The sequence below is a fragment of the Chryseobacterium sp. 22458 genome (assembly GCF_052044975.1).
In the GTDB taxonomy this organism is placed as follows: domain Bacteria; phylum Bacteroidota; class Bacteroidia; order Flavobacteriales; family Weeksellaceae; genus Chryseobacterium.
The window spans coordinates 672,882-730,552 of sequence record NZ_JBQEOA010000001.1 but is presented as its reverse complement, the minus strand read 5'-3'; the positions used below and the strand labels follow the sequence as shown (position 1 = coordinate 730,552).

At 33.6% G+C, this 57,671-nt stretch carries 48 protein-coding genes (2 of these 48 cut by a window edge); 12 read left to right on the top strand and 36 right to left on the bottom strand.

What is annotated here, in order from left to right:
* Together ACTJJF_RS03115 and ACTJJF_RS03110 are read right to left on the bottom strand one after the other, a co-directional pair.
* Positions 1–1,343 carry the beginning of a response regulator gene (locus ACTJJF_RS03115; RefSeq protein WP_440698660.1) on the bottom strand. It extends 2,260 nt beyond the left edge of the window, so 1,343 of the gene's 3,603 nt are visible here — the first part of the coding sequence; its start codon is at positions 1,341–1,343; its stop codon lies off the left edge, out of view.
* Between the two features lie 5 nt (positions 1,344–1,348).
* Complete coding sequence (locus ACTJJF_RS03110; protein WP_440698659.1) at positions 1,349–2,821, bottom strand: response regulator; 1,473 nt, start codon at positions 2,819–2,821, stop codon at positions 1,349–1,351.
* A 200-nt stretch (positions 2,822–3,021) separates the two neighbouring features.
* On the opposite strand from ACTJJF_RS03110, the gene ACTJJF_RS03105 reads away from it, so the two are divergent.
* A complete protein-coding gene (locus tag ACTJJF_RS03105) occupies positions 3,022–3,639 on the top strand; it encodes a Crp/Fnr family transcriptional regulator (protein ID WP_440698658.1) in 618 nt (205 codons plus the stop codon).
* Between the two features lie 121 nt (positions 3,640–3,760).
* Here the strand turns inward: ACTJJF_RS03105 and ACTJJF_RS03100 are convergent, their stop codons facing one another.
* From ACTJJF_RS03100 to ACTJJF_RS03065, 8 genes are read right to left on the bottom strand one after another with little or no spacing between them, the layout of a single operon-like run.
* A complete protein-coding gene (locus tag ACTJJF_RS03100; RefSeq protein ID WP_083988453.1) occupies positions 3,761–4,060 on the bottom strand; it encodes a hypothetical protein in 300 nt (99 codons plus the stop codon).
* An 11-nt stretch (positions 4,061–4,071) separates the two neighbouring features.
* Positions 4,072–4,218, bottom strand: coding sequence for a hypothetical protein (locus ACTJJF_RS03095; RefSeq protein ID WP_440698657.1), 147 nt, complete (start codon positions 4,216–4,218; stop codon positions 4,072–4,074).
* Positions 4,208–4,897 carry a lycopene cyclase domain-containing protein gene (locus ACTJJF_RS03090; RefSeq protein WP_440698656.1) on the bottom strand — a complete coding sequence of 230 codons (690 nt, stop codon included), beginning with the start codon at positions 4,895–4,897 and terminating at the stop codon, positions 4,208–4,210. Before ACTJJF_RS03090 ends, ACTJJF_RS03095 begins: the two co-directional genes overlap by 11 nt.
* Positions 4,894–5,346, bottom strand: coding sequence for a beta-carotene hydroxylase (locus tag ACTJJF_RS03085; protein WP_440698655.1), 453 nt, complete (start codon positions 5,344–5,346; stop codon positions 4,894–4,896). The genes ACTJJF_RS03090 and ACTJJF_RS03085 overlap by 4 nt, the downstream gene beginning before the upstream one ends.
* A 1-nt stretch (position 5,347) precedes the next feature.
* Positions 5,348–5,815: an SRPBCC family protein gene (locus ACTJJF_RS03080; RefSeq protein WP_440698654.1), complete on the bottom strand. Its 468-nt coding sequence runs from the start codon at positions 5,813–5,815 to the stop codon at positions 5,348–5,350.
* Between the two features lie 59 nt (positions 5,816–5,874).
* Positions 5,875–6,711, bottom strand: a complete 837-nt coding sequence (locus ACTJJF_RS03075; protein WP_312300789.1) for a phytoene/squalene synthase family protein — start codon at positions 6,709–6,711, stop codon at positions 5,875–5,877.
* Position 6,712: 1 nt separating this feature from the next.
* Entirely contained in the window at positions 6,713–8,203 is a 1,491-nt protein-coding gene (locus ACTJJF_RS03070; protein ID WP_440698653.1) for a phytoene desaturase family protein, read from the bottom strand.
* Between the two features lie 41 nt (positions 8,204–8,244).
* Positions 8,245–8,901, bottom strand: coding sequence for a MarR family winged helix-turn-helix transcriptional regulator (locus tag ACTJJF_RS03065; protein ID WP_440698652.1), 657 nt, complete (start codon positions 8,899–8,901; stop codon positions 8,245–8,247).
* Between the two features lie 617 nt (positions 8,902–9,518).
* On the opposite strand from ACTJJF_RS03065, the gene ACTJJF_RS03060 reads away from it, so the two are divergent.
* Positions 9,519–10,355 carry a M12 family metallopeptidase gene (locus tag ACTJJF_RS03060; RefSeq protein ID WP_312300798.1) on the top strand — a complete coding sequence of 279 codons (837 nt, stop codon included), beginning with the start codon at positions 9,519–9,521 and terminating at the stop codon, positions 10,353–10,355.
* Between the two features lie 217 nt (positions 10,356–10,572).
* Here the strand turns inward: ACTJJF_RS03060 and ACTJJF_RS03055 are convergent, their stop codons facing one another.
* The 5 genes from ACTJJF_RS03055 to ACTJJF_RS03035 all read right to left on the bottom strand — a co-directional run bounded on the left by ACTJJF_RS03055 (position 10,573) and on the right by ACTJJF_RS03035 (position 13,356).
* Complete coding sequence (locus ACTJJF_RS03055; protein WP_312300801.1) at positions 10,573–11,235, bottom strand: hypothetical protein; 663 nt, start codon at positions 11,233–11,235, stop codon at positions 10,573–10,575.
* Positions 11,236–11,242: 7 nt separating this feature from the next.
* Positions 11,243–11,878, bottom strand: a complete 636-nt coding sequence (locus ACTJJF_RS03050) for a hypothetical protein (RefSeq protein WP_440698651.1) — start codon at positions 11,876–11,878, stop codon at positions 11,243–11,245.
* Between the two features lie 9 nt (positions 11,879–11,887).
* Positions 11,888–12,520 (bottom strand): hypothetical protein, encoded by a 633-nt coding sequence (locus ACTJJF_RS03045; RefSeq protein WP_440698650.1) that lies wholly within the window; start codon positions 12,518–12,520, stop codon positions 11,888–11,890.
* A 43-nt stretch (positions 12,521–12,563) separates the two neighbouring features.
* The gene (locus tag ACTJJF_RS03040; RefSeq protein WP_312300810.1) at positions 12,564–12,899 is read right to left on the bottom strand and encodes a helix-turn-helix domain-containing protein; all 336 of its coding nucleotides are present in this window, start codon (positions 12,897–12,899) and stop codon (positions 12,564–12,566) included.
* A gap of 61 nt (positions 12,900–12,960) precedes the next feature.
* Positions 12,961–13,356, bottom strand: coding sequence for a helix-turn-helix domain-containing protein (locus ACTJJF_RS03035; RefSeq protein ID WP_312300815.1), 396 nt, complete (start codon positions 13,354–13,356; stop codon positions 12,961–12,963).
* A 385-nt stretch (positions 13,357–13,741) separates the two neighbouring features.
* Here ACTJJF_RS03035 and ACTJJF_RS03030 point away from each other — a divergent pair, with 385 nt between their 5' ends.
* The gene (locus ACTJJF_RS03030; RefSeq protein ID WP_440698649.1) at positions 13,742–14,809 is read left to right on the top strand and encodes a helix-turn-helix domain-containing protein; all 1,068 of its coding nucleotides are present in this window, start codon (positions 13,742–13,744) and stop codon (positions 14,807–14,809) included.
* Between the two features lie 92 nt (positions 14,810–14,901).
* On the opposite strand, the gene ACTJJF_RS03025 is transcribed toward ACTJJF_RS03030, so the two are convergent.
* Genes ACTJJF_RS03025 through ACTJJF_RS03015 form a run of 3 tightly spaced genes read right to left on the bottom strand, consistent with a single transcriptional unit; the run spans position 14,902 to position 18,877 of the window.
* Complete coding sequence (locus ACTJJF_RS03025) at positions 14,902–15,405, bottom strand: hypothetical protein (RefSeq protein ID WP_440698648.1); 504 nt, start codon at positions 15,403–15,405, stop codon at positions 14,902–14,904.
* A 20-nt stretch (positions 15,406–15,425) separates the two neighbouring features.
* A complete protein-coding gene (locus tag ACTJJF_RS03020) occupies positions 15,426–18,227 on the bottom strand; it encodes a hypothetical protein (protein ID WP_440698647.1) in 2,802 nt (933 codons plus the stop codon).
* Positions 18,228–18,247: 20 nt separating this feature from the next.
* On the bottom strand, positions 18,248–18,877 hold the full coding sequence (locus ACTJJF_RS03015) for a hypothetical protein (protein ID WP_440698646.1): 630 nt from the start codon (positions 18,875–18,877) through the stop codon (positions 18,248–18,250).
* Between the two features lie 432 nt (positions 18,878–19,309).
* On the opposite strand from ACTJJF_RS03015, the gene ACTJJF_RS03010 reads away from it, so the two are divergent.
* Entirely contained in the window at positions 19,310–20,329 is a 1,020-nt protein-coding gene (locus ACTJJF_RS03010; RefSeq protein WP_312300828.1) for a helix-turn-helix domain-containing protein, read from the top strand.
* Between the two features lie 544 nt (positions 20,330–20,873).
* Here ACTJJF_RS03010 and ACTJJF_RS03005 read toward each other — a convergent pair.
* The 9 genes from ACTJJF_RS03005 to ACTJJF_RS02965 form a co-directional block, all read right to left on the bottom strand.
* Entirely contained in the window at positions 20,874–21,092 is a 219-nt protein-coding gene (locus tag ACTJJF_RS03005) for a hypothetical protein (RefSeq protein WP_440698645.1), read from the bottom strand.
* 289 nt (positions 21,093–21,381) lie between these two features.
* Entirely contained in the window at positions 21,382–22,611 is a 1,230-nt protein-coding gene (locus ACTJJF_RS03000) for a TIR domain-containing protein (protein ID WP_440698644.1), read from the bottom strand.
* A gap of 5 nt (positions 22,612–22,616) precedes the next feature.
* A complete protein-coding gene (locus tag ACTJJF_RS02995) occupies positions 22,617–25,130 on the bottom strand; it encodes a sacsin N-terminal ATP-binding-like domain-containing protein (protein ID WP_440698643.1) in 2,514 nt (837 codons plus the stop codon).
* A 256-nt stretch (positions 25,131–25,386) separates the two neighbouring features.
* Positions 25,387–25,602, bottom strand: a complete 216-nt coding sequence (locus ACTJJF_RS02990) for an IS3 family transposase (protein WP_440699225.1) — start codon at positions 25,600–25,602, stop codon at positions 25,387–25,389.
* Between the two features lie 4 nt (positions 25,603–25,606).
* Entirely contained in the window at positions 25,607–26,311 is a 705-nt protein-coding gene (locus ACTJJF_RS02985; protein ID WP_440698642.1) for a hypothetical protein, read from the bottom strand.
* Between the two features lie 32 nt (positions 26,312–26,343).
* Positions 26,344–27,162: a hypothetical protein gene (locus ACTJJF_RS02980; RefSeq protein ID WP_440698641.1), complete on the bottom strand. Its 819-nt coding sequence runs from the start codon at positions 27,160–27,162 to the stop codon at positions 26,344–26,346.
* A 276-nt stretch (positions 27,163–27,438) separates the two neighbouring features.
* Complete coding sequence (locus ACTJJF_RS02975; protein ID WP_253316708.1) at positions 27,439–27,720, bottom strand: helix-turn-helix domain-containing protein; 282 nt, start codon at positions 27,718–27,720, stop codon at positions 27,439–27,441.
* 134 nt (positions 27,721–27,854) lie between these two features.
* Complete coding sequence (locus ACTJJF_RS02970; protein WP_440698640.1) at positions 27,855–28,706, bottom strand: RteC domain-containing protein; 852 nt, start codon at positions 28,704–28,706, stop codon at positions 27,855–27,857.
* A 120-nt stretch (positions 28,707–28,826) separates the two neighbouring features.
* Positions 28,827–30,533, bottom strand: coding sequence for a helix-turn-helix domain-containing protein (locus ACTJJF_RS02965; protein WP_343679413.1), 1,707 nt, complete (start codon positions 30,531–30,533; stop codon positions 28,827–28,829).
* Positions 30,534–30,806: 273 nt separating this feature from the next.
* Here ACTJJF_RS02965 and ACTJJF_RS02960 point away from each other — a divergent pair, with 273 nt between their 5' ends.
* From ACTJJF_RS02960 to ACTJJF_RS02950, 3 genes are all read left to right on the top strand, one after another.
* The gene (locus ACTJJF_RS02960; RefSeq protein WP_253316711.1) at positions 30,807–31,043 is read left to right on the top strand and encodes a hypothetical protein; all 237 of its coding nucleotides are present in this window, start codon (positions 30,807–30,809) and stop codon (positions 31,041–31,043) included.
* A 195-nt stretch (positions 31,044–31,238) separates the two neighbouring features.
* Positions 31,239–32,741: a MauE/DoxX family redox-associated membrane protein gene (locus ACTJJF_RS02955; protein ID WP_440698639.1), complete on the top strand. Its 1,503-nt coding sequence runs from the start codon at positions 31,239–31,241 to the stop codon at positions 32,739–32,741.
* A 42-nt stretch (positions 32,742–32,783) separates the two neighbouring features.
* The gene (locus tag ACTJJF_RS02950) at positions 32,784–33,047 is read left to right on the top strand and encodes a DUF6520 family protein (protein ID WP_440698638.1); all 264 of its coding nucleotides are present in this window, start codon (positions 32,784–32,786) and stop codon (positions 33,045–33,047) included.
* A 28-nt stretch (positions 33,048–33,075) separates the two neighbouring features.
* Here ACTJJF_RS02950 and ACTJJF_RS02945 read toward each other — a convergent pair whose 3' ends face one another.
* The 3 genes from ACTJJF_RS02945 to ACTJJF_RS02935 are packed head-to-tail and all read right to left on the bottom strand — an operon-like array spanning position 33,076 to position 40,133.
* Positions 33,076–35,556, bottom strand: a complete 2,481-nt coding sequence (locus tag ACTJJF_RS02945; protein WP_440698637.1) for an alpha/beta hydrolase family protein — start codon at positions 35,554–35,556, stop codon at positions 33,076–33,078.
* 47 nt (positions 35,557–35,603) lie between these two features.
* A complete protein-coding gene (locus ACTJJF_RS02940) occupies positions 35,604–36,986 on the bottom strand; it encodes a RagB/SusD family nutrient uptake outer membrane protein (RefSeq protein ID WP_440698636.1) in 1,383 nt (460 codons plus the stop codon).
* An 18-nt stretch (positions 36,987–37,004) separates the two neighbouring features.
* Positions 37,005–40,133: a SusC/RagA family TonB-linked outer membrane protein gene (locus ACTJJF_RS02935; protein ID WP_440698635.1), complete on the bottom strand. Its 3,129-nt coding sequence runs from the start codon at positions 40,131–40,133 to the stop codon at positions 37,005–37,007.
* Between the two features lie 711 nt (positions 40,134–40,844).
* Between ACTJJF_RS02935 and ACTJJF_RS02930 the strand changes: the two genes are divergently transcribed.
* A complete protein-coding gene (locus ACTJJF_RS02930) occupies positions 40,845–41,078 on the top strand; it encodes a helix-turn-helix domain-containing protein (RefSeq protein WP_336703176.1) in 234 nt (77 codons plus the stop codon).
* A 261-nt stretch (positions 41,079–41,339) separates the two neighbouring features.
* Here the strand turns inward: ACTJJF_RS02930 and ACTJJF_RS02925 are convergent, their stop codons facing one another.
* From ACTJJF_RS02925 to ACTJJF_RS02905, 5 genes are all read right to left on the bottom strand, one after another.
* Complete coding sequence (locus ACTJJF_RS02925) at positions 41,340–44,600, bottom strand: type I restriction endonuclease subunit R (protein ID WP_440698634.1); 3,261 nt, start codon at positions 44,598–44,600, stop codon at positions 41,340–41,342.
* 8 nt (positions 44,601–44,608) lie between these two features.
* A complete protein-coding gene (locus tag ACTJJF_RS02920) occupies positions 44,609–46,501 on the bottom strand; it encodes a restriction endonuclease subunit S (RefSeq protein WP_440698633.1) in 1,893 nt (630 codons plus the stop codon).
* Complete coding sequence (locus ACTJJF_RS02915) at positions 46,491–48,710, bottom strand: type I restriction-modification system subunit M (protein ID WP_336703181.1); 2,220 nt, start codon at positions 48,708–48,710, stop codon at positions 46,491–46,493. Before ACTJJF_RS02915 ends, ACTJJF_RS02920 begins: the two co-directional genes overlap by 11 nt.
* 407 nt (positions 48,711–49,117) lie before the next feature.
* Positions 49,118–50,650, bottom strand: a complete 1,533-nt coding sequence (locus tag ACTJJF_RS02910) for a hypothetical protein (RefSeq protein ID WP_440698632.1) — start codon at positions 50,648–50,650, stop codon at positions 49,118–49,120.
* Positions 50,650–51,711: a hypothetical protein gene (locus ACTJJF_RS02905; protein WP_440698631.1), complete on the bottom strand. Its 1,062-nt coding sequence runs from the start codon at positions 51,709–51,711 to the stop codon at positions 50,650–50,652. Before ACTJJF_RS02905 ends, ACTJJF_RS02910 begins: the two co-directional genes overlap by 1 nt.
* 283 nt (positions 51,712–51,994) lie before the next feature.
* On the opposite strand from ACTJJF_RS02905, the gene ACTJJF_RS02900 reads away from it, so the two are divergent.
* Complete coding sequence (locus tag ACTJJF_RS02900; RefSeq protein ID WP_440698630.1) at positions 51,995–52,876, top strand: hypothetical protein; 882 nt, start codon at positions 51,995–51,997, stop codon at positions 52,874–52,876.
* Positions 52,877–52,917: 41 nt separating this feature from the next.
* On the opposite strand, the gene ACTJJF_RS02895 is transcribed toward ACTJJF_RS02900, so the two are convergent.
* Positions 52,918–54,195 carry a DUF3945 domain-containing protein gene (locus tag ACTJJF_RS02895; RefSeq protein ID WP_440698629.1) on the bottom strand — a complete coding sequence of 426 codons (1,278 nt, stop codon included), beginning with the start codon at positions 54,193–54,195 and terminating at the stop codon, positions 52,918–52,920.
* A 210-nt stretch (positions 54,196–54,405) separates the two neighbouring features.
* On the opposite strand from ACTJJF_RS02895, the gene ACTJJF_RS02890 reads away from it, so the two are divergent.
* The 3 genes in view from ACTJJF_RS02890 to ACTJJF_RS02880 are tightly spaced (at most 38 nt apart) and all read left to right on the top strand, a layout consistent with a single transcriptional unit that may run on beyond the window.
* Positions 54,406–55,476, top strand: a complete 1,071-nt coding sequence (locus tag ACTJJF_RS02890) for a hypothetical protein (RefSeq protein ID WP_440698628.1) — start codon at positions 54,406–54,408, stop codon at positions 55,474–55,476.
* Positions 55,466–57,256, top strand: coding sequence for a hypothetical protein (locus ACTJJF_RS02885; protein ID WP_440698627.1), 1,791 nt, complete (start codon positions 55,466–55,468; stop codon positions 57,254–57,256). The genes ACTJJF_RS02890 and ACTJJF_RS02885 overlap by 11 nt, the downstream gene beginning before the upstream one ends.
* 38 nt (positions 57,257–57,294) lie before the next feature.
* A protein-coding gene (locus ACTJJF_RS02880) for a leucine-rich repeat domain-containing protein (protein ID WP_440698626.1) crosses the window boundary here: on the top strand, positions 57,295–57,671 show its 5' portion. The gene runs 319 nt beyond the window's last position; only the first 377 of its 696 coding nucleotides appear in the window; the start codon lies at positions 57,295–57,297; its stop codon lies off the right edge, out of view.

Sequence of the window (57,671 nt, the reverse complement as noted above, 5' to 3'; positions counted from 1 at the left end):
TCTTCAGACTGCGCCTGGGTTTCTTCCAGCAACTGCTGTTCTTTTTCTCTTCCTTTGGCGGCGTTCAGGGCAATCCCTATATTAACGCTGCATTCTTCAAAATAGCTGATTCTGTCTTCCTCAAAATTGGAAGTGGATCCTAATTCTATAACTCCTATAACATGACCGTCTGCAAAAACAGGGATCAGCATGATTCCATAGATTTTTATAGTACTGCTGGCAAAAGTGACCACAAAATCATCTTCATGAAGATTATTGTAAACCTGTGTTTTAGCATTCATAAAGGCCTGCCCTACCATTCCTTCACCCGGTTCGAAAGATTTTTTCATATTAGCTTCCAACCCGAATGCTTTATTGAGCTTTAGCATGCCTTCGTCAAAAAGATATAACGAACCGTTGATGCAGTTACCATATTCAATCAGCTGATGTAAAGCTTTATCGGAAACTTCTTTTACTGACTTATTTCCTACCAGGGATTCATTCAGCAAAGCGAGTCCTTTCTGGCGCCAGTCGCTTTTATTAATTTTATCGAAAGATATTTTTAATGATTCAGTCATGTGATTCAGGGATTCTACAAGGTCTCCGAGATCATCCTCCGCATTATCCACTGCTTTCTCGCTGTAATCACCGTTAGCTACCCTGTTGGCAATTTTCTGGATTGCGCTTACCCTTCTCGTCATTTCCTGATCTTTATCCCTGAGCATTTTTTCCAGCTCATCTCTTCTGATAAGGTCAGCCCGCATTTTAAAATAGAAAAATGCCGTCACTACCACTGCGGCCAATGCTGAAAAAACAATAAAGATGACCGTTGTTTCTGAAGAGCGTGTTAAATCTTTATTTTTAATTTCAACCTGATTCTCTTCATATTGTACAAAGTCTTTTACAATTTTACGGCACTCATCCATATAAGCTTTGCCGGTAACAATCTGCTGCTGGGTCATCACGATTCCTCTCCGTCTGTTTTCCACCAGATTTTTCAGATGATTCATCACCTGGCCGACTGCAACTTTTAATCCGGCCAGTCTTTCCTGCTGGTTTTTATCGTGTACTCCCAATGATTCTGCCTGCACCAAAGCTTTGGAATATTCTCTTACACCACGTTTATAAGGTTCCAGGAAATCTTCCCTTCCGGTAAGCTGATAGCCTCTGTTTCCTGTTTCCGCATCCAGCAGGGCCACCAGAATATCTTTAACAGCCGTTACAGAACGCCTGCTCTGGGAAAGACTTTCACGGTGGTTCATCTGATTCTGGATACTCCAGTATGAGGCCACTGAACTGGTTATTAAAATCAGAAGGGAAAGACCTATCCCAACCTGAAGGTTTCGTATAATTTTTTTTGGCATGAAAGTTAATTTAAAGGTAGGGTAAAATAAAAGGTAGAGCCTTCATCTACGATACTGGAAACTCCAACGCTTCCATGATGCTGTTTGATGATTTCTGCGCATATAAAGAGTCCGATTCCCATTCCCTGGAACTGCAGTGAAGACTCTTCTACACGATAGAATTTTTTGAATACTGCATCCTGCTTGAAATCAGGAATTCCGATTCCAAAATCAGTTACATTCACTCTCACTTCCTGAGCTTCATGATCTACGAATGTGGTCACAATCACCTGGTTATTGTTGGGTGAATATTTAATAGCATTTGTCAGAAAATTGATCAGCACCTGTTCAATACGGATCTCATCCAAAGGGATTAAAATATCAGGTTTTGTTCCATGGCGTTCAATTTTCACCTGTTGCTCATGGGTCTGCAAAATGGTTTCAATGGCATTGCTGATTACACTTTCCAGGTTCACCGGTTTTTTATTTATTTTCAGTTTTCCGTTTTCAATTTTCGAAACATCCAGAAGATCTGTAATGAGGGTATTCAGCTTTTCAATCTGGCCCTGAACTTTTGTAACAAACCCTGCTTCCGGGCTTTCTTTATCTAATTTCAGTTTTCTTTCCAATAGCTGAACATATGCTTTAATACTGGTAAGAGGGGTCTTTAATTCATGGCTTGCAATGCTTAGAAACTCATCTTTTTCCTTTTCTACTTTTTTCTGATCGTCAATATCCGTAAAGGTTCCTACCCAGTTTTTGATGCGGTCTTCATCATACACAGGCGTTATTCTCAGTAGATGATACCGGTAATTACCTGAAACAATATTTTTAATTCTTATTTCTAATTCCAGGGCTTTTCCTTTTCTTCTGCATCTTTCCAGTTCTTCCCTGATGTTGTAATCATCAGGATGTGTTTCAGGGAAATTCTGTTCTGCATCGGAATACTGGTACCATTTGCCATTAACAAAATCAACGATTCCGTCTTCATTCAGGGTAAAGGCAATCTGAGGAAGAGATTCCAGCATGAGGTGGAAATGGTCAATCTGAGACTTCATTGTTACCTGGGATTCCCTTCTTCCTTTCACTTCCAGTTCCAGATTCTGCTGTGTTTTTTTCATTGCAATATTCTGTTCCTGAAGGTTGTAGAAGGTTTTCACTTTAAGCAGAAGAATTTCAGGATCTACGGGCTTAGTTACGTAGTCTTTAGCGCCAGAAGCATACCCTTGGGTGATGAATTTTTTATCTGTATTAACTGCGGATAAAAATAGGATAGGTACATCTTTGGTTTTACTGTAATCTGCAAGTGTTTCTGCAACTTCAAAGCCATCCATATCAGGCATCTGAACATCTAAAATAATTAAGGCATAGTCATTTTTCAATGCTTTACCCAGAGCCTCTTCACCGGAGCTGGCCGTTTCAACCTGGAAATCTTTGGATTCGAGTAATTTTTGAAGTGAATAAAGATTATTTTGGTTGTCATCAACAATTAAAATCATAGAAGTTAAAATCAATAATTAGTTACAGATACTTTAGCTTCAAAAATACTGACAATATCTGAGAAAACAGTAATTTTTATACGATTATATGTGAGGATTTCATACCACATTTCTACAGGAAAACAACAATGGCATAAGGATTGAAATTATTTATAATATTTTAGAAAAAACACCCTAATTTTCAGCTAAATAAACAAACTATGAAAAAGACAATAAGCTGTATGAATATTGATGTGCAAATTCTTTATTCATTCGGAGGTGAAACTGTGATGTATAAGCCTAAGGAATTCATTTTCAAAGAAGGTGAGCATTCTCAATATTATTTCCAGATTATCAGCGGCAAAGTAAAGCTGAACACTTTTACTGAAAACGGGAAAGAATTTATTCATAACATTCTGGGCAAAAACCAGAGTTTTGGGGATCCTCTTCTGTTTATCGAAAAGCTTTATCCTACCAATGCCGTAAGTTTACAGGCTACAGAGGTGATCAGGATGCCTAAGAATAATTTTTTAGAAATGCTTAAAAGCCATCCGGATCTTTCACTGGAAATGAATATGTGTTTATCCCAAAGGTTATATTATAACAGTTTGATGGTTCGTAATATGGCATCAGCTGATCCTATACAGCGTCTTAAAGGGCTGTTGGATTATCTTAAGAGTTATCATGACGAGGACTGCCTGCAGTGTTTTCCTATAGAGCTTACCCGCCAGCAAATTGCTGATCTTACAGGGCTGAGGGTTGAAACCGTGATCAGAACTATAAAAAAGATGGTTAATCATGAAATCATAAAATTGGAGGGCCGAAGAATTTTATACTAGAATTTTGATTTTCTTATTGTATGGATGAATTTTCGCACATCTTAAAATAGAACATAAATATACTATAAAATAAAAAAATGACCGGAACCTTTCCGGCTCCGGTCATTTTTATTACACTAACTTAATTGGTCTTTTTCCTCCATTCCGCTTTCACGTCTTCGGCAGCATCTTTGGTCTTCTCCCATGCTTCATCGGCTTTATCCTTAATATCCTCCCAGGCATCGGAAACGTTTGATTTTACTCTTTCCAACCAGTCTTCCTGTGTAGCTTCCTGATCATTATCTCTTTTTTCATTGATATAATCTTTGGCTTTATCCGCTAATTCACTGATCTTCCATTTTGCATTATCAGCTGCATTTTTTAAAGAGTTTTCTGTTTGGTCTACTGCATTTTCCGCTTTGTTGTAATCTGAATTATTCATAATATAATATTTTAGTAATTGGTATATAAATAAACAATGTTCATGCCTAAAAGACGGTTTTTAATGTTAAAATTTCTTAAAATCTCATAGAAGAACAGAAAGTCATACTTTTCAATAATATAAAGGCCTGATAATGTAAGAAGTATTCTATTTTTCATTTTCAGTTATTTTTTTAAAAAAGTAGATATTTAATAAGAACTGGCTGTAACCGTACACAGCATCTTCAACAGGGATGGTCCCCATTCTTATTCCCAAAAAATCATCAGGATTGTAATTTACAACCGGTGAAGGGATCAGAGATCCTGTAAGGATTCCATTTACAGCAAAGAAGCCCGGCATCAGGATAAGATATACGAAGCTGGCCTTTCCTATCCAGTCTTTTTTAGCGATAAAATGCAGATAGCAAAGCGTCAGTACCGTTACGATCACTGTAAGCAAAGTATATATCCTTTCATAATAAAGAAGGCCTGTTACACTCAGAACAATAACTGCTGTAAATACAATAAGATTATTTAAAGTACTCATCCAGTCCAGAGTAAAAAATTTCTCCAGACAATAGTACGTAAAAACACAGGCGAAGGGAATACAGTAAAAAAACAGCCATTCTTCAACAGGGAGCCCGGCTATTTTAAATCCTAATGTATAATTGAGATCAAACCACCATACTCCTTTTGCCGTGAACCATATATCCCAGATGATAAAAGGAACTGCCACAATGGTGGATGAAAGCAGAAACTTCCCGAAAAGCTTATTAAACCGTATTCTCCCGTCAAAAGAGGCCAAAAAGCAGATAATGACGGTGAAAAAGTTAATCAGTATGTAAGTATAAGGCATCATTTTTTATTGAAATACATTTTAAAATATTTAACGGGAACCCATAAAAAGCCAAAACACTCTCCATCTTCTTTTCCCAGGTGCTTGTGATGCTGTTTATGTGCACGCCTGATCGCAAGGAAATAGGGATTTTTTGTTTTGGTAAAAACTTTTGCTCTTTGATGAATAAAAATGTCATGCACAAAGAAGTAAGCCATCCCGTAAAGACTTATTCCCAGCCCGATATAAAACCAATAGTTGAAGTCCTGTTTTACGCCGATATATAATAAAGCAATAGCCGGACTTGCAAAAATGAAAAAGAACCAGTCATTCCTTTCAAGTTTCCCGTCATGGCTATGATCATGATGATCCCGGTGCAGAATCCACAGAAAGCCGTGCATAATATAGCGGTGGATCAGCCAGGTAGCTCCTTCCATGGATATAAATACTCCCAAAACGATCAGAACATTCATTTTAATTGTGCTTATGGTTAAAAAGGTCATTCAAAATTCTGTATCTGTAATCGAAAATACTTTTAAGCTTCTCTTTTACAAATAGCTGATGTGCTGTTCTCCCTAAAATTCCCATCGGAAGTTCATAATCTACAGTATCTTTCATGAGTACACCATTCTCGTTAGGAATAAATTCATGAAAATGATTCCAGTGCTTGTAAGGACCTTTTTTCTGAAAGTCTGTAAAACTTTTATGGTCGTCTACATGGCTGATAATGGTCTTCCACCTCATTGGAATCCCTAATAAGGGAGAGACGGTGTAATCTATCTCCATCCCTTTAAAAATGGGCTGATCCCGAACATCTGAAAGAACCACAAAATTCATGCTTTCAGGGGTTATTTCTGATAAATTATTGGGGGATGAGAAAAACTTCCATGCTGTTTCAATGGTACAATTCAGCTGTTGTTCCCTGTATAATCTGTACATCATATATTTTTACTTGATTATTAAACGTTCAAAAAAATCATCTTTAATCCGGAATTCATCTGTCAGAAATAAGCAGATTTGTAACGGATATAGCTTTTGAATGCAACCAATAGCTTTTGTGAATTGGCAATTCTGATTCTTTGCTGCAACATATTCTGAGAGCTTGTTTTCTTTATTTTATCAAACAGGGAAAGGTAATACCTGTAGGCAAGGTATACTCCAAAAATGGATGAACCCGGCAGTTTTTTAATACCCTGTAATGCTTCTTTAAATTCTTCTTCAATTTCTTTTTCGATACAAACTTTTACGGTGTTATCAAAAACTGACATATTCAGGGATGGAAAATAAGTACGTCCTAAAATCTGATAATCATCCTTCAGATCCCGTAAAAAATTTACTTTCTGAAAGGCAGATCCCAACTTCATAGCGTACGGCTTAAGCTTATCATATTGCTGCTTATCACCTTCTGTAAATATCTGCAGACACATAAGACCTACCACTTCTGCAGAGCCGTAGATATACTCCTTGTACAATTCTGAGTTGTAATCAATTTTATGAAGGTCCATTTCCATACTGTGTAAAAACTGATTGATCAGCCGGATATCAATATCATACCGGCGAACGGTTTCCTGAAATGAATGCAAAATAGGATTAAGTGATATACCATCTTCCAGTGCCTGATACGTTTCAGCCTTTAATCTTTTCAGAAGTTTCTCTTTATCATAACCATGAAAACTATCTACAATTTCATCTGCAAGGCGTACATATCCGTAAACGGCGTAAACAGCAGGTCTGATGGAAGGCTTCAATGCCAGTATTCCCAATGAAAAACTGGTGCTGTATTTCTGCGTCGTGTACTTACTGACTTCGTAAGACAATTCATCAAACAATTTTTTCATATTATTTTATTTTTAGTTTACTCACTTCAGCTGCCACAATTTTCCCTGAAATAACCGATGGGGGAACTCCGGGACCCGGAACCGTTAATTGCCCCGTATAAAAAAGATTTCCGATCTTTTTGTTTCTTATTTTAGGTTTTAGGACCGCTGTCTGCGATAATGTATTGGATAGTCCGTAGGCATTCCCCTGATAAGCATTATAGTCGGAAATAAAATCGCTTACACAGTAGCTTCTTTTGTATTCAATTCTGGAAATAAGATCGCTTTCACCTGTATGTTTTTCAATTCTTTCAAGCATTTCTACCAGATATTTTTCCCTTACAGGCTCGTCATCATGTATTCCAGGCGCCAGCGGTAACAAAAGAAAAAGATTTTCACAGCCTTCAGGCGCTACATCCGGATCTGTCCTGGAGGGACAACACGAATAAAAAAGCGGTTTAGAGGGCCATTTTTTATTTTTATAAATACAGTCTATATGATTGTCAAGCTCATTCTCGAAAAACAGGGTATGATGTTTTAAACGAGGAATTTCTCCTTTGATCCCGAGATAATAAATAAGACATGAAGGGGCAAAGGTTCTTGTTTTCCAATAGGCTTCTTTATAGTTTCTGAGTGATTTGGGAATTAAGGTTTCCGTATGATGGTAATCTGACGAAGCAATGACAGCATCAAACTCATAGTCTTCGCCATTGACTGTTATGGAAGCTGCCTTTCCGTTTTCTGTATTGATTTTCTTTACGTCATGGTTAAAATGAAAAGTTACGCCCTGTTTTTCTGCTACGTCTTTCATAGCGAGAACAAGCTGATAAAACCCTCCCATCGGATATTTTGTTCCCAAAACATAGCCTCCGTAATTCATAAGGCTGTATAAAGCTGGAATCTGACTGGGAGAAGCTCCAAGAAATATAACCGGAAATTCCATCAGCGATCTGAGTTTCGGATCTGTAAAATAACCTGAAACATATTTTCTGAAATCACTTAAAAGATCAAGCTTCAGCGCACTGCCTGCAATTTTTAAAGAAGCGAACTCAAGCCAGTTATAACAGGGTTTTGTCACAAAGTCTTTCATTCCCACTTCATATTTAAACCGGGCAGACTTCATAAATTTATCATACTTTCTGGCTGCTCCGGGTTCTATTTTCTCAAACAACTCACGGATGTCTTCATTTTTCTCAGGAACAGAAACTTTTTCCTCTGAAAAGACCATCTCAAACTGAGGATCCAGAGAAACCAGATCGAAAAAATCAGATGCCTTACAATCAAAATCAGCGAAAAAACTTTCGATAATGTCAGGCATCCAGTACCAGCTGGGACCCATATCAAAAACATAACCCTGGTCTGTTTTGAATTGTCTTGCACGGCCGCCAGGCTGAGGATGTTTTTCAAATACATGCACTTCATTTCCGGATTTTGCAGCATAGGCAGCAGCCGAGAGCCCGGAAAACCCTGAACCTATCACTGCAATTCTTTTTCTTAAACCTCCAGTATTCATTGTTATTTATTTAATAGTTTAGCAGGTGCTTTTATAGTGTATCAATTCAGTTTTCTATACACAATATCCAGCAGATTACCGTTCTTCAGATTCATCCGGTAAAAAGAATCATGAAATTCATCCAGCTTAGAGAGTATGGCGATGAGCAACATTTGCTCAGAATGGGTCAGATTCCCTACAACTACCTTTGAAGCTTTACGGATCTCATCCATATGCTCCTGCAGTATAGCAAGCCCCTTCTCCGTTATTTGAATATATTTCGTTCTTTTATCTTTCTGAGAAACTGTCTGTTCTGCCCATTCATTATGTATCAGGCGATTGATAACAAGTATACCTGAAGATTTTTCATGCACATTGCGTTTTATGAGTTCCATTTTTGTCATTGGTCCCATCATTTTCAGACCGATCAGATATATAAAATCATCCTGGCTTGAAAAAACAGAACTTCCTACTGACCGGGAGTATGTTTTGGCATATCTCCCCATTCGTATGAGTAAAGTATTAATGATACTTTCGGAACTTCTTCCCGACTCCTTCCCCACCCAAGACAGACCTTCGAGTTCAGAATTATCCTTGCAGGAAACATTGACCCATTCTGTAAACCCCTGAATATCGTTACTGTACAAAGCTTTATCTTCATTCTGCTCCATAAATTGCTGAACGAGTTCCACAACTGCTTTTATAAGATCAAAATTCATATCAGATAAATTAGTAAACAAATATACTAATTATAGTTTATAAATATACTTTTTATTTGAAATTATTTTATTCCTTTAATAGCAACAGATTTAAATTAAAATACAATCAAAACACGAAAAACAACACAATCACCTTTAATCAAGCAAATACTAAAAGATTTAAAAAACAAAAAGATATATTTGAGATAGTAGAATTGTTTATTAATAAACTATCATAATGAAATGATTGGTAAGAACTGAAGTAATTTATAAAACAACACAATCAATTCAAAATCACTTCACAGAAACTCAAGTTTATTAAAAAAATACTTAAGAAAAGCGAATTTAAAACACAAATACGACAAATATAAAGCCGTAAAATTAGATTAAACAAAAAATAATTACATCCATATTATAGTGATGAAATCTTTAACTATATAATTTCACCTCAACAGAATCTCTTTATAGAAGGACTATACAGGCAGGTGTAGTATCTGTGTAGATATAACCTGGGTTTAATTTACAAAAGCAAAAGATTTGAAATACGTTTTTTTATCTTAGATTTAATTCACACTTAATAGATAAATTATTTTTTTCTTATATTGTATTCATTATTAATCACCATAAACACCAATATTATGCAATTACACAAAAAGATCTTATTAGGATCATTGATTTCAATGGCTATAGTATCATGTAATACAACAAATGATACTATAGAGGTTCCACAAGAACAATCATCATTCTCAGAATTATTAGCCATACCCACAGCAGATATTCCTGCAGGCTTTGAAAAAACACAAATGTGTAAAGATGTTTACCTTCCCGGAGAAGATAAAATTCCAGGAACAGGTTCAAAAGGAGCTGTTATCACCAGTAAGAAATGGCCCAACGGCAGCGTTATTACGGTGAGCCTTAATGGAGGCACCACTAAAGTACGCAACAAAGTGATGCAATATGCCAAAGAGTGGTCTCAATACGCCAACATCACTTTTAACTTTATTACCAGTGGTACAGCACAGATCCGTGTTACTTTCACCCCCAATGCAGGATCTTATTCATATATCGGAAAAGATGCCCTCAGTATAGCATCCAATAAAGAAACCATGAATTTCGGCTGGTTTAATGATTCTACAAGTGATGCGGAGTTCAGCAGAACAACCATTCATGAATTCGGGCATGCGCTTGGTATGATCCATGAACATCAACATCCTTTGGCGGCTATCCCTTGGGATAAACCAAAAGTATATGCTTATTATGCAGGCTATCCCAATTACTGGTCCCAGGCTCAGGTAGATAATAACCTTTTTGCAAAATATTCTACCTCACAAACCCAATATAGTGCTTATGATAAGCTGTCAATCATGCATTACAGCATCAGTTCAACTCTGACTACCAACGGATTCAGTGTTGGAAACAATACAGTTTTATCTCCTACAGACAAACAATTCATCGCATCAGTATATCCGAAATAAAAAATCTACTTATATTAATAATAGTCTACCTTGTGTATAATCAGGGTAGACTTTAATTTTTTTATAACAGTAATAAAACATACAATCATAAAATTTAGAAAATAAAGCTGAGGGTATATATGCACAAAAAAGCCCCTAATAAAGGAGCTTTTGCGACCTTAAAATTACATTTTCCGAAAACTTTATAAAAGACGTAATAAACTTATGATCCTCAACATTAAAACCCGGAAGGTTTACTTAAAGCCTGTGCAGATCCATTCGTACCTGCAAGATCTTGGGTGTTATCATTAATATTTTGTTTGGTTATAAGATATTTATAAGCCATTAAATACAGATTAACCTTAAAATTGTTGTAAGTACCATCCGGATATAAATAATCCATCAATTTACTATTGATAAAATTGGCTCTAATGTGCCAGGTACCGTTGCTTTTAAATGTATTTACATTGGGAGATCCTTGTTTATTATCATTAATCCCGTTACTACCGTAATCGAGAGCAACTTTTGTAGAGCCATTATTAAGCTGAAAAGAATAATTATGGACAACTACTAAAAATTTGGTAGCGTCTATTTTGGTGTCATAGTCTGTGATTCCCGTTGCCGGAACTCCTGAAATGGTAAGTTTGATATAATTAAATAATCCGCTGCTTTCAAGTGTAGGATCATATAGGTCCAGTGTATTCTTAGAAGTGGCAAGAAAATGTCCTCCAGTTTTATCGGGTTCCCCGGGATTTCTAAGGTATAAAGAGTTGGTATAGCTTGAGCCATTTACATCCAGTGTTTCTGTGGGGTCTGCTGTTTTAATTCCTACTTTTGCATTTTGGGCATTAATGAACAATCCTATCAAAATGATTATTCCAGTGTATATTTTTCTATTCATGATTTTTTTATTGAAGCCCTAGAGGCGTGTTAGTTGAAACTCCTGTGAATGAACTATTTACACCTCCGGTATAGGTTCCCCAGTCTTTAACAAGTGCTTTTTCATAAACACAAAGGGTAAGTGACCATGTTCCGTTCTGGGCAGATGTTGTGCCTGCACCCTGAAAGCTTAAGTTAATTGCATTATAAGTTTTTTCTCCGTCTGTTACGGAAGTCACTTCTGTGGAATATGCGCCAAATGACTTGATACTTGTTGTTGTATTGATGCCTGGTGTAGCATCTGTAAAAACAGCACCAGTGATGGCAACGATATATTTGCTTGTTTCCAATCCTGTATTTAAGTTGACAACATCATCCTGGTTTACATTTTTAAGGGTGATGTTATAAGTATTAACAGGAGCAACGTTTCGAAGGGCAATATCAAGAAGTTTCACTTTGCCTATTGGGTTTGTATCTTTTGAACGGGTAAGAAGATAGTAATTACCTGATGCATACGAATTAACAGTATCAATTACATAGGATTCTATCAGCGTTCCTCCTACAACATCCAGTGTTCCTTGTGGAGTTTTTGTGTTTATCCCCACTTGAGCTTTAGTATAGAAACAAGTACATGCAGCAAATAAAAATGTGATTATCTTTTTCATACGATTGAATTATTGGATTAAAGGAGCAGGTGCAGCACCTGTTCCGGTGGTATTAACGGTCTGTACAGAATTGAATTCTTTAGCATAAGCTCTGTCAAAAACCAGTAAGTTAAGCGTCCATACACCTTTAGGAAGAGCATCATCGGTTGAGAATCCTACATAATCTGCTCTAAGCTTCCAGGTGCCATTTGAGCTGTAAGCAAAAATATCGGGCATAGGAGTAATCCACGGTGCAGTAACTGTATATACCGGCTGAGTAAACCCATGGGAAGCTATGACCACCAAAAACTTGTTTGAATTGATTTTAGTATCATATTCATCTATCCAATCTTTATCATCATCATTGCAGGTGATTTTAAACTGAATAAGATTAATAGGGGCCGGAGAAGTAGGCACAAAAGAATCATTATAAGATGTGATCTTGTTATCAGGAGCCGGAGATTTGATCAGAAAAGAATAATTTTCATCCGGTCCTAGTTTTTCAATCGGATCTTTTAAGGTCATCCCTGAAGTTTTCATGGTGCCATTCACTGTCAATTCCTTTTCAGGATTCGATGTGTTGATACCAACATTCCCTGCGCTTTGAGCATGAATAGGGATCATAGTACCGAGTAACAGTACTGTCGAAATAATTTTAATCATTGATTTGTGTGTTAAAGTATTTTTTGGGTTACAAATACCGAATCTAAGCTTTGAATTTACTTTTCCATTTGGTAATAGTATTTCGGCTTAGTTTAAAGTGAATCGACAATTGTGTGTTATTAAGGTTGTGTTTTTTCTGATAATTCAGTATTTTGAGAATAGATTGATCATCATAAGAACGAAGCTTCTGATTCTCTGAAAATATTTCACTGTTGCCAAAAATCCTTTGATTAAGCTGAATGATATCCAAAACATTTAATTGGCCTTTCGACAGTATAGATTTGCATTCATTGAGCTTATCAGGAAACTTTTTGACAAGGATATCAGAATATATTTTTTTATAGTATGGTGGGGTTACTTTCTGTTTTTCTTTATTCATTTGTGTAATCAGAATCTTAAGTTTATCATTTTTTACCGGTCATTTTTTTTATTCTTTGTGTTTATTTTTTGTTTTTCTCTATCCACTTATACAAGGTTGTTTTAGGAATATTATACTCTTCAATAATCTGCTTTTTAGTTTTCTCCCCCTTTTCAAGCATTTCAAGCATAAAATCAATCACTTCCCTGGTGTAAATATTTTTTCGGAAATAATGCATTTTAGAATTTTCTTTATTTTTTTTGTTTCTGTTATCACCTGATGCAGGGGAATAAAGAATCAGGTTTTGGGAATAAAATCTGAAAAAATCATATTCCAGAATTTTGCACCATTTCAGAAGAATTTCAGAATCAAGGCTTTTAGAATCATACATCGCTAAAATATCCTCGCTGGAACAACTGAAAAATTTGCAAAGCCGCATGATATCTACATCACATTCCAAAACTCGCTGACTGATCATGAGACCAATGTTAATATCTTTAAAATTCATTTAAATAAATTGTATTAAAAGGAAAAGCTGCTGAAAGTCTTTATTTGAGAAAATATTTTTTCTTTTTTAATAATTATTTGCTTTTTTATTTACAGGTATTTTTGTTTAATAGATAATGAATTTCACTATATTCTTTCATTATATAAAGAGTTTATAGATAACAAAATACAAAATGACCGATATGTTTGATTATTTTGAATATTCATATATATTATTACATTTGTAACTTACTTTTACAAAATTAATTGATAGAAACAATCAAAAATTTCAAATCTAAACTGAATTTTGAATTTCACTAAAATTCACAACTGATTACAAATCAATATTTTGAATAAGTTATTTTTAAAAATACATTATGATGGTAACGGATAAGGAATTTATAAATACGTCTGGAGATGTACTGAAGAGAAAATTGATTTCTCAGTATGTGAATTTAATGTCGGGAATATTACTCGTTTACTCTTTGGTATTTTATTTCGTTATTAAAGATTCTTTTTTTGCAACATGTACATTTGCCTATTCGGTTTTAATGTTTTATACATTTATGATCATTCGCAAAAGTTATAATATAAAAGTCCTTGTTCATCTTTATATGACTTATGCTCCGTTATTTGCAGGATTTGTCATGCTTGATTTCTGGAAATATTCTGCTGCTACTGCAATGTGGCTTTTACCGGTACCACTGGGAGCTCACATTTTTCTGGAAAAAAAATACGTTTATATTTATTCTGTTTACATATTTCTGATCATTGTCGCCGTAACTGTACTTAATAGATTATTTGAATTTGACTATTTCAGTCTCAATAATGTAAAGGTTATCGTAATATCTGACACATTTGTTAGTTTGGCGAATCTTGCTGTATTTCTGGTTTTATTATATTACAATGAACAAATCCGAAAATCAGAAATAGAAGAGAATATATTCAATAAGATGTCTTTTTTTGAAGAAAACTATCCGGAGCAGGCGGATATTAATTTTGCTGATGATAACAAAGTTACCGGATCTGTTGAACCCACTGAAAAAGATAAAGAAGAACATGATGTTACAGACAAATATGTTACTTTATTTCAAGAGATAAAAACTATTGTAGAAGAGGAAGCTTATTTTAAACATGTGGACTTTACAATTTCTCAATTATCCAACATTTTGAAATCCAACAATTTATACATATACAAATCAATTAAATTACATGGGTTTTCAAACTTTAATCATTACCTAAATACCTGTAGAGTTGAAAATGTGAAAAAACTGCTTTATGAAAATGATATCAGAAAAGTTACCTTAATGTATATTTATACTGAATCCGGATTTTCAAACCAATCTACATTTAACAGAGTTTTTAAACAGATCGAAGGGGTAACTCCGTCCATGTTTATCACAATGATGAAGGCGGAAAGAAATAAAAATGATGTTAACCTATAATTATTTTTATCTGCTAATTATTAAGACACTTTAAACTGAAAATAAAAAGGTCGGTACATCCATACCGACCTTATTAATATTTTTGAATGCCTTTATTTCCAAAAATTCCATTTTGACCCGTCAAATACAGCAATTGTCTTACTCACGGTATCGTAGCACATTGTTCCTGAGGCAGGACTTTTCATGCTTGTCACGGGATTATTAACTTTCGGCAAAACTAATGCCTTACTCGTGGATTCAAGCACTAATACACCTTGTGCCTGAGAACTTGCAGCACCAATAATGACACCTCCTCCTGTCTCAGCAGACGCATTTGGCATTGTACCTGTAAGGCTTCCGGGGTCTGATAATGATACCCACAGATCATTCTCACGCATTTTGACTCTAAAATCCGTCCTGTCCAGCAAAAAAGTTCCGTTGCTTGCAGCATTCCCCGTAGGAAGAGCATCTGCCATCGGAAGGATAATCCCGGTATTTGATAAAGGAAAATCCAGAATAGCATCTCCGTCTACAGAAGTCTTGCCCATGCCCACCTGTGCTGTCAGGGAAGTAAATCCGGCAAGAATAACGGCTGATATTATTATTGTTTTTTTCATTTTTAATTCATTTAAAATTATTATTCATTACAGCTTCTCACAACACAATGCCAGCTTGTTCCGTTGTACAGTTTCATACATTTGTCCACTGTATCGTAGATAAGCATTCCTTCTACAGGATTGGTAATTAAAGAACTTTGTGTACGTGTAATAACAAAACCTCTTGTTTTGGATTCCAGAGCTAATGCGCCGTTCGGAATATTTTCAGGCCATCCATTTTGTTTAGTCTGGATTGTAATACCGATTTTTGTAATAGTATCGGCAGGAGCGGTATTCGGATCTTTCGTACAGAAACTGAATTTGGCAAACGTAAAAAATTTCCCATTTGGAATTTGGATACCAGGAGTTGCACCGCTCGTTAATTGTATATTCACAACATTGGTAGTCATTGCACTGTCATCCGCATACACCAGATGAGTAGCCTGAATATCGGAAGTCTTTATGTACAGGTTTTGTGCTGTTCCTGTAGATTGCACCCTCCATCTGCGGTTCATAATGTTCTGGGCATTGTAGGCAGTTGTTGCACCATTGTTTCCTGTGATAAAGTAGAACTGATTATTAGCAATATCCGTATGGTTAGTACTGCTGTTTGCATTGATAAAGTTACTGTTGGTGCTGATGGTAATAATGTCCGCCACAGCATCCTGCGATTTTGAGATCCTCTGATGTAAACCTTCAATATCGTCTCTTGCTATACCAATCACGTTGGTCTGATAGGAATTAGCAGCTGTGGACCATACAGTTGTACCGTTGGTATTTGTGTAATTCACAGGAGATGCAAAGGTTCCTAAAGTAATACCATATTTAACAGCCAGATAGCTTTCAATTCTGTTCTGCTCAGCAGGAGTTATCTGCCTTTCATATGCAATCGTTTCCTGATAATCAAATCCCCCTCTCTGCAGGCCTCCATCCGTATCTGTATTCAGATGAAAGTTCCTGCCTGTAAATAAAGGAGGGATATAAGTGGCCGGAACATCACTTTTACCATTTATTTTATACGGATAAGCACTTGCTACTCCTGTAGTATATGCCCAACCTAAAATATTGTTATTGGATGGATTTAATAAGTTGACTAATGTTCTGTCTATACTTGTATTCCATGTAAATAGCCCTGCGGTAGTAGCATTGGAGACATACTGTCCCATTTCTGCAAAATTATAAAGGGAGACCACAGATAAGTTTAATGGAGCTCCACTTACATTCATTTGTACATTATAACCGTCTGAAGGAGAACTTCCGGCACCAGCTTTAGATACACTATAGAATGTTCCTCCGGTTCCTGATGCTGTTGCAGTTGCAGAAAAAGCATTAAGCATTCCTAATCCTGCACCCGCAACCATTCTTACTGCGGGGTTGAAATTGGATCCCAAATTCATGTAGGTAGGGCTTGCGCCATGATTTAAAAATCCTGATAACGCCTGAAGTTGCCCACCGGAAGCAGCTGAATTGTTCCAAGATGTTACTGTACCCCCTTCGGTTGTTGTATTTGTTCCAAAATCAGCTTTATTCCAAACCTGAAGATTATTAATAATTCCACCGGGAGCATACACCTGAGCTGCAAAAGTAAAATACTGATTATTTTCTAATGTTACGTCTGCGTAATTATAGACTGTTCCATTAATGGTCTGGGTATTGAGGGCCATATCTGTAACAATATTACCTGCAGCAAATGTAGGATCAGAAGCATTCTGAACCAGTTTTAAATTGGCTAATCCCTGAGGCCACATTACTCTTACGGTACCTACCGAAGCCGTATTTTGAACTTTCCATACAGTAGCGAAACGGGAATTAATACCCTGAATACCACTGATTGCAACCGAAGGGGTTTTTGCCAAACCATTATCCCCCACAACAAGAAACTGCTGATCTGCCAAGGTTCCGGAATTGGACGCATTCGTGTTGGCCATACCTGTAAGCCCAATCAAAATCTGCTGTCCGGGATTAACACTCATGGATTGCTTTTGGTAAAGTGCAGAACCATCATCTTTACCAATTCCGGTAATATTATTAAGATATCCTGCATTGGTAGCAGCATTCCAATAATTGGTTGTTCCGTTTGAGGCAATATAGTTCCCGGATTTTGTAATTCCGTACTTTAAAGAAAGATAACTTTCTATCTGTGGACGCCCTGCTGTTTGTGTTGTATTATAAATTACAATTTCAGCAATATCAGCATTAGCAAACTGGTTAACACTTGTACCTTCGGCTCCCACCCAGAACCTTGCAGATCCTGCTGTAGCAGTACCATTGTTAAAAGTAGTGGATATTGGATTTCCATTAAGGTATGCCGTAGCTCCGTTAGAAGCTCCGTTTAAAGATTGAAGACGGGTTTCATTTGTAGCTGGAGCGGTTGTTATAATACTACGATTCGTAATCAGCATCCCTCCATCTGAATTTCCACCCACGTTCCAGGTACCTCCGGTTCCGTCAGAATGAGTGTAGAGCGGGTTCGTTGCAGCGCTCAGTTGTTTATAAACGATATATTGAGATGTTGTATAGGGAGATGTTGCCGTTGTTGTTACGTTTTGTGGAATATTGGATGCCGTGGCTAAACGGTCATCTGTACCATCAAATCTTACAGAAGGATTAAAATTAATCTGGCTTAAAGCAGGCAAGGTGGTAGCCCCGCCCTGTTGAGCCAAATTGTATAAAGCAGAAGCACTGTTGCTCCATCCAATCACATTGCTTCCTGCGGTTGTTATTCCAGCATCACCTTTGTACCACAGCTGATGTCCGGTAATTCCACCGGGGCTTTGAGCTTTTGTGAGCATGAGCATATTCATGATCAGGAATATACCCGTTAAAGTATTTGTTTTTTTCACCTTAATTTTTCTTTAAAATTTTAACTATTTAGAATATGTTTTTTACAATAAAATTCAAAAGGTGGAGGGCGGGTCATATGATTTGACAAATGATAATCATTAAAAAAAAGAAAAGTATTATTGACTATTTCATTGTTGACGTGGTCTGAATATCCGTGTATGGATTTTAATATTATATTTTCATTTAAGAACTTCTGATCATAAGTAATATTGAAAACTAATATTGAAACCGCTACCAGTTGTTGACAGGATGAATAGAAATGATAAGGAAAAAGCTTTATAAATTCAGAGGATTTTGCTTTTTGAAAGGTTTTATCTCCTTTTTTAGAAGATTTTGAAACTAATTGCTTTTTCTCTTTTTTAGAATTCAGCTTTGGTTTTTTATTGTTGAATACAAGCTGTGTCCTTTCGCTTAAAGAGTGATTTATTATTGAAGTCTGGCCTTCAAAATTCCTCAGCCTTGCCTGGTTTATTTTTCCGGAGTCTGTCACAAAGAATGTTGTCGTCTCATCAATTGTAATTTGAGTACCTTCTACAAAATAAAAAGACTGAGCATTGAACGTCTGTATCGCTGAAATTAAAAATAACAACAGTGAAACCCTTTTGTATAAGGGCAAAATAGGTTTCAGCAATTGTAATAAAAGTTTCATAATGTGTGTTAGTAAAGGACAAGGTTTATGGGTCTCAATACTTTTTGATTCAGAATATTTTGAATTAAAATGAAAATGAGGAAACTAAGGCTTTAACCGTATTAGTTTGGCGTCTAATTTCAGCGCCTAAATGTTATCAGATTATGGACAGGTTAATAAAGAATAGTATTGAAATTTTAATGATAAGTAGATAGGCATTTATATTGGAGTTGATGATTATATCATAAATAAAAACGAAATTTGTACTGTATTTGAATTGACAATTCAAATGTTATCTTAGTGGCTGAAAAATATATACTGGTTATCTTTATAGGCAAAGATAGTGGCTTGTAAAAGTCATAATTTATCAGCATAAATCAGATTTTTAAATCAGCTTAAACAATATAACACATTGAAAACAAGATAATTATTTAAATCAAATTTTATATTTATATGATTATGCATAATAATAGTATATCGGAAAATACCGAAGATGATTTAAAAAGGCGTTGTATATCTTTAATTGTATACGTATTATGTGTTGGCTTATGTTTATATTCAATCATCATTTATTTTACATTAAAAGATGAAAATTTTGCATTGATTACCTTTATTTATTTTCTTGTTTTATTATATACATTCCTTCTCACAAGAAAGACCTATCATATTAAGACATTAGTTCATCTCTATTTAATTTTTGATCCTCTCTTTGCCGCTTTTATAATGCTCTATTTTTGGAAATATTCAGCAGGGACAGCATTATGGGTATTGCCCATTCCTATTGGTGCCTATGTATTTTTGGAAAAGAAATATGTCTATATATACATGTTATACATTCTGTTGATTGTGATTTTTGTAACGCTTGTAAGTAAATTTTTGACGGATGGAACTCCAAATTTCAATAAGACTGATCTTGCAGATACATTAGTGGGTGCTTCAAACATCGTCATAGTTGTACTGCTGTTATATTATAATGATAAAATAAAATCCGTGAAAATTGTGGCCGGTTTGGAAAAGGAATTAAATTCTGCCAGCAATGGTGAATCTAAGCTGGAGATGAATAGAAATGATAAAAATGAAATTTTAAAAGATGACTTTTCCAGTGATAAGGATTTTAATAAATATTCTGAAATTTTTCAAAATGTTCAAAACATCGTTGAGAATCAACTTAGCTTTAAAGATTCTGATTTTACTATTTCACAGCTATCTCATCAGATAAAGATTAACAATTTATATATTGCAAAGTCAATTAAACTAAACGGATACTCAAGTTTCAGTCATTATATCAATTTTTGCAGAATACAGCATGTTAAAAAATTGATCAATGAAAATGATCTCAGTAAAATTACCTTAATGTATATTTATACATCATCCGGCTTTAGTAGCCAATCAACTTTCAATAGAGTTTTTAAACAAATAGAAGGTATAACCCCCACTGAATATATTTATAATTTACAAAAAAATGTTAATTAAATTTACTTTGTCTTGGCTACGTTAGACAACTTAGAACCGGAATTACAAAATGAGAAGTTAACAAGAAACCTGGGCTTCAGAAAAAGTCGAAAAGGTTTTAGAAGTCAAAAGTTGTGGGCTAACTTACAATATTTTAATTTTAAAATTTCAGGCAAGATTTCCATTATCCCGTGTCTTATTCTAGGAAGCAAAGGCTGAGTCAATTGTATTCTTACGCATTAACAACAGTTTACAGATAAAAAAAGACGGACAAAACATTAAAAAAATGTCTCGTCCGTCCGAGTGACCGCAGAGGTACAATTTTCGAACACTTTTTTAGAAGATTTGGATAAAATTGCTAAACTCTCATCACTCATTATCTCTTAATATAATATATACAAAATGAAATCTATTCGGATTTATATCAGATTTGAATAAAATTGTAAGATAAAGAATAATTAAAATAAAGTTGTAATTATTATACTTAATGGCAAATTAATTTATAATTTTATTAATGGTATTAACTGAAGTTTTTTTAAATGCATTTGAAGAAATAAAATATGAATTAGTCTTGATTTAAAATGAACTCTTTGATAGTAATTTTAGCAAGATTATGTGCTAGTGCTAAAATTTCAGATGCTTCTTCTCTTAAAACATCTATCCCTAAATCTTTGAGTTTTTTTTCTACTTCTAAGGGCATTTCATGAAACTTCACAATAGACAAAGGATCAAAATTATTTGAACCAACAATTGGAGAGCATTTCTTTGGTTTTCTTGTAGCCAATATTAAAAGATTAAATTGAAAAAGGACTAAATAATTTTAATTAACTGAAAACTTTATTAATAAAAAAATTGTTACTAAATTCCTTTTTTCTTACAAGTAAAAATCGACAATAAAAATCAAAAAACAGTCTTACAAAGCATTGTAAGGCTGCTTAAGATTAGTTTAGATTATATAAATTTAAAGCATAAATGATTCTACTATAATGAAGATCATATTAAATACTGACTGGTTAAAAATTAAATAAGTATAATTAATTATGTCTTAAAAAAAGTCCATGATTGTTCTTTTTTCATTCTTTTTCCATATAATCTAATAAATTATGGTAAGAAACTTCTTCTTCCTTTTCAATAGTAAAAGTGATCATATCAGCTATTGTATTTAAAAAATCTCCAATGTCTTGATAAATCCTGCTTGCTATTTTAAGTTTTTTACTTTCTTCAATTGTACTTATTCTATCCAAGTTTTCAATTAAAGCTGTGCTTTCTTCAACTTGCGTCTTCCAGAAATGAATATATTTTATTCTATCATTGCCATTAAAAATTTTGACATTTTCGTGTCTGATCGGAAGTATTTTGCTATAAGATTCTCTTTCATTTAAAATATGTAAAACTTCAGTCATACAATTAAGAGATTTAAGATAATCATCACTAATAATCAATACTGCATAGTCACAAGCTCTTATAGATTCCATAAAAGTTGAAATTTTGTCTTTATACGCAAGATTATGATCATCCATTGATGGATTATATCCCTTTACTTTCAAAAAATTATATAACTTACTAGCCGTTTCCTTTTGTTTCCAACTGTATGATACAAAAATATTCTTAGGCGAAGATTGTAATGAATTAAGACCTTTTCCGCTGAAACCACCATTTTCAAGAAACATCGCCGTATCAATAGATATACCTATATATTTATTATTATAAGATTTTACATACTTGCTTTCTTTCAATTTTTCAATTAGTTGCTCCGCTTCTGAAAGGGAGATCTCATTGTCCAAAACCTCTCTTATCGTATATTTATTAACATTAATTCTTTTAGGATTATCCAACAAAAATTTAAGTATAGTATCCAATTTATCTGCGTATGGCATTATTTCTTCTGTACTTTTTATATTATAATTACTAACTTTTTGAGAAGCTACTTTTTTTATTGCTTTGTAACTGATCTCATATTGAATATCATTAAAAGTGACAATTTCACTCGCTTTCTCTACTTTTAAAACGTACAATTTTTTCCCTTCATAAGTAATAAACCCTCTTTCAATTTTCAATGCAGGAAAGATTTTCACCATTGAATTCTTTACTACAATTTCTACCTGAAAGTCATCACTTAAACCTTTTATAGATATTATATTATTTTTATTTAAAACTCCGAGAACAAGAAGTCCTCCATCAGTATTTGCATAGGCACATATTAATTTTCCAATTTCGATACTTGAAGGTAATAATACTTCGTACTTCAGTCTATTACTTTCAGGTAAGCCAATCTGTTTAATTGCATATTCTTCTAGTGTCATTTTTTCTATATAGGAAATTTCTTGATATTATTCTTTTTTAAAATGTGCCCCAAACTCACTTGCCATACTTGAGTACCATCATCTACCCATAATTCAGCATCGGCATAATCTAATGCATCCTTCTCAGCACCATAGTACACGATTACCTCTCGAGAATATGCTGGTCTAAAAACAATTTTTATGGGATTATTATTTTTGTATACCCCCGCTAAAACTGTGAGAGCAGTATTCGTATCAAGTTCCTCAAGGTCATAATTCTCTAAGGTTTCTAAATGTGCAATTACTCTCTTTCTTGCCTTTTTAATATGAGACTGTGACAAAAGAAACATATCAGTTGTAGGAACAGATTGATGATCAAATAAAGCTTTCAAATCTGTATCACGCATTGCATCTTCCCATTCTTCAATATTTGTTATACCCATTGAGGTTAATATTTCATGCGTAATGGGAAGCAGGTTTTGCGTATCATCATTTATATTTTCAAATTTGAGTCTAAGTTCATTAGCAGATGTAACATCAAAAGCAGAAAGAAGATCTTTTAATTCTTCAGCTTTGTTGATATTTTCTATAATTTCTTCATCATCATATAAAAGGTGTTTATTTTTAAAAAGCGTAGGAAAAAGATATGCTGCTTGAGAAGTATCTTTGTTAAACCAGAATAAAAGCTTTTTAAATGCTTCATTATACTTTTTTGAAACACTCCTATCACTGGACTTTTTATTAACCTCTGAAGTGATTTTTTCTACTGCATATTTTTTATCTCTAATATTTTCAGGATCTAAATCATAATTAATTGATTTATCCAAAAGTTCATCTCTGATATCATGTTCAAGAAGAGCCAAAATATCCTTAAAATCTATTAGTATATCTCCATTATCTTTTTTCAATTGTGATACTTTTTTAAAATTACCATTTTGATTAGGAAAAATTGCATATTTATTTATAATAGTATCATAATCTTTAATCTCTTTCTTTATTAAGTCATAAAATTTATTTAACCACTCCGTAACTTCTATTCCTTTCATTCTTCCTGATAAATTTTCTAAAGTTTTGCAAGCATCTACAAATATTGCTAGTTGTTCCGCTGTCAATTTGCCAGACTCTTTCCAATTTAATTTATACCAAAGTTCAATATCCGAAAATTGTGGTAGTTGATATGGAAACCAATAATTAGAAATTTCCCATATTTCGTTTCTTATTTCTTTACTTGCAGAATTAGGAAACCAAGAATAAGTTCTGCCTTCTGCATTTAAAATCGAAATAAGATTTCCAGTAGCATTTGTTACGATAGGAATATGAAGCAATTTTTCACGAATAGGAGTAACTACTTCCTTTATATACCATTTATTATCTACCCAGTCATAATCCTCTGAAATTGCTTTTATTTGTGCGAGTAAATGAAGATTTTTCCAGTTATTAGTAAAAGCAAAATCCAGCAACTTGAAATAGAGCGACTTGGCTTCATTGATAATACTTTTATTTTCATCTATTCGTGGATTAACTCTTTCTGAGGAAGTTAAATATATTCCATCTCGTGGATCAGTTGGATTAAAATTTGGATTATTAATTATTATTGGAACGTGGAATTTTTCAGTCCCTACTAACGGAAAATCACAAAACAATCTCGGTACCTCTTCATCAATTGGTAATAATGAAATAGAATCCGCATCCTTTTTTATAGGCATTGCAATAGAGGTTAGTCCAGAAGAACAAACAACTATGCTATAAATTGTCTCTTCAATCAAATCAGTATCTATTAGTTTTACTGTATGTAAACTAATTTCATCGCTAATTTTTTCAATTTCTCTATTTCTAATAAATAAATGAGAAGATGATACTATTTCAATTTTCTCTATCTCTGGGACAAATATAAGTGTGTATGGAAGACAAATTTCTAAATTATTTAGACCTGATTCGGCAACATTAACACTAATTTTATCCTGTAAGGGATATACAAATTCCGTATTGAAATCCCCTTCGAGGTATTCTGCATAAATAGGAGCATTATCTAAATCTTCTACAGATTCTTTAGACTTTTTCACAGCTTCAGTAATATCTTCTAAGTCAAAGCCACTTCTATCTAATTGCAGTTCAAATTTTCTGTAATCCAAATCAGGTTCTTTAGCAACTCCTTTAACGGTAACAATTTCTGATAACAAGTGAGTTGTCAAAAATCCTGTCCCGAATTTACCAGTAGTTTTACTCTTTCCTTCTTCTGATCTGCTTCTGCTTTTAGTTGATATCTGCTCTATTAAAAAACGAATATTATCTGCAGTAAACGGCTTACCGGTATGTTTAAAACTTACATATTCCGGCTGGTAATCTATTCTTATCTGAACTCCTTTGTCTAAATGTACATCTTTTGCATTTTGAATCAATTCCCAAATCCATCTTTTAGGTGTAACTGGGGATTTTTCTACGAGTGAGCGTAATTCACCCATTTCTTTGGAAATTTTAGTTGCTATGATTTGATGGTGTGCTTTCTGCTCTAAAGAGTCAAATCTCGATTTATAAGACATTAATATAAAGGTTATAAGTTTTAGTCAAATTTACAAATAACATAATATTTAATTAGATTTTTTGCCAACTATCTTTTTCTTTTCACCTCTTTATTCTCAAAATTTACATTAACCTGTGTTTTGACTAATGACTTGTCGAATGAATTCTTATCATCAATGTCTTTATTCGTAGATACGCAAAATAAAGTTCTATTTTCATCCAATCTCTCTTTGAACTTGCAACTATTTTTGAGACAAAATTCTTATACTCTTTATGCTACATTTTAGATTGATTAGACATTAAATTTTGATACTCTCTTATGGTTAAATTTCCTAAAGTTGAATGCCTTCTGTAAGTGTTGTAAAATGTTTCTATATATTCAAACACAGAGTTTTTGGCATGATCCCTAATTTCATATTTATTTTGATAGACAAGTTCGGCTCTCAGAGTTTTAAAGAAACTCTCCGCGACAGCATTGTCATAGCAATATATTGCTTTATTTCATTCTTTCCTGTTTAAGATAATCATATCTTAATTTCAGCCATTCCAAATGTTGCTTCTTAAATTGTCTTCGATCAAGCTCTTTGCTTACAATTTTATCAAGAACAGCTTCAACTTGTTCTGTAAACTGTCTCATAGTAGCAATAAGATCTACCTCTTCAATTTCTTTTTTTCTTCCTATCAGACTTAAATTACTACCCCATTTATCAATACTTGTCATTGCTATTCTATAAAAATCTGGTTCTTCGCCTTCTCCGGCTTGTATATAGCTGGTTGTATGCGACCCCAGTTTATTTCTAAGTTCAATTATTTTTGCTGATTTCAGATCAACTCTAATTTGTTTTTGGCCATCAAGATTAAATAATCTTATCAGATCAGTAATAGCACCTAACTGAAGATAGTAAGCATTCAATACTCCGTAAAGCCTTAAATATTGTTCCCCGTGGGAATTAGACTCGGTAATTAATCCATTTTTAAAAACTTCATCGATAGCATATTGTGAATCCTCCAGTAAATCTATACAAGCTCTGAATAAGTCCGGATCATAATTTTTCTCAAATTTCAGCACTTTTGTTAATTTACTTTGATATTCATCCTCATCAGAAAAATTTTTCACAGGTACATATCTTAAAATTCCTAAAAGTATTTCTGCATAAATAGCCACCGTTGAGGTAGAGTCCAAATATTCTTTATCAGTCATATTTAATTCTATAATTTATATTAATATCCGATCTATTTTTCAATGTTAAACAGTGGGTTTAACAAATTGCATTGACTGATTCCCCATTCATAGTATTTTGCCTCATTTTCTGTGTATAAATTGCTTTCAAGAAGATACCTTTTTCTTTCATTTAGATAGTTTAATATTTGTTGTGATTTCTCAAAGTTTTCAGCATCCATCATCAATTTTTCGATCTCTCTTTTTTCCTCTTCAATCTTCTTTTGTTTCTCTTTCTCCTGCTCCCTGATAATGGCCTGTTTCCGCCAACTTTCTTTTAACTCTAAATGATATTCATGCGAATACTTCGCATAAAGTTCAATATATGCCACCACACGAATTAATTTTTCTTCCATAGCAGAATATGGGGTGTCTTTCCATTCTTTACGGTTCCAAGTATCTTCATACATTTGCACGCACAAAAATTCTGTCATCACGAAATCTCTTGAAGGATATTTACTATCATCATTCGTCACATACTTTCCAACATTTCGAATACTTAAATGAATTTCTCGACCTAAAATTTTTATAATATTTTGATCATTAATGTCAAAACCGAAATGATGATCTCTGAATTCAATCAGTTTGACCAGAAAATCTACAATAAGTAATGTCCGCGACAAATTCTTCTTATCAACTGCTATGGGTATAATTAATTTCTTCTTTGCTTTCTTTTCCCAATAGTTCTCAGCGGACTCAAACCAATCTTTAGTATTTGATGTAATCTCGTGAGGGCTCGATAATCTTTTTAAAAACTTTATGGGAGCGCCTTTATCATTTTCGATCTCCTTTATTCTGTCTTCAATTTCTTGTCTAGGTATGGTTTTAAACATAATAAATCCTTAGTTTATATTAACAATATTATAGTTTTGAAATCGTAAGTTATTTTATCCTATTTTAAACAATTACTCTTTCTATCATTTTCACATAAGTCTAGATTTTTTTTATCTTTTCAGTATCTTCTGTACGACGGTTATCTGATCTTGTCTATAGTATAATTATTTTTAAACCTCTAAATGCAAAATACCTCGTCCTATGTCCTTCCTAGATTTTTCAGATTAAATATAATGATAGTTTCTAAAACAGAAATCATTTCAACTCATTTGCAGTTACCGATTAAAGCTATTGCGAATCAGTTCGTGAACATCAGACAGTTTATAATACAGTTTTCCGCTAATTGTATAATAAGGAAGTTTTTTCATAGACCGATATCGCTGTAAGGATCTTGAACTAATTTTAAGCAATTGTAATACATCCTGATTGTCGAGTAGCTGCTCTCCATCGATGGCTGTCAATTCATTCTGCTTTGTATTTAATTTCTCGTGAAGAATATCAAATCGACTCATGATTTTCTCCATCCATCTTATAAATTCTGCTCTTTCAATATTCATTTTTAAACTATTTAAAGGTTACAAAAAGTGGCTTTACCAAAAGCTAACATTCTCCGGTTCTAAATATTGCTTTACAAAATTGACATAGTTCATCGTAAAAAAGTCACTACTTTATCGTAATACCGATAAAAAAATTAAATATTTTCACTGTCAATAAAATACTGGTTGAGATTATCCGTTAGTAATTGAAGAAATTTAGTCGTTCCACTTTTTCGGCTTCTGATTTCAAATATCGTTTTATGGTAATTACCTAGATCAATTTTGAACGTCTTTTCAGTAAACTTCATAATTTCACTCAGTTCGATATTACCTCCGTTGAAACAACGCATTTTATGCAGTCCGTAGATCAATTCAATTAAGGAAACCTTTGTTGCAGACCATACGATATTTTGATTTTCTAATTGATTAGCAACAATACTATCGACAGTCTTTGATGTCATACGCTTATAAAACATTTCCAGTTTCTCGTATGCCAAAATTTGTGCTACCTGATGATCATGCGAAGTGGTAAACGACTCATCGTAATTATAAAATGTCTGCGGCATTTTCATTTTCATATCGAAAGAATTCCTTACAAAATACTTATGATCCATATAAGTAGCTTTCCTTCGACAGTAGCTGTAAAACTCTGCATTTTCCTCATAAAATGCATTGAGTTTTTCAATTTCATTTTCGTAATATTTTCGTAATATCTTTTGGCCAGCTATTGGGCGACATGTTTCCACGTTTAGTACAGTTGAATGATAGATATAAAGAGAAATAAACTGTGGTTTCATTTGTTTAAAGAAATAGATCTCCTCAGCAATATTTCTAAAATTATATTTTGAAATCAATATTTTGAGATGCCTTGTTACTTCATCGATTTCCATTAAACTCAGTTCTGAAATTGCAATAGTCTCTTGTTCCTCTAATTCAATTTCACTGAGTCTCTGTTTAAGTTTCTCAAGCATTTCTGCGATCTGTTTAAAGATATCAATTTGTTCCATGTCCCTTTTTTAAAGGAAATTACAAACTTTCATTCAAACAGTAAAAAATTACAATTTTAAAAATCAAATATCTGAATTTGCTATTATGCCTGACTTAACAGCCAATTAATAAATCGCTAATTATATAGTATAACCGATTTCTTCCTTTCTTTTCTTAATATAATCTTTAGGGCGTATTCCGTTTATCTCATAAAACAGGGCTGAAAAGTTCTGCCTTGCTGCAATTCCGCATTCTTCCGCTAAAGCCTCTATCGTATAATTTAAGTATTTCTTATTGGTATTCAAAAGATTAGTAATGTAATTGATTCTGAGTTCTGCCATGTAACGTGTAAAGCTCATCCCTTTATTTTCATTGATTAAAATAGATAAATAATGAGAGTTCGTTCCCAGTTTTGTTGCTACACTTTTCTGAGTTAACCCTTTCTTGGTAAAATTTAAAGTCTCTTCGAAGACCTTTAGCTTTTCAAGTAATTCTTCAGTTAATTCAAGTGATAAAGATGTCTTTCGTATGGGAATATCATGAAAAGTTTCTTTATCATTTCCTAGTTTACTGCTATTAAGTTTTTGTTGTAACGTTTCATACTGAATCTTGATCTTACGATCATGATAGAAGCGAATACAGAAAATAATGATAATCACTGCCGAAATTCCAATGAGAACAAGCGCATTATGTAATTTCCTCTTTGCCTTTCTCTCCAGACTCTCTTTTTCTTTTTTCAAAGATTTTACATCGTATTCTTCAGAGATTTTCGAAGCAATGTATGAAAAGTCTTTATTGATCATACGATCAGCTTTTAAGAGCTGATTGGTATAATACAACTGCTTCTGAACATTATCTGTTTTTGAAGCATCATTGATAAGATAACTATAGCAATCCGCTGCCTCTGGCAAAATAAACTGTTGTTTGCTAAATATGGAATCGATTTTCATGAAATTTCTCATTGATTTTTCAATTTCATTTTCTGCAAAGTACATCTTTCCAAGATGAAGGTAAATAATTGAGCAGGTGGCAAAGTCATTTCTTTTCACTATTCCGGGTAATGCATTTGTAAAGTTTCTTTTTGAATTTTTGTAATCTTTCTTATTAAAATAAACGAGTCCTTTACATTTTAGAAAATAGCTATTTTCCAGAAAGTAATCCTGCTTATTCGCTGTATTTTTAAGTCCGAGGTTAGCTAAGCTATCAACCTTATCAAATTGTTCCAGATATTGATAGGCAACAGCCAATTGATGTAAACTGTTATAATAGCCTTTTTTATAATTATATACTTCATTTTGATGCAGTTTTTTTTCTAACGAGGATTGGTAAAAGTGTGTACAATCTAAAAAATGCTGCAATGCTTTTTCGTAGTAGCCAAGGTGGCTTTTAACAATTCCTATGTGATAGATTACTTTGTATTTATGATATTCGTCTTTAGAATTTTCAGCAAATTGGTATGCTTTAAGATATTGATCTAAAGCAGGTTTATATTTTCTTACATTAAAATAAAATAGAATTCCTTTACTAAGATAAGCCCTACTTATTTCAGCAGAATCATTCAAAGCAATGGCTGCCTGAATCGTACTGTCGGCATATTTAAATTTTTTATCCAGTGATATGCAATATTGACGGGCGTCACGGTATCCCTGAACAAGTTTTTCCTGGTTATTCTCCTTTTTAGCTTTATTAATGTACAATTTAACGAAAGGAAGCGCTCTCCGATCGTCATTTAACATTTTTTCATAATTCTTTCGAATATCGCCGTATGTTTCAGCACTGTTTTTTTGAGAATATACCCACAGTGAAAACAGCGAAAATACAAATAGGAAATATTTAAACTTTTTCATAGCTCTTTATATTAACCACACCTCTCAAAAATAGCCATTTTACAACGTAATAATTCCAATTTTATAGAATTACAGCAAAGAAATGACCTTTAATCGCAGAACTGTTTACAGTAGCCATATTACTGTAATTTCTATATGTCTCAATTTTAAAATTAAGACGTCTCAATTTTAAAATCATACCCCCGGTAAATGTTTTCCCATCCTTAATCCGACTAATTTTGGATCAACAATTCAATTGAATCCGGCCGGGATCAAGTCACAAAACGTAAGAAAATGAAAAAACTAATCACACTGATGAGCACTACATTTTGCTCATTGATTATACAGCAATGTACAGAACGTCATCTTGATTTTGAAGAGGTCGAAATAGAAACGGCGACATCAATTGTAAAAAAAGGCGACAGTAAAAACTCCGCCAAAGATTCTGCAGGTTCAGGATCAGAAATAGTCATTGTAAAAGATCCCCCTGTTCGTGACGGAGACGACTGGCGGCAAAGTTCAACTAAATAAAAAATGGTGATGAATCCTCACACTTCTTTATCGATTGCCACAGGGTCACCATGTCCGACCAGTGGCATTTGGGAGAGTGTGGGGAGTTTTAAAACCACCGTCGCTCTCATGGAGGGTGCTGTAATGCCACCTTACTGTGGAAGAAAGGTTATCTGGAAATTACTGATAGCCTGTTAAACTAAATAAAACTAATATATGAAACAATTTATTGAACGGTTGTATACTGTGGTCTGTTTCTTTTTCATTCTTTTATTTTGCTATGCTGCCATCAGCAAGATCATTGACTTTGAAACGTTTAAGGTTCAGATTACCCAATCGCCTTTATTGAACATTATTTCAGGTTTGGTATCGTACGGAATTTTAGCCGTTGAACTTGTGGTCTGTGGACTTCTTATTTTTGAGCGCTCAAGGCTTTTGGGTTTATACTCATCATTTGCGCTAATGGTCCTATTCACCATTTACATTTATATCATTTTACATTACAGTGAGTTTGTTCCCTGTTCATGTGGTGGTATTCTGGAAAAGATGGACTGGAATACCCATCTGTTGTTCAACATCATCTGTGTGATTATCGCAGGCACTGTGCTTATTTTAAAAATAAAGATTTCGGGTCACCGCATTATGAGACCTGTGATCCTGCTATCTCTAATTTCAGTTGTATGTGGAATTTCACTGGTACTACTCTACCAGAGATCTGAATATATGCTGATTAAAGAAAACAACTTCACACGCCGATTGCTGAAACATCCTTTCGACTTGGAAAAAAAGTACAATCTTGAACTCGATTCCTACTATTTTGCAGGTTCCAGCGGAGATTCAATTTACCTGGGGAGCAGTAAAACACCGTTTGTATACTACTGCATTGATGCGAAACTCAACTATCTAAAACAGCATACCGTTATTCCGGATCACTTTAACTTTGAGTTCAAGAGTCCACGTATAAAAGTTAACCATCCGAATTTCTATTTTTTCGATGGAACAGTACCCGTTATTTATCAGGGGATTGTGGGAAAAGAAAAGATGCGTACCATCAGTTTTCATCAGAGCTATTTTTTGCAACTTCAACCAATGATAGAAGATCATTTCGCAATGATCGGTTATTCTAAAAAAGAAGATATTCAGTCTTTAGGGCTGTTATCAACAGGCTCCTACCCTTCATCACTGTTGAAACCAAATCTTTTGGAGAAAATCAATGACGGAATCTTTGATACCGATGGAAAATTGTTATTTGATGAGACTGCGGAGAAGTTGGTCTATGTCTACAATTACAGGAATCAATTTGTCGTTGCAGACCAGCAGCTTGAACACAGCCATACTTTTCAAACCATTGACAAGCTCCAGATCCCAAAGATTGAGGTGACCCAGCTGTCCGACGGAACTAAAAAAATGAAAAATCCGTCAACGACTGTTAATAGAAACGCATTTGTGTATAAGGGTGTTCTTTTTATCGAATCACCCCGTATGGGAAAATCCGAAGATAAAAAGCAATGGAAAAAATCTTTTAGTATTGATATGTATGCTATCAGTGAGCAAAAATACCTGGGTAGTTTTTATCTGCCAAAAACCTCTGAGTCGTCGATGACGGGACTGATGGTCAGTAACAATACCCTATTTACAATTATTGGAAATGAGTTGATCAGATATCGTTTAGCGCAAAACATTACTCAACATTTCATTCAGGGGAAGCCGAAAACCTGATCCAAGAGTAGGCACCAAAACAAATTTTACATCATGAAAAAAATGAGAAAAATCGCGCTGCCTCTAGCTATTTTCGCTTTAGGAATCGGAAGTGCGTACGCTTCCACAGCGTCAGACAAAACAGAAAGTGCAATTCAAAACGGATTCCGTTATGATCCAATGGCTCCGGTAGGAGAAGAATGTGTCGAAACCACTAATTCTTGCAGCACAGAATTTAACGATGAAATCTGTACTTATACAGACTCTTCGGGACAGCACAATCTCTTTGATCAAGGTTGTGTCAATGTATTGTTCAAAATAACTTAACCATCAACCAATTAACCAAAGAAGGATGCTAAACAGCATCCTTCGTTTGTTTCAATATCCACGGAACATTTCTTTTACCTTTTAAAAAATACTGCCACCATTCTATTATTCTCGTTGTAAGATCTTTCTGAAGTTTAGAATCTATAATACCGTGATTTTCGTCAGTATAGAACAATGCGATGACCGGCTTTCTATATTTCCTAAGAGCACTGAATGTTGACTTATTTCCTTCGGGACTGACATTTGTATCCTTCAGACCTGACCATAGCAGCATAGGAGCTGTAACCTGCTCCATATAAAATAAAGGACTGTTTTTAATATACTTTTCCTTATTTTCTGAAAAATCTCCAAATGAATACTGTCCATGTTCCAAGCGTGCATAGTCAGGAGAATAGCTACCATAATTAAACGCAAATGCGGAATGCATAGGGTCTGAAAAACCAGTTCCTGAAATATAGGCTGCAAATCGGTTCGATTGCGTTGCAATAAAATTGGTTTCGTACCCTCCAAATGACCTTCCCATCAGTCCTACCTTTGTCATGTCAGCCTGCTCAATTTTCGAAAGCTGATCCATTGCCTGATTCACACAATAGAGCGCTGAAATTCCCGGACCTTCAGATTCCTTTGTAATATCCGGCAACATCACCATAAAACCTGCTTCCAGCAATAGCCGAATGCTGAATCCATCCTGATTTCTGAAAGTGGGCTGCAAATAATCATTGTGATACTTTCTTTGAACTTCATAGATATATACTACTACAGGCAATTTTTCATTCTTCTTTATGTTCGGCGGTAAATACAACAAAGCAGTTAAGTCTTCATTATTAGGCCCTTTGTACTGTAATCGCTTCATCCCAATTTTTAACGTAGTATCCGGATGTTTTGAGTCATACAGTTGCTCCGCTGTCTTTTTTGCAAAGCCTTTCTTCATGATCACCGGATTTTTATTGTAATTTTCAGCAATCCAATAGTGTGATTTGGAGGTATTATTCCCGGACAGTGAACTAATTTTATCATTCGTCTGATTAATAACCGTTTTGACAACTCCATTTTTCCAACTGATAACCGAATGTTTTACATCATCTTCAGCAATAACTTTTAACAGCAGTTCCTGATGCAAATCGACAACAAACCCTGAAATATTGCTATCATTAAAGACAGGATCCTTTCTCGCGTTCAGAACCTCCAGTTTCCCCTCAAAAGTCTTTAGCTTATGCATCTTTGAGCTCTTCATATCCTGAGACCACAATTCATTGTTTAAAGTCCATAATACTGTTTCACCTGCGAAGTACGGAGAAGCATCAATTCCAATAGACAGGGCTGTTTTTTTCCCTGTAGCTATTTCGTAGCTTATCCACTGACCCTCTTCTTTATACAGCAATATTTTACCTAAAGGATCAACCATTGTATATTTAAGAATTTCGTCAACATAAATATCTGATCCCGTTTTCGCATCATACAAAAAGGTCTTTTCAGGGACAGGACTAATTTCGGTATCCCTGTAATCTACCTGATCAAGATTCTTTTCAATTGACAGGTACATCCCTGATTTTCCTGCTGCAATACCGTCAATAAAACGGCTATCTATCTGTTGGATTTTATTTTCTTCGGGAAACCAGACCACACGATTAGGTTCATAAACCTTACGAAAGTGTCCTGTAAGATTGACTTCATTGCCATACCAAATATCGAGTCCGTCATTGTTCATTTTTTCGTAGTTCCCTAAAATCAAAAACAATCCATCTTCATTAGCAGACGGCTTATTACTGATTACATCAAAGTACTTTTGCCCATTCACTACCAGTTCTTTCGATTGATGATTGTGATCCACGTAGATGGCTTTCAAACCTTGCTTTTCCATTACAGTCATCAACCATCCGCCAGATGCCATTTTGGATTCGGCCAGTGAATACACCTCACTTTTTCCACTGTATATTTTTTCTGATTTTTTTTGAACACTGCTGAAAATTGAAATTTCCTTCAATTCATCAGTACTTGTGTAGAAAGCTAAATTCTGATCTAACGGCTTAACCCGGTCGACTTCAGACATTTTGTAAATCACTTTCAAATCTTTACTGTACACTTCAACCGCGTTAGCCTTTTTCGCATCATAATGGATCCAAAAAAGATCATTTGATTCAATGGATCCGAATGCTTTTACGTTTTGAAACTCTTTTGTCGTTCCTTTTACCGGGTCTTTAAACTCTACTGCACTTCCCTTTTGGATCAGCAGATTATGATCATGGATAAACAGTATATTTTTAGCATCAAACTTCATCATCTTTTCAGGATGTTTTGTATCTATGACATTCATTTCCGAAGGTTTTGTTTCGTATACTCCCTGCCACATCATCCATCGTCCGTCTCTCGATACTTGCAACAAACGAATTTCTTCGGATTGCTGAACTATTTTCTCTAGTTTCTCAATATTACTTTGTGCGGGAAGCTTTTGTAACAACGCCATCACAATAATGATGAGCAGTTCTATAAGCCTATTCAATATTTTCATTGTTTTACTTCTTGTTAATTTTAATTATCTCATCCATACACTTTTCTTTAGTACCCTTCATTTTGAGGATTCAAATTAGGATTCAGCAGAAGTTCTTTCTGAGGAAGAGGCCACTGACGATGGTAAGATTTCCAGTTTGCTTTTACAGAAAGCAGCTGATCCAATTGCCCCCATCTCTTTAAATCAAAAAAGCGGATCCCATGTTCAGAGAAAAACTCCTTTCTTTTCTCCTGCTTTAATTCTTCTTTAGCGGAAGTGGGATTCAATCCTGTTGAAAGGGCTGACAGACCAGCTCTTTGCCGGGTTCTATTGATATAAGGAATTGCTTCAGCAACTTTATTTTGCTGAACGAGAACCTCGGCATACAAAAGGTAAACTTCCTCCAGCCTGAAAATCACGGAGTCTTCAGAAGTGTTGGCTCCGGCAAGGTTTTTATATTTTACCGCTCTGTAATTAGTCTGTCCTTGGGACGTCACGGTAGCAATATAATTCTGCTTACGCAGATCATTTGCCGAAAAACTATTCACCAGATCTACATTGAGCATATAGGTTGTCGGAATTTCTGAGAAATTATAGAGGGCCGCTTCCTTTGTGGCATCACCGCTGTTTTTGGGTTTCAGCTGCCAGATGATGTGCGTACCCGTTTTCTGAAAAACCTTTGTGATATCATTTTGAAAAGCATAATCCGAGGACTGCAATACCAATTGCAGAAGATTTTCAGCCTCAGGCCATTGTTTACGCAGTATTTTCAATTTTGCCCAAAGCAGATTTGCGATGTTCTTATTCACATAAATCCGTTCGGCATTCCGGTATGCAGAAGGTAAAAGATTCACTGCCTGCTCCAAATCAGCATCTATACGGCTTAGCAAATCATCGGCTGAAAGCTTGGAAAGTTTGCTGTTAATCTGATAATCTGTCGTATCGGTGTATGGTATCTCTCCATAGATCTGCTGTAAATAGAAATACAGTAAAGATCGGATGAAGAGAGTTTCTCCGGTGATACGGTTTCTGGCACTTTGAGAAAGGGTTTTGGAATTCTTTACCCCTTCAATGATACTGTTTGCTGCATAAATATGCTGATAAGCATTTGTCCACACATTGGATACAATCAGGTTGCTTGATATTTGCTGATTGTAATACAAATCAATAATGCTGTTGCTTCCCGGTGAAGACACTGAAGCAATATCATCGGTATACATACCTAATAGAAGCCCCATTCCGTCTGATCCTCCGGAGATCAAAGAATTATTCCATAAGTTAGCATAGAGCCCGGCTAAAGCAGCCTCGGCGGTCTGTTCATCTTCAAATACCAGTTCTGTGGGTAATTGATTGGAAGGAAAATCTGTTTCTATCCACTGCTCACAGGAACTAGCGGTTAATGCTGCAGAAACAGCAATGATGATCATATATGGTTTTACTATTGTTTTCATTGTAATAGAACATAGAGGTTAAAAAGTGAGTTGAAATCCTAATGAGTAGGTCTTCAGCGGAGGAAGATATCCCACCACTGTAAACTCGGGATCAATCCCAAAATAGTTGGTCAGCGTAAGAAGATTCTGTCCCTGCACATAAATCATGGCTTCCTTGATTCCCATCTTCTGAACAGGAATACTGTAGTTGATCTGTACATTTTTAAGACGTATAAAAGAAGCATCACTGATGGCTGCCGTGGAATTCTGAAAATAAGAATGCAAAGCATTTTTCTGTGCATTTGTTCCTGCACTGTACTGCATGTACGTTCCATTCGGATTTGACGGCGACCATGCATTTAATACTTCCACAGGCTGATTGCTCATTATTCCCGGAATCAGCATACTTTTATTGTAGTTCCAGTTTCTTTGTTTGACAAACTGGAAAAGAAATGATGCTGACCACCTTTTATATTTCATAGCAGCGGTCCATCCACCGAAAAACTCCACACCGATTTTCTCCACCACTTTATTATCATCGGGTGAACTGATTTTTCCGTCACCATTAAAATCCGTAAAACTGTAGAGCCCAGTCTGAGGGTTGACCCCTTCAAACTGATATACTTTAACAAGGGTCATGGGATATCCGATGACGTATTGGTTCGCATAGGTTGAACCTTCAAGATTCGGAAATTCTAACAAAGTATTTCGGGGTATAGACAGGTTCAATGATGATTCCAGGCGTAGCTCTCCAACTCTCAGTATCTGTGCAGACAGATCAAATTCCCATCCTGTATTTCTGACTTTTGCAGGAAGATTTGACTGAATCGTTGGAAATCCCGTTGTTGCCGGCAGCGGAATACCTACCAATTGATTGGAGGAGGTATTGCTGTAGTAAGCGGTTGACAGGTTGATTCTGTTCTTCAGAAACCCCAATTCAAGGGCAATTTCTTTTTTGGTTGTCTTTTCCCAGCTAAAATCACGGTTGTACAACCTTGAGGGAGACAATCCGGTAATGCCGTTATAGATATTGGTTGTTACCGAATAAGTATTCAGGTACTGATAATCTCCTATTTTATCATTCCCTGTTGTTCCGATACTTCCTCTAAGCTTTCCAAAACTCAGCCATGATAATTTCTTCATCCATGGCTCATCTGAAAATATCCATGCTGCCCCTACAGCACCGAAATTTCCGAAACGATTTTCAGGACTGAACCTGCTGGATCCGTCTCTCCTACCCGTAAGATTCAGAATATACCTTTTCCTGAACTGATAATTGAACCGGGCAAAAGCAGCGGTATAATAATACTGGTTGACCACCTGATCCGATACCGTCTTTGTTTTGGATGCCCCGAGGTTCTGAATCAGTGCATTGCTTTCAAAGCCTACGCCCTGTATAGAGCCCTGCCTTGTTTCGGACTGCTGTAAAGTCGTTCCCACCAGAATATCAAAATGATGATCTTTCCATTTAAAATCTGCATTGATCTGCGGTTCCAACAGATAAGAAAATACGGTCTGACGGTTAAGTGAAGAAATGGAATTTGCGCTGGTCAATCCGGATGCGGGATTATACATAGTATGAGGTTTCAAACTTCTTTCTTCAAAATCCTGATAGGTTACCCCTCCATTTAATTTCAGAGACAGTAACGGAAACAGGCGGTAAGAAATATTTGTCCCGTTGTTGATGAATGTTGTTGAATTCAGATATTGACTGTTAAAGGATGCTACCGGATTGTTAAACGTATTGTTCTCCCAATTCAGATTTCCATTAGTATCATATAAAGCCGGAGCATTGGGACTTAGCTGAAGACTTTTTTTGGTCATGTCATCATTCTGAACATTATTTTTCTGAAACGAAAACGTATTGTTCATGTTAGCCTCCAGTTTATTATCAGGCGATCTGAAAGTAAAATTACCCGTCAGATTATTTGTTTTATATTTAAAATCCGCTGGAAAGACCGTGCTCTGCTCCTGATGTCCGTAACTGATGAGATAGGATGAATTCTCTGCTCCACCACTTAGAGACAGCTGTACAACCGAAGCATCGGCAGTATTTCCGATCAGTATTTTCTGCCAGTCCGTGTATCGATTCTGATCCCATGCTTTAAGATCATACGCAGAAGCAGGAATCGTTGTCACTCCATCATTGGCATAGCCTTCACGTCTCATATTGAGATACTGCTCGGTGTTCATCATCTCCATATGGTTGGCTACTCTACTTAAAGAATAGGCAGTGTTCAATTTCAGTTCCGTTCTTCCTTTCCTACCCTTTTTGGTTGTCACAATTACAACCCCATTGGCTCCACGCGAACCGTAGATAGCCGTTGCATCGGCATCTTTTAATATTTCAAAACTTTCGATATCATTGGGATTAATTGCATTCAGCGGATTAATTGAGGCAGATGGCAAAATGGTTACAGCATATAAAGAAGGCGTCTCCGCACTTAAGGGCACCCCGTCAATAATATAGAGCGGCTCATTTCCTTCCCTTCGCAGGCTGTTCTTACCCCGAATCTGAATATCAAAACCACCTCCGGGAACTCCTGAGTTCTGTGTAATGCTAACCCCTGCCATGCGTCCCTGTGCCGCAGAAAGCACATTGGTGACGGGCTGGTTCTCAATATCCTTAGCCGACACCTTTCCAATACTACCCGTTCTTTCATTATCTTTTACTTTATAATAACCCGCATTGATGACCACTTCTTGAATTCCTCTGATCTTAGTATCCTGATCAGCATTACGATCAATACTATCATTAGCATCAGAATCAGCATCACCATGTTTACCATGACTATCATCATCCACATCATCACGCAACAGGTCAACATCAATGACCATTTGTCCTAATCCTGCTGAATCATTATCCTTTTTATCCAAAATAACAGGAATCGCTCTCTCTTTGTATTGCGGATGCATAAACAAAAGAACAGGCTTTTGCTTATTGTTACGGGCATCACTCATCTTCAAAGTGAGCATAAAAACACCATTGGAATTGGTTAGGGTGGTTTGATTGGAATTCTTCTTTGAAACAGTCACCCCGGAAAGAGGTTTATTTCCTGCAGTGACCGTACCTGAGATAACTTGAGTCTGAGCATTGACATGCGTGCACACTACTGTTAACATTAGGGTAAGACCAATGCCTCCTATGTTGATATAGGATTTTTTCATAGCTTTGTAAAGGTTTTTAATTAACTTTAAATTCTCACGCTCTTTCCCGCTGTCGTCAAACTGTAAGGGAAAGGGCTTTTTTTATATTTTCATTTATATTTCGTTTATCAGTATTTCTTTCCAGTCATAATATGATCGGGTTCCTATAAAACAATAGCGTAAATTTTCGTCGTTTAAGATTCTATTTAATCAGGATAAATTAAAACTTTCCAAGTGCCCATGGTATAAACAAAGGGTGTGTGGTCCAAAAGAGCTCAGTGACCTCAGACACCGGAAAGCATATGAATGAAAAATTTGTCCCATGTAAGCTTAAAAAGCCACAATAGGCTGTACCCTCCTATTGTATCGTGCACTCTGATACTTATGTTGTAAGCGGGCTTAGATTTTAATGTAGAGATTAAGCGAACAGCATGAAATAAAATGGCATGGAACTCTACATTATCCTAACTGAGGCACTGGTATGCCTTACATACAGATAAGAGAGCCCACGCCTAGGTCGTGAGCTTCCTGCTTATCGTCTCGTATGTTTAAAAATTACCAGTTTTCAGTTAGAGATTCTAAGCAATAGCTTCTAATATTTCGTTGAAGTATCGCAAAGTTACGTTTATTGTAACCTATTTACAAATATAGTACAATTTTCTATTTGTAGGTTAATTCAACTACAAATATTTGTTCGAATCTTTCCAAATTGCCCATGTATTGCTGATTTAAATGGATAGAGCGGAATTTCGAGTAGCTTTCGGTAAGCAAGTTGAGAAGTTTAGAAAAAAACTAGGCTTGAGTTATCGCGAATTAGCTCAAAAATGTGATGTGGATCATAGTAACATTAGCAAAATTGAAAAAGGAGAAGTTGATTTAAGAATTTCAACAATACAAGAATTATCTAAAGGATTAGAAATACATCCCCAAGAATTATTTAATTTCAAGGTTATTGAGAAAAATTAAACTAAAAATTAAGCATTTATAAAAAAAGTTTAAAAATAAAAATAAGAGAAAATCCTGACGAGAGTCGGGATTTTCTTTACATTAAAGTTATATAAAATATTACCTATTCATATACTTGTAGAGATCTCTAAGAAATTTTTATATGAATTTTAAAAAATTAATTCTGAATAACGACTTCTGAAATATTCGTAGCTTTACTATTAATTTACACTAATCCTTTAATTGTAATTTTATTGATAATTCTAAAACGGAACAAACTAATTATGCAGCGACCCAACCATTCCCTTTTGAAGCCTGAACTAAAATATGGGAATATAATTTATCGCTAACGGAAGAAAAGTCTCTCCTATCATAAATATTAGGTAGAAGATCATCCAAAACAATTTCAATTGTATTTTTAACTTTCAACTGGCTTTGTGTATCTCTAAACCAATCTTGTATAAGAACAGATGGTTTTTCTTCTTTCAAAGTTTTCAAAAGATTTTTTGCAGCAAGCTTTACCTGTTGTCTTTCTTTGACTGAAATTTTTTCTTTTAAAATTAAATCAAAGATTTCTTGTTCGGCTTCGGTTAGATTCTCTCTCTTAGCTCTGAGTGTTTCCTGATGTGTCTGACTAGTAAAATCAATTAATTCGTCATAATAATTATCTGTTAAAATTCCTCCTGAGTTATATCGGTCTACTATTGCTTGAAATCTCTCTAGAAATGAAATTCTAGTTACATTTTGGGAAAGCATCTGTAAAAGTTTACTTTCTAAAAAAGCTCTTAGGTCTGCAATTTCAATATTTTTATACTTCTTTTGGGGAAATTCTTCCTTTAGCTTATCAAAATTTAAAGAAGCAAGATTCAGTTCATTTTTATATCCCTTAATTGTAGTTTGGTAACTGGAAATATTACCGGTTAGATTTTCCTTTGCTTCATCTGTAGTTAAAACACTTTGGTCTAAAAGTTCACTAATACGATTTTCAGCATTTGCTATATTGGCATCCCCTATATGAGAATCTACTACACCTCTTAGATAATGTATAACTTCAACAATTTTGTATTTATCTCTAAATTGTAAAATATCCGGCCTACAAGCTTCATACAAACCAAATGAAGTGTTGTCGTATACATTAAATTCTTTTCTTAAATTATCATTACCTAATAAAATATCTGCATAAATATTAAATAGTTCAAGTTTAGAAAAAGTTTCATCACTATTAACAATTTCGTTAAGATCAATTCCCTGATTTATACAAAAAGTATTACAAGTTTCTATTGTCTCATCTAACAAAACATATAATTGCGAAAAATCCTGTACTGGATCTTCTGCTTCTCCATTTTGTTTTTTATCTGCTTCATTCCCATTTCCATAATCAGCTAATGCTTTTTTGATATTCCTAAACACGTTATAATAATCAACAACCAACCCGTTCTTTTTTTCAACCCCATTTATAGGAGGAGCTACACGGTTTGCTCTTGCAATTGTTTGCATTAATGTGTGATTTTGCATAGGTTTATCTAAATACAGGGTAGAAACTGTTGGAGCATCGAACCCTGTTAACCACATTGCACAGACGAAAACCAACTGCAGAGGATGCTTTTCATCTTTAAAATTATCTTCAATACTTTGTTGGTATTTATCTAAAGAATTGAGCTTTCTTCTGTGATATTCTATATTTAGACCTTTTTCTTGAAATCTTTCATCTTCATTTGCATCTTCGCTTATCACAACAGCCATTTCTAACTTATTGAGGTAATTAATCGTATTTTTAAGCCCTTCTTTTATAATATCGGATTTTTCTGTACTAAGCTCTTTTCTTAGCTGTTTAAGCTGTTCTTTGATATGCTTAGTAACTTTATCATACATATTGACAGCTGTATATTTATCTACACAAATTACCATTCCTTTTCCTAAATAACCTCGTCTTGGAAAATGATACGCAATATCTTTAGCAATTGTTTCTAAACGATCATCTCGTTTTATAACCTCTAATTCTTTTGAAAATTTATTTTCCAGTTTTTGCTGTTGTTGTTCATCTAGATTCTCTTCTTCAAGAATTTCAGCTAGCTCATCATTCAAATCATCATTTGTAATTTGAACCTCCGGAAGTCTTTTATCATAGAACAACGGAACTGTTGCTCCGTCATCAATTGCCTGAGCAAAATTATACTCAGAAACATAATCTCCAAACCATGCATTTGTTTTCTTTTCCTTTCCTAAAAGTGGAGTTCCTGTAAATGCTATAAATTGTGCATTTGGCAATCCTATTCGCATATTTTCTGCCAAAGAAGCATATTGTGTACGGTGCGCTTCATCTACGATTACAATTATATCATCTCTTTCAGAAATAATTGGATACTGTTTTCCTTTTTCGTATCTAAATTTATGAATGAGTGTAAAAATGTATTTTTTATTAGTCTTTAAAAGTGTTCTTAGCTCTTCGCTATTATTTGGCAGTACCGTATCAGATTCTTTACTAGCTCCCATATTCACAAAATTCCTGTAAATCTGGGTATCCAAATCAGTCCTATCAGTTATAACCAAAAAAGTATAGTTCCCTTTAAATTTTCTAAAAATTTTCCGAGTGAAGAAAACCATAGAATAAGACTTTCCACTTCCCTGAGTATGCCAAAAAACACCTAATTTTCCTTTTTTTTCTTTTCTCTGGGCAAATGAATCAATCGCTTTATTGACCCCGATAAACTGGTGATTTTTAGCACAAATCTTATAATCGGAATTATAGAACATGATAAAATTTTCAATATAGTCCAAGAGCTTTTCTCGTTGAAATAGACCCTCAATAATATATTTCAAACTAGTTGCTTTTTCTTTAATACTTTTTCGGTCTGGTCTCTCTTTTTCATCTTCTATACGGAGCCAACTTGCAAAATGCTCCCAAGGAGCTGTAAAAGAACCTAAACGAGTTTCTTTTGCATTCGACAGAACAGTAATTGCATTGTACCAAAAAAGTTGTGGCAATTCTTTTTTGTAATTGGTCAAATTATCCAAATAAGCATTTTCAACAGATACATTACTGTTTTTAAGTTCTATCAAAACCAAGGGCAAACCATTTATGTATAAAATAACGTCAGGTCTTCTATATCCCAAATCTCCTTTTACCCAAAGTTGGGTAACTGCACAGAAATCATTTTTTTCAACATCATTAAAATCAATCACTTTAACTCTTTCTTTGATCTCTTTACCTTCACTATCATCGTATCGAACAGGAATACCGCTTTTAAGCATATTATAAACCTCAATATTGGCTTTTACCAAACTCATTGCTCTTTTCCATTTAGTAAGCTGATCTATGGCTTGTTCTATAGCCATTAGAGGAATATGAGAGTTTAGACTTACAAGTCTTTCTTTGAGAATGTCTTTTAAAACTACTTCACTTTTATCGAAACGATTAGAGCCGTCTCGCAGATTAGCTGCATCAGCTGTATAACAATTCAAATTCCTCCATTTATCACTTTGCTTTTGGAGTTCTTGTATTACGGCAACCTCTATGTCGTCTTCTGATAAAAAGTTTCTCATGGTTTAGCTTAATTCGTTAATAGTTTTTTATCCCATCCTTTAAATATAATAAATTGAATACATTCTTCGGTTTCTTCTTCGGTAAATTTATTCCATTTTGTAGGAAAATCGGCTTTTTCCGTTTTCCATTCTTTGAAAGCATTTCTGATAATGTTTAGATTTAAACTTTGAGTATCTGATATTGCTTTACAAGTAGTATTCAATAATTCTATTTTCTTACTTCTTTCTTTGGATGGATAATGAGAATACACTTCTAAAAGGTCATCCATAGCTTTTTCAAGCTTTTCAATATTAGGAGTATAATATTTTTTATCTAATATTTTTTCTTGATTTTTTCCTAACGCTAATACCTCAAAATTACTATTTCCCATTTTTTCTTTTACAAAAAAATGGTCTTTGCCATAAAGCATCTTTCTTATAGCTCCATCATAAGTTCCAAAATGCCAGTTCTGCCAATTGAAACCAGTATAGACACCATACAATTTTTCAACTAAATAAGTATTTTTAGCCAAAACCATTTCTCCGGAAGGCATATTCTTTTCATGCTGTTTTTTGATGATGTAGGCTAATATTTGCTTTTGCTTAAAAGGCGTTATTGTTTCCTTACCCTGCAAACAAGCATCAGGTTTTATATACAATTGCCCACTAATTAAACGAGGCAATAAAAGATTTTTGGTATGTATTAAATTTTCATTTTGTTTTACAAGGTTATCAATTTCTATAAAAATAGGTTTGACCAAAATTTCAAAATCAATCATTAATTGTTTATCTGGAACAATAATATCTACTTTTCTTAACAATTTTTGTCGGATACCCCCTACTGTTGAGCCTGTTGTTTTGGCTTGTATAAGACTTTGCCCACCTTGGCTACTTAAAAACATATATAAATAAAATGGAGAAATTTTTTTACTATTTGCTCGAATACAAAATACTCTTTGGCTAAGAACAAGTTTCATTGAATTAACAAGAAAATATAACTCTCCTAATGGAGCTTCCGAAGTCATTAATATATCAAAAGCCTCAAGATTTTTTGACATCCATTTTGAATACAACTCTTCGCTAACTTTTTTGCAATCATCAAGTTTTACAAGATGTCCTTTTTTAATATTAAGAGCAGAAACTGCTTTGATTCCATCTTCACTCCAATCATAACCTAACTTAGCTGGCGTAATACCTCTTTTATCAATTATATCATTAATTAAGCTATTTAACGTTTTGACTTCCCAATTTTCAGGAAGACCTTTTACAAATTTTACTTCTTCATAATTAGGGAATCGCATTCTTACAAACCACTCTTTATAAAGTTGTTCTAACATTTTTTCTAAAACAACAATACGTTTTTGATTTATTTCTATTAGCTGTTCATAATTATTAAGTATTTCAGCAATGTTCCTTTGTACTTCGACATCTTCCGGAATTAAAAGGTTTATTTCTTCAACATCGGAAGGACTTATATTTGCCTGATTTGCAGCTCCAGTTGCTTTTGATGCAATTTCTACTCTCAAACTATTATGAGAGAGATAATAATAGAGAAAATCAAGGTTCAATTTTTCTGGTTTTTTCACAGAAATTTTTCCAGCACGTTGATTCAATAACGAAATATTATCAAGTCTATATTTAGCAATCCTTCCTACAACAGAATTAGGCTGGCTAAGATGAGATCCGGTTAATGATATTAACAAGTCTCCTTTATTCAAAAGATATTTTTCATTAATCTTATTTAGGAATTCTCTAGATACATAACTGCATTCATTCAGATTAACATATCCATTTTTAATATTGTTAATTTTTACAACTGGTATATCATTTAAATCATTATTCAAATCATTACTTTTAAAAGCATACCCACTAATTACTTTGGCAACTTCTCCTAATTTTATTATACAAAATTTAGTTTTCATAGTTCAGCACACTAGAAGTTGACAGTATATTTGAAATCAAGTATTGAGATTTAAACGATAAATCTTGTAATTCCCCATTAAGTTTTATGATTTCTTCAGCAAACTCTTCCACTGTCATACCATCCTCCTCTATTACAACACCAACATATCGTCCTGGATTTAAAGAAAAATCCTGTTCTTCAATTTCTTCATAACTTGCTACTTTACATAACCCGATGACATCTTCATATTTACCCTCAACGAAACGTTCCTGCAACCATTGGATTTGCCTCAGATAATATATTGCAGATTTACCTTCAGTTTCTTCAGTATAGAGTGCTTCTTTGTTGATTTGTTGATTGGTATACTCAATAAAAGCATCTAGATTGAATTTTACTTCTTTTATACTTTGGATGTTTTTCCAATGTTTGTCATTTTTATCACGCAATTCTTTTTCAGCAAGTTTGTAAGCTTTTTCAAAATCTCTAAATGCTTTTTCAAAATCTTTTCTAACATGCTTCTTTTCATCTTCAAAAGCTTTTAAAAACTCAGCAATATTTAATTGTTTTTCATTAGAAGATATCTTAGTTTTTATATATTGCTCTAAATGTTTTTCAGCTTGTGTGTATTGATTTATATAAGAGCTACTCCCCAAATCCTTAAGATCTAAAATATCTTCAAAGCCTTCTTTCTGAATAATTTCTTTTTTGGTTTTATCAAATTCAGTCTTTTTATACCATTCAATAAAAGATTTTTTGAATTCATCAAAAGTTTTAATGAAATTTTGATAACTAGTCAGACAACTATTCAAACTTTCATAAATAAAATTTAAGTATTTGTCGATCAATCCTAAATATGCTTCATTTTTACCATGATACAAACTTGTGATGATGCCTAAGTTCCAAATCTGCTCTTGAGTGAATTCTCTGTTTGCTCTATCTACTTGATAATAAACATTTCTGGCATCTATGAAGAGAATATTGATTTTACTTTTTTCTGTTTCAAAATCATTAATCTCTTTGCTCTTATCAAAGAACCATAAAGATGCAGGTAAAGTAACTGTACTAAAAAGATTGGAGGTTAATGTAACCATTTGAGAAATCAATCCTTTCTTAACTAAAGATTCTCTAATATCTTTTTCTGAATTTCTGGCATCAGAAGCCGAATTTGGCATTACCAAAGCCGCTTTACCATTGGGCTTTAAAGAAGTAGCAAAAAGGTTTATCCATAGGTAATTAGCATTCGGTACCAGTGTAACTTCTCCTTCCTTCTTTTTTGTAGTAGGTTTTGTTTTATTTTGTGGAATTCCAAAAGTTTTAAAACGTTCATCATCCTTGATTCTATCATAGTTTACGTCCTTTACATTAAAGGGTGGATTTGCCATTATATAATCAAATTTACCAAAAGAATCATGAGGATCTTCATAATAGGCATTTGCTTGTCTGATATCACCCCTTAATCCATTTACAACAATATTCATCTTAGCCAAATTAACTGTAGCTAATGTTTTTTCTGAACCATAAACAAAAAGGTCTTTTTCTTCTGAATTATCTTGTTGTCTTCTTCTTTGGTCTATAAAATTGGAACATTGTACAAACATACCTCCAGAACCACAAGCAGGATCAAATACAGTACCTTTAAATGGTTCTAACACCTCAACCATATATTTAACAACAGAGGTTGGGGTATAAAACTCTCCTCCTCCTTGCCCTTCAGCTAACGCAAACTTCCCAAGAAAAAACTCATAGATTTTACCAAAAATATCTCCTGTTGCATTCTCTGGTATATCTGAAAAAGTTTTAAGAAGTGATTTTATGAGAGAATTATCATCTCTTGTTAATGAAAAGTACTGATCTTTGGGCAAAACATCTTTGAGCTCAGGCTTGTAACTTTCAATTTCATCCATTGCTTCCTTGATGGCTTTAGCAATATCTTCTTCTTCCGCCAAATTCAAAAGGTAATTATACCTTGCTTTTCTTGGTAAGTAGAAGCCACATTTTTCAATTGCTATTTCATGAATTGTTCTTTGTTTTCTGCTATTTTTTTGAGCTTCTAATTCTGCTTCAATTTCATTTTCGAAAATTTTATATTTGTTATCTGCAAATTTTAAAAAAATCAGCCCCAAAAGCGGAATATCTATTTCATTAAGCTTTAAGTCAGAATCAGAACGCATTTTTGTAGCAGCGCTCCACAGGTCATCCTTAAGCTTATTTAATTCTTTATTAGTCATTTATAAATTGCTATCTACATGGATAATTTAGATGGCAATTTAATTTTTTTTGATGAGATTTAGGTTATGGTATAATGATAATTTTGTATACCTTAAACAAAGTTTCTCATTCTGAGGAGATTTTGTACATCCGAAAATCTAAGTACATTTTATCAGAGAAATCATTAAAAAAACTTAATTTTCATTTTCCTCTTGAATATTTCTCTATATAGATATTACCACAACTATTCTTGGCAAGAAACCACAGTTTTAAATCGCATTAAGTTTGCTAAAAAACGAATTTATTCTAAATTGTTGATAGAGAATGATTAACATAATAATATTATCCCATTTTATTTCACCTCTGTTAGTAAGCAATTTTAAATTTCCCTAATCAATTCTACTTTTCTCAGAGAGGATTATTGAAATTAAACTGCAAAATCATGTAAAATTTGTGTAAAAATTCGAGCAAAATGAAGTTGCTCATCACTTTCGATCTTTTTTGCTCCAAAATAATAAATCAACGTTGCCAAAACAATAGCACATAAAATACCAATCCATAAATTCGTGTACCATCGAAGCTTAGATTTAATAAAGGCTACATCAGCTTTGTGCTCCTCATCATTATTAACGATTCTCTCAATATCTTCATCCGTCAGTAAATCAGTATATCTTTTTTTAAAATCCTCATAACTTTTTTTGAATCTTTTCTCCTGCTGTATTAATTCAGCTCTTGAAACAAGCATATATAGAAAGGTAACAACGATAAAAACACCAGTAATCAGAGTACTATAAAGAATAAAATCTTCATTATTTTTTGGAGCAGCCAACACCTTAGTTACAATCAGCGAAGAAAAAAAGGTGACAAGCGCCAATGCAGATTTTTGAAAACCACTTGCAAAATTATCAGTTATTGTTACTACTCGCTTACTGTAGTCCAGCAACTGATCCGACATTTTATTTCTTACCTCAATATATTGTTTTATATTTTGTTTCTCATAAATTTTGAAACTTGATTTCAGCGATTCGAATACATTCCCTTTAAGCTCAAGCAATGCATTATCTTTAAGATGAAGAGAAATAATATTACGCGCCAAACCAATTTTATCTACAATATTTCCACCTACATAAATCCATTGGTAAATATTGTAAAAATCTTCTAAATTTTTGGTACTAATATCCTCAATCTTCTCCGTATGACTTATAGATTTATATCCATTTAGTTTATAATAGAATACATTACCTGCAAGATCAGTAATATCGAAGATAGCAGAAATAACCAAAACTTTGGCAACTTTTTCAATGTGCTCCTTAACACTCTGTTTCAATGATCCATCTCCTTCGAAAATAAAATCTTCAGGCAAGACCTTTAGCTTTCCAAAAAATGACGAGTGGTTATTAGCAATGATGTTGTTAAATCGTTTTTCTCTGCCTTCGAATTCCTCAATTTGTGGATCATATGAAGTAGCGATGGTAATTTTATCACTGCTTAGAGTTCCCACAAAATCTCTGATAACAATATTTATTTTTGAATTATGATCAAAAAAATCACTAGAAAAAAAACTTGCCAAACCATATGTATCAAATGATTGAATATAGTTAAAGAAACAGTCTCTGGAGTAAAAGTAAAAATTGTTTCTGTCGTTTTCTTTATAAATATTTATTTTCAGATTTACAATCTCACCATCCTCGTGTCCTGAAAAAAGTATTTTTACATTTTCTAAATCTGACGTAAAGTCAACATCTTTAGTAATAGCTATAGCTTCTCCATCATCAATAGAAAAGAAAATCTCACATTGATCTTCGGCTCTAATTCTGTTAAAAAAGTATCTAAAATTTTCTTCCTTTGGCAATTTGATACTTGAAAACTCATACTCCAATTCTAAAGTTTTGAAGTTCTCACTCTCAGATACAATAGCTGAAGGATTACCAAATAATTCTATGAAATTCCTATAGCTCATCATGAAGGTTTTTTAAATTCTTCATAGCCTTTAGACGTTTTTATAAAAATTCCTTTCTCTTGATTACCATTCACAAAGCCTTCAATAGTTCCGGAATGCACTTCTCCTTTAAGCACAAGATCTATGTTTTCCTCAAGCTTAATCGTTGATTTAACCTTTGCGGTTATTGCTTTTCTAACTAGACTAAATCGAGTATCAAAGTTCTGTTTTCTTGGCAGCTCCCGTATTGTATCTTTAAACTTATTTAGGTCCAGATCTTCAAACTCAGGAGTATAGCGATTGAAACATTTTTCAATATAATCGTCAATATCAAACTCATCATTTGATCGAAAATAGTGGATTGTAGTACTTCTGAGATTCCAGTAATCAGGATTAGATTCTTTTTTGATCTTTGTCAAAACTTTTGAATCGATCATTGTAAAGGCTCTTTTGGTATTTTCCTCATCATCATACTTCTTTGATAACTCCAAAAACCCATCCCACCAATACCTAGGAATGGTATCATTAATATCATTTATTAATATGTCTGTAATTTCATGAGATTCATCAAAAACAATTTGGGCTGATTTAAAGATCTTTTTCTTGATAGGAAAACCATCTTGCTGTGTAAAAGTTGTTCTTTCAATGTAAGACAGGGTTTCCGCTTTACAAATAATAATTTTTTCTGTTCCCCGGTCAGTTATATGAGAAATAATCAATAATCCTTCATGTAATTGTTTCCCCAATTTTGCGATCTGTTCTTGAGCATCAATTTCAACTCTCAACAGTCTTTCTGCAATAACTTTGACCTCCTCAAATTCTTGAGTTCCGTCCAAGATTCCATTAATAATACTTAAAACTTCAGTATGCTCACTATTAACGATAAACTGACGACCATCTTGAGTCGAAACTTCATGTACGATTCCGTGCACAAAGCGTAAATAATCTTCATCACTTTCTGCAACCTCTAACTGTGAAAGTTCTTTTTTCTCAATATCTAAAATAAACGCTGATGTATTGTGAATTTGAAGATCACGTTCTGGAATATGTTCTTCTTCCGATGAATTATTACTTTCTATCATATGACTTTAGTTTTTAGAGGGGTTATTAGCTTATACTATTACAAAGTTTTAAGATAATTCAAATATATCAAAAATACATTTGTGAAAAATATGGATTCCCGTAAATATAAAATTAACAAATAATTGTCTTTGAAATTCAGCATATAGTATTTAAAGAAATCATAAATTCAGAATTTTCCTACTGTTTTTTCATATTCTAAAACAAAATTGCATTATTAATAGAAATTACTATTTTTGGTTTATATAGAAAATAACTTAAAGTTGATCAAACAAGGAAAAAAATATGAATAAGGGAAAAAAAATAGGATACAGTGTCCCTCTAAAATATTATTGGGATGAGCTTTATCGAAAAACAAAAAAAATGTACCCTAAATTTTCGAATGACAATATTTTTGCATTACTGAGGTACAACATTTTAAACTCTGCATCTAAGGAAGATCAAGACATACAAAGTAAGGACCTGATAGTTTCAGGCTTAGAACTATGGAGAGAAGATTCCAAAGGGGAACTACTGCATATTTTCTTCTTAGAAAAGTATTTACAAGATTTTCTTGAAAGTACTCCCCTTTCAGATTTAGATGGAATTAGAAAGTATCTTTATGATAATGGTGAAAAAAGGGAAATCATCTATACCAAAGTGAAGACTAAGGCAAACTGCGTGAATTATTCATTTGGTTTACATATACCAAATGAGAAAAATGGTTTTGCTTTTGCGCTGAGCTTATTTGATGATAATACTTTAGAATTGTATTTTTCTCATGGAATAAACAACGGACGTTTGTCAGACAAATTCTATGCTGATCTAAATAAAAAGCAGGATGTACAATCTATTACATTGTCTAGGATGTTCAGACTTGCAGTCAATACGATTGCCTATATGAAGTGTTTTCCAGAATGCATTACAGATGGTGTTCCAAAAATTTCTTATCCCAGAGGTGAAGATAGATCAGATAAAAATGTAATTTTCAAAATATCAGAAAATATTTGTGATCTTAACGAAGCTCAAATTTCTAAAATTCCTCATTTCAGAAAAGGATACTTTAAGCTATTGAAATCAGATTATTACACCCACAAAAAAGGACAACTGATTTATGTTACCGAGACTATGGTTAAAGGCAAAGCCAAAACTGTTGCAAAATCAGATAATCTTGAAAAGTTTAATTAATGTAAGTATTAAAATACAGTTATATAACCAAAAGAAAATTTTTATAAATTCAAACCTCGACGTACACCAGATTTCTTGCTTTTTAAATTTTCCCTCCACACATTCTTAAAAGAAAACTCAAACTTTCCCACCCCTTTATCAAATCTCAAATACCCCTGATATTTTTTCCCTTTCCTATCCACGAGCCCATCAATATATACCACCTCTCCTTTCTTCAATTTCTCTACCTGCCACGATCTCAATTTTTTCCCTCTGAAAGTAGCCGGAACGTCTGTTTTAGAACTAAGATTTGAATCCAAATTCAAATTACTAATATGACGAGGAAATAAAAACTCAACGTACCGTTTATCTGTATTAAACTGAACCGTTGCATTAAAAAGTGTGCCTCTCTTGGAAAGCATATTTTCAATATACAATGGCTTTCCCTCTTTTAGCGTCTTCTTCTGTAATTCATCCAGTGTCACCCCTTTTATCACCAAAGGAATTCTTACCAAATCAGCTCTAAGCGGTACTAAGTCATTGGTCAGCTTATCTCTGCTAACCAAAGAAGGAATTACTTCTCCAGTTATAGGATGTATCAACTCCACCACCCTTCCCATATTCCCAATTTCCAGTAATTTTTCTTGATCCTCTTGGCTGAACTGATACCCAAAGAAAGGTTTTGTGAAATCACATTCCTTCCTAATAGGATGAATCCGAGTTTCAAGCTTTCCTACCTCATTAACCTTTAAAGACAAGCGCGCATCCAGTATACTGACAGCTGTTCCAAGGTCAATCTTCACCGGGATAAGCATTGATGTTTTATATCCCTTAAGCAAAGATTCCAATGCTCCTATACTTTCCAGCTTTTCTCTGGTCAATCCAATCTGAGACATCATTTTCCAATCGACTTGCTCGACATCATATTGATAACGATCTTTTTGAGTTCTAGCAATATATTCTTTCTGCGCCTCCACTTTATCTATAGAAACGGAGTATTCATTCAGTTTTTCTTTTTCATCATAAGAAGCAGTATCAATATAATGCTGTAAATCTTTTACAGTCTGCTCGGCTTCAAATTCAGTCACTTTAAAAAATGAAAACTCATCCGGAGTTTTTAGCTGATGATAGAATGTACTGTATATCTCGAGAAAACGGTCATCTTCCCGATCAAAACGCAACCCATTTTTATAAGACTCCCTGGAGACATCAACTATTAGCTCTCCATTCAAATCAACTCCTTGTACTATACCTATGGTATTGGTTTGGCGGTGAAGAGCAAGTAGTGTATCCTGAACTTTAATTTTTTCAGTGGATTCCTTACCATTATTTGTTTTCATAACACTGTATTATTAGAAACTCAAACTAGTAAGTTATTAAATACCAATCGATTAAGTAGTTGAGAGATGTATAGTTTGGCACTAGACTTCATACTCGGATGAAATAATGTTTGTTTTAAATTGAATAAATATCTATTTTTATGAAATTCTCAATTGACTTGTATATTATTCATATATCAAAGCCAATGAGTTGAAAAAACTAATCCCCGAATGAGTCTAAAACAATCAGTTAAAAAGGAAATTAAATCTAAATTTCCAAAAGTTTATAATCATAAAAATAATACAATTTTAGATATCCTCAGTTGGATATTCAGCAGAGGGTTTTGGGCTGTCTTTTTTATTTACTTAGCTTTAATTTCCATAATTGTTCTGTATACAATATTTATAGATTGGGACTTTTTAAAATTTTTTACAATTAATTTTGATGATACTGTTAAGACTTTTACAACTGGTATAATTACATTAGTTTCGATGAACTTATTTGTAACCAATCTTTTATTAACACATTTAAAAGATGAAAGAGACGAGATTCAGTCTATCATTGATAAGAAAGTAAATTTTAAATTCATCACCTATTTAGGTTTTACACTTATCATTTGTGTCTTAAGTTTATATTTCGTAAGCCCAAGCATAATAAACCAAAGTGTGAAAAGTAATATTTTAATATTCATATTTTCCTCATTTGCCTCCTATATTTTTTTGCTAGTTTATCTTTACAATATTGTTTTTAATTTTATACATAAAACAAAAAGGACAGAAATTGTTAAACTGGAATTACATCTAGAATTTCATAAAGCTTTTTATAATCATTACTACAAAAAAAGATTTAAGGAAGAATATCAGCAATTAATGGAGAATGAGTTAAAATTTAAATCATATCCTTTTTGGCAAGAAATTGTGGGATTCAAACATCACATAAAGAAGAACAATAAAAATGTTTATCTGGACGACATCAATATTTCTGCTATCAAATCTCTATCTAAAAAAATAGGAGACAAAGAGAAATACTATCATAAATTAGAGTTAGAAAAACTGTACGAAAAAACCACGGATATTAAACTCTTTGCTTTAACTGCTGATGCTAATGTTGATTATAAAAATATTTATTCATTCTCTTCCAAAAATAATTTACAGTCAGAATATGACAAAGAATATTTAGGGAAGTTATTAAAAAAAGTGAATGACAACACTGTAACTAATAAATATAATGAGCTAGAAGCAAACCTGCAGAACTTGGATGATGTTTACACAGAATTTATTGAATTAGAAAATGAATTATAACTTAAACAAATATTACGATACAGTCTCATTTAATTACATTAACGAGATTTTTTCAAGCATTTTTCGGGATATTGTTCTTGCATCTGAAAAAGATCATCAACAGTCCTTTGATAGACTGTTAAATTTTTTACTGTACACTTTACAAAGTAAATCATTTAATAAATCAGGAAATGCATTTTCTAAATCGGTAAGCTTATGTGTAAGTATATTCCCTTACTTATCAACAAAGTATAAAACCTTGCTTATCCAAAGGATGTTCGAGTCCTTAGTATCAAAGATTAGCTTTAGTAATGATTATGACAGTATTGATAAAAAGTATCTCGAATTATCATATCTACCCATAATCAATATTTTAAAATTAATTCTTCATGATGATGACTCTGAATTATTCAATATCGCTGTATCACAATTTAAACAAAGTCTTTTTAAAATAGAAAATAAGGAAGATCGAGAGAATTTCTTTTTTTATTTTAATACAACCTTATTGAGTTGGATATATTTTTTAAAACACCATAACTCAATCACATTCAAAAATTATAATATTAGTTATTTTGAAAAAAATTTAGAAAACAGAACGTATGATTATGGTTTTAACTTTTTAAATCATTTTTTCGATCTTTTTGATAAAATTGAAAATAACAACTTGTGGGCTGTTAAGGAGTGGGAGATTAAAGAAACCCCAGTTAATCAATTTTATAGTGCTTTAACTCCCAATACATGGTTAACATATGGTCTTACAATAATACTTTTTAAATTTGAACATATTATTAATGTAAACGATGACCTAAGTGAGATTAAAATAAGACAAAGATTTAAATTCATTGGGGATGACATTAAAGATATATTGGATAAAATAACACTTGAAAAGGATGAATATAAAAATCTTATTTTTAATTCTATAGTTAATCAAGATCCAGAAACCACATTAAATTTTAAAAAAGAAAAAATTCTCAATGTATTTTCTTTTCTGAAAAAACAAGTAGAAATAGATTATTTTAAGAAGATCAAAGAAATTCCACTTTCTAAAGAAAAAATTGATGAGTTCAGAAATAATGTTGGGAAACTGTGGGAAGAAAATATGATAATACTCGATATACTTAAGAGCCTTGGAAATTTAGAATTCTTACCTAACGATGAAGAGGTTAAAGGCTACGGTTTTTTTCAAAAACTTTTAAAAATGAAATTTGCTTTCATTGATGGAGAACACTATCAGGGTATTATCGGATTAAATGACTTTGGTGGTCATCTGGCAAGGAGTATAGACAGCTCATTTTTTGAACTTTTGCACGATGATAAATTGATAAAAACAGATAATATCAAAGAGATCGTGTTAAATTTTATCGAAAACACAGGCGACAAAAGCAATGTTGTAATATTTGCAAACTGGAGAAATGCTGATAAACTTCAGGATTTAACTTATGAACACAATATTAAACGTCCTCTTTTCAGCAAAAAATTTAATGGAATTCCTGTCATACACCAGTTTTGGAAATTTAAAGATCATATTTTAGTTGTAGATTTTTCTTTAATTAAAGGACAAATATTTACAAGTGAAAATCCGAATTGGTATAAAAATCAATTACTTATTGAAGTAACCGAATCACAAAAAGGAGATATCACTAATAATATAATCAATGAATGGAGTGAAAAAGACGGATATCACTATAATGAAGATGAAATCGATATATTGGAAAGTAACAATGTAAATGCAAAAATCATCTTGAAATACGAATTTGTAATTCCTGACGATGCACGGTACATTATTATCGATCCACAGTAATAAATACAGCTTAAAAACTCTATTATTCACTTTATAAAATGCTTAAAATTATATCAACCCTTGCAGTTATTCTATCCATCAACATTGCTGCACAAGAAATTTCCATTAAAGACAACAACCTCAAAACGGCTCTCTTACAGCAGTTCGATCAAAACCATAACGGAAAATTAGAAGTTTCAGAAATAAACACCGTAACCGAACTGAAACTAGATGAAAAGAATATTTTCGATTTAAGCGGTCTTGAACACTTTCAGAATTTGAAAGAACTTAATCTGCGCAAGAATAATATTTCAGATTTTTCCCTTGTAAACAAACTTACAAAGCTTGAAAATCTATATATAGGTGACAACAATAAAATTGGAGTTCTAAATTTAAAAGGTTTGGTTAATTTGAAAGGAATTTATGCTTTCAAATT

Excerpts from the sequence above, each read along its gene's own strand:
- ACTJJF_RS02925 (WP_440698634.1), bottom strand. The coding sequence starts at position 44,600 with ATGAGAAACTTTTTATCAGAAGACGACATAGAGGTTGCCGTAATACAA.
- ACTJJF_RS03090 (WP_440698656.1), bottom strand. The coding sequence starts at position 4,897 with ATGATGCCTTATACTTACATACTGATTAACTTTTTCACCGTCATTATC.
- ACTJJF_RS03075 (WP_312300789.1), bottom strand. The coding sequence starts at position 6,711 with ATGAAAAAATTGTTTGATGAATTGTCTTACGAAGTCAGTAAGTACACG.
- ACTJJF_RS02920 (WP_440698633.1), bottom strand. The coding sequence starts at position 46,501 with ATGAAAACTAAATTTTGTATAATAAAATTAGGAGAAGTTGCCAAAGTA.
- ACTJJF_RS02980 (WP_440698641.1), bottom strand. The coding sequence starts at position 27,162 with ATGTTTAAAACCATACCTAGACAAGAAATTGAAGACAGAATAAAGGAG.
- ACTJJF_RS02985 (WP_440698642.1), bottom strand. The coding sequence starts at position 26,311 with ATGACTGATAAAGAATATTTGGACTCTACCTCAACGGTGGCTATTTAT.
- ACTJJF_RS03070 (WP_440698653.1), bottom strand. The coding sequence starts at position 8,203 with ATGAATACTGGAGGTTTAAGAAAAAGAATTGCAGTGATAGGTTCAGGG.
- ACTJJF_RS03030 (WP_440698649.1), top strand. The coding sequence starts at position 13,742 with ATGATGGTAACGGATAAGGAATTTATAAATACGTCTGGAGATGTACTG.
- ACTJJF_RS02975 (WP_253316708.1), bottom strand. The coding sequence starts at position 27,720 with ATGAATATTGAAAGAGCAGAATTTATAAGATGGATGGAGAAAATCATG.
- ACTJJF_RS02955 (WP_440698639.1), top strand. The coding sequence starts at position 31,239 with ATGAAACAATTTATTGAACGGTTGTATACTGTGGTCTGTTTCTTTTTC.
- ACTJJF_RS02945 (WP_440698637.1), bottom strand. The coding sequence starts at position 35,556 with ATGAAAATATTGAATAGGCTTATAGAACTGCTCATCATTATTGTGATG.
- ACTJJF_RS03010 (WP_312300828.1), top strand. The coding sequence starts at position 19,310 with ATGATTATGCATAATAATAGTATATCGGAAAATACCGAAGATGATTTA.
- ACTJJF_RS02970 (WP_440698640.1), bottom strand. The coding sequence starts at position 28,706 with ATGGAACAAATTGATATCTTTAAACAGATCGCAGAAATGCTTGAGAAA.
- ACTJJF_RS03095 (WP_440698657.1), bottom strand. The coding sequence starts at position 4,218 with ATGAAAAATAGAATACTTCTTACATTATCAGGCCTTTATATTATTGAA.
- ACTJJF_RS02935 (WP_440698635.1), bottom strand. The coding sequence starts at position 40,133 with ATGAAAAAATCCTATATCAACATAGGAGGCATTGGTCTTACCCTAATG.
- ACTJJF_RS02960 (WP_253316711.1), top strand. The coding sequence starts at position 30,807 with ATGAAAAAACTAATCACACTGATGAGCACTACATTTTGCTCATTGATT.
- ACTJJF_RS02950 (WP_440698638.1), top strand. The coding sequence starts at position 32,784 with ATGAGAAAAATCGCGCTGCCTCTAGCTATTTTCGCTTTAGGAATCGGA.
- ACTJJF_RS03100 (WP_083988453.1), bottom strand. The coding sequence starts at position 4,060 with ATGAATAATTCAGATTACAACAAAGCGGAAAATGCAGTAGACCAAACA.
- ACTJJF_RS03105 (WP_440698658.1), top strand. The coding sequence starts at position 3,022 with ATGAAAAAGACAATAAGCTGTATGAATATTGATGTGCAAATTCTTTAT.
- ACTJJF_RS02900 (WP_440698630.1), top strand. The coding sequence starts at position 51,995 with ATGAATAAGGGAAAAAAAATAGGATACAGTGTCCCTCTAAAATATTAT.
- ACTJJF_RS03015 (WP_440698646.1), bottom strand. The coding sequence starts at position 18,877 with ATGAAACTTTTATTACAATTGCTGAAACCTATTTTGCCCTTATACAAA.
- ACTJJF_RS02890 (WP_440698628.1), top strand. The coding sequence starts at position 54,406 with ATGAGTCTAAAACAATCAGTTAAAAAGGAAATTAAATCTAAATTTCCA.
- ACTJJF_RS03035 (WP_312300815.1), bottom strand. The coding sequence starts at position 13,356 with ATGATCAGTCAGCGAGTTTTGGAATGTGATGTAGATATCATGCGGCTT.
- ACTJJF_RS02915 (WP_336703181.1), bottom strand. The coding sequence starts at position 48,710 with ATGACTAATAAAGAATTAAATAAGCTTAAGGATGACCTGTGGAGCGCT.
- ACTJJF_RS03040 (WP_312300810.1), bottom strand. The coding sequence starts at position 12,899 with ATGAATAAAGAAAAACAGAAAGTAACCCCACCATACTATAAAAAAATA.
- ACTJJF_RS03050 (WP_440698651.1), bottom strand. The coding sequence starts at position 11,878 with ATGAAAAAGATAATCACATTTTTATTTGCTGCATGTACTTGTTTCTAT.
- ACTJJF_RS03055 (WP_312300801.1), bottom strand. The coding sequence starts at position 11,235 with ATGAATAGAAAAATATACACTGGAATAATCATTTTGATAGGATTGTTC.
- ACTJJF_RS02910 (WP_440698632.1), bottom strand. The coding sequence starts at position 50,650 with ATGAGCTATAGGAATTTCATAGAATTATTTGGTAATCCTTCAGCTATT.
- ACTJJF_RS03060 (WP_312300798.1), top strand. The coding sequence starts at position 9,519 with ATGCAATTACACAAAAAGATCTTATTAGGATCATTGATTTCAATGGCT.
- ACTJJF_RS03000 (WP_440698644.1), bottom strand. The coding sequence starts at position 22,611 with ATGACACTAGAAGAATATGCAATTAAACAGATTGGCTTACCTGAAAGT.
- ACTJJF_RS02965 (WP_343679413.1), bottom strand. The coding sequence starts at position 30,533 with ATGAAAAAGTTTAAATATTTCCTATTTGTATTTTCGCTGTTTTCACTG.
- ACTJJF_RS03045 (WP_440698650.1), bottom strand. The coding sequence starts at position 12,520 with ATGATTAAAATTATTTCGACAGTACTGTTACTCGGTACTATGATCCCT.
- ACTJJF_RS02885 (WP_440698627.1), top strand. The coding sequence starts at position 55,466 with ATGAATTATAACTTAAACAAATATTACGATACAGTCTCATTTAATTAC.
- ACTJJF_RS03080 (WP_440698654.1), bottom strand. The coding sequence starts at position 5,815 with ATGATGTACAGATTATACAGGGAACAACAGCTGAATTGTACCATTGAA.
- ACTJJF_RS03085 (WP_440698655.1), bottom strand. The coding sequence starts at position 5,346 with ATGAATGTTCTGATCGTTTTGGGAGTATTTATATCCATGGAAGGAGCT.
- ACTJJF_RS02895 (WP_440698629.1), bottom strand. The coding sequence starts at position 54,195 with ATGAAAACAAATAATGGTAAGGAATCCACTGAAAAAATTAAAGTTCAG.
- ACTJJF_RS03025 (WP_440698648.1), bottom strand. The coding sequence starts at position 15,405 with ATGAAAAAAACAATAATAATATCAGCCGTTATTCTTGCCGGATTTACT.
- ACTJJF_RS03110 (WP_440698659.1), bottom strand. The coding sequence starts at position 2,821 with ATGATTTTAATTGTTGATGACAACCAAAATAATCTTTATTCACTTCAA.
- ACTJJF_RS03065 (WP_440698652.1), bottom strand. The coding sequence starts at position 8,901 with ATGAATTTTGATCTTATAAAAGCAGTTGTGGAACTCGTTCAGCAATTT.
- ACTJJF_RS02930 (WP_336703176.1), top strand. The coding sequence starts at position 40,845 with ATGGATAGAGCGGAATTTCGAGTAGCTTTCGGTAAGCAAGTTGAGAAG.
- ACTJJF_RS02905 (WP_440698631.1), bottom strand. The coding sequence starts at position 51,711 with ATGATAGAAAGTAATAATTCATCGGAAGAAGAACATATTCCAGAACGT.
- ACTJJF_RS02940 (WP_440698636.1), bottom strand. The coding sequence starts at position 36,986 with ATGAAAACAATAGTAAAACCATATATGATCATCATTGCTGTTTCTGCA.
- ACTJJF_RS02995 (WP_440698643.1), bottom strand. The coding sequence starts at position 25,130 with ATGTCTTATAAATCGAGATTTGACTCTTTAGAGCAGAAAGCACACCAT.